General features: G+C 72.2%; 44 protein-coding genes and 2 tRNA genes. 31 read left to right on the top strand and 15 right to left on the bottom strand.

Going from position 1 to position 47,623, the window contains the following annotated elements:
• Positions 1 to 113: 113 nt before the first annotated feature.
• Both ACR9ZK_RS04395 and ACR9ZK_RS04390 read right to left on the bottom strand, forming a co-directional pair.
• On the bottom strand, positions 114 to 1,847 hold the full coding sequence (locus tag ACR9ZK_RS04395; RefSeq protein WP_481340662.1) for an MDR family MFS transporter: 1,734 nt from the start codon (positions 1,845 to 1,847) through the stop codon (positions 114 to 116).
• Between the two features lies 1 nt (position 1,848).
• The gene (locus ACR9ZK_RS04390) at positions 1,849 to 2,382 is read right to left on the bottom strand and encodes a MarR family winged helix-turn-helix transcriptional regulator (RefSeq protein WP_481340661.1); all 534 of its coding nucleotides are present in this window, start codon (positions 2,380 to 2,382) and stop codon (positions 1,849 to 1,851) included.
• Between the two features lie 254 nt (positions 2,383 to 2,636).
• Between ACR9ZK_RS04390 and ACR9ZK_RS04385 the strand changes: the two genes are divergently transcribed.
• A complete protein-coding gene (locus ACR9ZK_RS04385) occupies positions 2,637 to 3,452 on the top strand; it encodes an ANTAR domain-containing protein (RefSeq protein WP_481340660.1) in 816 nt (271 codons plus the stop codon).
• 171 nt (positions 3,453 to 3,623) lie between these two features.
• On the opposite strand, the gene ACR9ZK_RS04380 is transcribed toward ACR9ZK_RS04385, so the two are convergent.
• Together ACR9ZK_RS04380 and ACR9ZK_RS04375 are read right to left on the bottom strand one after the other, a co-directional pair.
• Complete coding sequence (locus ACR9ZK_RS04380) at positions 3,624 to 4,412, bottom strand: sigma-70 family RNA polymerase sigma factor (RefSeq protein WP_481340659.1); 789 nt, start codon at positions 4,410 to 4,412, stop codon at positions 3,624 to 3,626.
• Positions 4,413 to 4,743: 331 nt separating this feature from the next.
• Entirely contained in the window at positions 4,744 to 5,604 is an 861-nt protein-coding gene (locus tag ACR9ZK_RS04375; protein ID WP_481340658.1) for a maleylpyruvate isomerase family mycothiol-dependent enzyme, read from the bottom strand.
• A gap of 26 nt (positions 5,605 to 5,630) precedes the next feature.
• Here ACR9ZK_RS04375 and ACR9ZK_RS04370 point away from each other — a divergent pair, with 26 nt between their 5' ends.
• From ACR9ZK_RS04370 to ACR9ZK_RS04335, 8 genes are all read left to right on the top strand, one after another.
• Positions 5,631 to 7,691 carry a bifunctional copper resistance protein CopD/cytochrome c oxidase assembly protein gene (locus tag ACR9ZK_RS04370; protein ID WP_481340657.1) on the top strand — a complete coding sequence of 687 codons (2,061 nt, stop codon included), beginning with the start codon at positions 5,631 to 5,633 and terminating at the stop codon, positions 7,689 to 7,691.
• 114 nt (positions 7,692 to 7,805) lie between these two features.
• Positions 7,806 to 8,036, top strand: coding sequence for a DUF6767 domain-containing protein (locus ACR9ZK_RS04365; RefSeq protein ID WP_481340656.1), 231 nt, complete (start codon positions 7,806 to 7,808; stop codon positions 8,034 to 8,036).
• Positions 8,037 to 8,046: 10 nt separating this feature from the next.
• A complete protein-coding gene (locus tag ACR9ZK_RS04360; RefSeq protein WP_481340655.1) occupies positions 8,047 to 8,850 on the top strand; it encodes a carbon-nitrogen family hydrolase in 804 nt (267 codons plus the stop codon).
• A gap of 158 nt (positions 8,851 to 9,008) precedes the next feature.
• Positions 9,009 to 10,880 (top strand): NHL domain-containing thioredoxin family protein, encoded by a 1,872-nt coding sequence (locus ACR9ZK_RS04355; RefSeq protein WP_481340654.1) that lies wholly within the window; start codon positions 9,009 to 9,011, stop codon positions 10,878 to 10,880.
• Between the two features lie 100 nt (positions 10,881 to 10,980).
• Entirely contained in the window at positions 10,981 to 11,886 is a 906-nt protein-coding gene (locus ACR9ZK_RS04350) for a hypothetical protein (RefSeq protein ID WP_481340653.1), read from the top strand.
• Positions 11,887 to 11,999: 113 nt separating this feature from the next.
• A complete protein-coding gene (locus tag ACR9ZK_RS04345) occupies positions 12,000 to 12,290 on the top strand; it encodes a DUF6458 family protein (RefSeq protein WP_481340652.1) in 291 nt (96 codons plus the stop codon).
• Between the two features lie 171 nt (positions 12,291 to 12,461).
• The gene (locus ACR9ZK_RS04340; RefSeq protein ID WP_481340651.1) at positions 12,462 to 13,961 is read left to right on the top strand and encodes an acyltransferase family protein; all 1,500 of its coding nucleotides are present in this window, start codon (positions 12,462 to 12,464) and stop codon (positions 13,959 to 13,961) included.
• Between the two features lie 270 nt (positions 13,962 to 14,231).
• Positions 14,232 to 14,864, top strand: a complete 633-nt coding sequence (locus ACR9ZK_RS04335) for a CGNR zinc finger domain-containing protein (RefSeq protein WP_481340650.1) — start codon at positions 14,232 to 14,234, stop codon at positions 14,862 to 14,864.
• Positions 14,865 to 14,958: 94 nt separating this feature from the next.
• Here the strand turns inward: ACR9ZK_RS04335 and ACR9ZK_RS04330 are convergent, their stop codons facing one another.
• Positions 14,959 to 16,821 (bottom strand): acyl-CoA dehydrogenase, encoded by a 1,863-nt coding sequence (locus tag ACR9ZK_RS04330; protein WP_481340649.1) that lies wholly within the window; start codon positions 16,819 to 16,821, stop codon positions 14,959 to 14,961.
• A gap of 179 nt (positions 16,822 to 17,000) precedes the next feature.
• Entirely contained in the window at positions 17,001 to 17,741 is a 741-nt protein-coding gene (locus tag ACR9ZK_RS04325) for a TetR/AcrR family transcriptional regulator (protein ID WP_481340647.1), read from the bottom strand.
• A gap of 70 nt (positions 17,742 to 17,811) precedes the next feature.
• Between ACR9ZK_RS04325 and ACR9ZK_RS04320 the strand changes: the two genes are divergently transcribed.
• The gene (locus ACR9ZK_RS04320) at positions 17,812 to 20,022 is read left to right on the top strand and encodes an MMPL family transporter (RefSeq protein ID WP_481340646.1); all 2,211 of its coding nucleotides are present in this window, start codon (positions 17,812 to 17,814) and stop codon (positions 20,020 to 20,022) included.
• A gap of 51 nt (positions 20,023 to 20,073) precedes the next feature.
• Here the strand turns inward: ACR9ZK_RS04320 and ACR9ZK_RS04315 are convergent.
• The 3 genes from ACR9ZK_RS04315 to ACR9ZK_RS04305 all read right to left on the bottom strand — a co-directional run bounded on the left by ACR9ZK_RS04315 (position 20,074) and on the right by ACR9ZK_RS04305 (position 22,778).
• A tRNA-Gly gene (locus ACR9ZK_RS04315) sits at positions 20,074 to 20,147 on the bottom strand.
• Positions 20,148 to 20,216: 69 nt separating this feature from the next.
• On the bottom strand, positions 20,217 to 20,714 hold the full coding sequence (locus ACR9ZK_RS04310; protein WP_481340645.1) for an FBP domain-containing protein: 498 nt from the start codon (positions 20,712 to 20,714) through the stop codon (positions 20,217 to 20,219).
• 423 nt (positions 20,715 to 21,137) lie between these two features.
• Positions 21,138 to 22,778 (bottom strand): CYTH and CHAD domain-containing protein, encoded by a 1,641-nt coding sequence (locus ACR9ZK_RS04305; RefSeq protein ID WP_481340644.1) that lies wholly within the window; start codon positions 22,776 to 22,778, stop codon positions 21,138 to 21,140.
• 309 nt (positions 22,779 to 23,087) lie between these two features.
• Here ACR9ZK_RS04305 and ACR9ZK_RS04300 point away from each other — a divergent pair, with 309 nt between their 5' ends.
• Both ACR9ZK_RS04300 and ACR9ZK_RS04295 read left to right on the top strand, forming a co-directional pair.
• Positions 23,088 to 24,527, top strand: coding sequence for an NAD(P)/FAD-dependent oxidoreductase (locus tag ACR9ZK_RS04300; RefSeq protein WP_481340643.1), 1,440 nt, complete (start codon positions 23,088 to 23,090; stop codon positions 24,525 to 24,527).
• A 58-nt stretch (positions 24,528 to 24,585) separates the two neighbouring features.
• Positions 24,586 to 24,951, top strand: coding sequence for a cupin domain-containing protein (locus tag ACR9ZK_RS04295; protein ID WP_481340642.1), 366 nt, complete (start codon positions 24,586 to 24,588; stop codon positions 24,949 to 24,951).
• Between the two features lie 43 nt (positions 24,952 to 24,994).
• On the opposite strand, the gene ACR9ZK_RS04290 is transcribed toward ACR9ZK_RS04295, so the two are convergent.
• Positions 24,995 to 25,894 carry a LysR family transcriptional regulator gene (locus tag ACR9ZK_RS04290; protein WP_481340640.1) on the bottom strand — a complete coding sequence of 300 codons (900 nt, stop codon included), beginning with the start codon at positions 25,892 to 25,894 and terminating at the stop codon, positions 24,995 to 24,997.
• Between the two features lie 532 nt (positions 25,895 to 26,426).
• Between ACR9ZK_RS04290 and ACR9ZK_RS04285 the strand changes: the two genes are divergently transcribed.
• The 5 genes from ACR9ZK_RS04285 to ACR9ZK_RS04265 all read left to right on the top strand — a co-directional run bounded on the left by ACR9ZK_RS04285 (position 26,427) and on the right by ACR9ZK_RS04265 (position 30,084).
• Positions 26,427 to 27,101, top strand: a complete 675-nt coding sequence (locus ACR9ZK_RS04285) for a haloacid dehalogenase type II (RefSeq protein WP_481340639.1) — start codon at positions 26,427 to 26,429, stop codon at positions 27,099 to 27,101.
• Positions 27,102 to 27,148: 47 nt separating this feature from the next.
• A complete protein-coding gene (locus ACR9ZK_RS04280) occupies positions 27,149 to 27,286 on the top strand; it encodes a hypothetical protein (RefSeq protein WP_481340638.1) in 138 nt (45 codons plus the stop codon).
• A 94-nt stretch (positions 27,287 to 27,380) separates the two neighbouring features.
• Positions 27,381 to 28,700: a four-carbon acid sugar kinase family protein gene (locus ACR9ZK_RS04275; protein ID WP_481340637.1), complete on the top strand. Its 1,320-nt coding sequence runs from the start codon at positions 27,381 to 27,383 to the stop codon at positions 28,698 to 28,700.
• Positions 28,697 to 29,428, top strand: coding sequence for a 3-oxo-tetronate 4-phosphate decarboxylase (gene otnC, locus ACR9ZK_RS04270; RefSeq protein ID WP_481340635.1), 732 nt, complete (start codon positions 28,697 to 28,699; stop codon positions 29,426 to 29,428). The genes ACR9ZK_RS04275 and otnC overlap by 4 nt, the downstream gene beginning before the upstream one ends.
• Positions 29,429 to 29,454: 26 nt before the next feature.
• Complete coding sequence (locus ACR9ZK_RS04265; protein WP_481340634.1) at positions 29,455 to 30,084, top strand: aspartate/glutamate racemase family protein; 630 nt, start codon at positions 29,455 to 29,457, stop codon at positions 30,082 to 30,084.
• Between the two features lie 126 nt (positions 30,085 to 30,210).
• Here the strand turns inward: ACR9ZK_RS04265 and ACR9ZK_RS04260 are convergent.
• Positions 30,211 to 30,284: transfer RNA gene (locus ACR9ZK_RS04260), tRNA-Gly, on the bottom strand.
• Positions 30,285 to 30,393: 109 nt separating this feature from the next.
• On the opposite strand from ACR9ZK_RS04260, the gene ACR9ZK_RS04255 reads away from it, so the two are divergent.
• Both ACR9ZK_RS04255 and ACR9ZK_RS04250 read left to right on the top strand, forming a co-directional pair.
• Entirely contained in the window at positions 30,394 to 30,825 is a 432-nt protein-coding gene (locus ACR9ZK_RS04255) for a hypothetical protein (RefSeq protein ID WP_481340632.1), read from the top strand.
• A complete protein-coding gene (locus ACR9ZK_RS04250; RefSeq protein ID WP_481340629.1) occupies positions 30,825 to 31,682 on the top strand; it encodes an SMP-30/gluconolactonase/LRE family protein in 858 nt (285 codons plus the stop codon). The genes ACR9ZK_RS04255 and ACR9ZK_RS04250 overlap by 1 nt, the downstream gene beginning before the upstream one ends.
• Before the next feature lie 41 nt (positions 31,683 to 31,723).
• Here ACR9ZK_RS04250 and ACR9ZK_RS04245 read toward each other — a convergent pair whose 3' ends face one another.
• The gene (locus tag ACR9ZK_RS04245) at positions 31,724 to 33,280 is read right to left on the bottom strand and encodes an AAA family ATPase (RefSeq protein WP_481340626.1); all 1,557 of its coding nucleotides are present in this window, start codon (positions 33,278 to 33,280) and stop codon (positions 31,724 to 31,726) included.
• Between the two features lie 122 nt (positions 33,281 to 33,402).
• Here ACR9ZK_RS04245 and dcd point away from each other — a divergent pair, with 122 nt between their 5' ends.
• Positions 33,403 to 33,981: a dCTP deaminase gene (dcd, locus tag ACR9ZK_RS04240; protein WP_481340623.1), complete on the top strand. Its 579-nt coding sequence runs from the start codon at positions 33,403 to 33,405 to the stop codon at positions 33,979 to 33,981.
• Positions 33,978 to 34,739 carry an alpha/beta hydrolase gene (locus ACR9ZK_RS04235; protein ID WP_481340621.1) on the top strand — a complete coding sequence of 254 codons (762 nt, stop codon included), beginning with the start codon at positions 33,978 to 33,980 and terminating at the stop codon, positions 34,737 to 34,739. Before dcd ends, ACR9ZK_RS04235 begins: the two co-directional genes overlap by 4 nt.
• A gap of 71 nt (positions 34,740 to 34,810) precedes the next feature.
• Here the strand turns inward: ACR9ZK_RS04235 and ACR9ZK_RS04230 are convergent, their stop codons facing one another.
• Entirely contained in the window at positions 34,811 to 36,262 is a 1,452-nt protein-coding gene (locus ACR9ZK_RS04230; RefSeq protein ID WP_481340619.1) for an aromatic amino acid ammonia-lyase, read from the bottom strand.
• Positions 36,263 to 36,495: 233 nt separating this feature from the next.
• Between ACR9ZK_RS04230 and ACR9ZK_RS04225 the strand changes: the two genes are divergently transcribed.
• The 6 genes from ACR9ZK_RS04225 (at position 36,496) to rpmG (ending at position 41,070) form a co-directional block, all read left to right on the top strand.
• Positions 36,496 to 37,188, top strand: a complete 693-nt coding sequence (locus ACR9ZK_RS04225; protein WP_481340616.1) for an IclR family transcriptional regulator — start codon at positions 36,496 to 36,498, stop codon at positions 37,186 to 37,188.
• Positions 37,185 to 38,387: an ABC transporter ATP-binding protein gene (locus tag ACR9ZK_RS04220; protein WP_481340614.1), complete on the top strand. Its 1,203-nt coding sequence runs from the start codon at positions 37,185 to 37,187 to the stop codon at positions 38,385 to 38,387. Before ACR9ZK_RS04225 ends, ACR9ZK_RS04220 begins: the two co-directional genes overlap by 4 nt.
• Positions 38,387 to 39,031, top strand: a complete 645-nt coding sequence (locus ACR9ZK_RS04215) for an ABC transporter permease (protein WP_481340612.1) — start codon at positions 38,387 to 38,389, stop codon at positions 39,029 to 39,031. The genes ACR9ZK_RS04220 and ACR9ZK_RS04215 overlap by 1 nt, the downstream gene beginning before the upstream one ends.
• Positions 39,028 to 39,783, top strand: a complete 756-nt coding sequence (locus ACR9ZK_RS04210) for an ABC transporter permease (RefSeq protein WP_481340610.1) — start codon at positions 39,028 to 39,030, stop codon at positions 39,781 to 39,783. Before ACR9ZK_RS04215 ends, ACR9ZK_RS04210 begins: the two co-directional genes overlap by 4 nt.
• Positions 39,784 to 39,811: 28 nt before the next feature.
• Entirely contained in the window at positions 39,812 to 40,747 is a 936-nt protein-coding gene (locus tag ACR9ZK_RS04205) for an ABC transporter substrate-binding protein (protein ID WP_481340608.1), read from the top strand.
• 155 nt (positions 40,748 to 40,902) lie between these two features.
• Positions 40,903 to 41,070 carry a 50S ribosomal protein L33 gene (rpmG, locus tag ACR9ZK_RS04200; protein ID WP_481340606.1) on the top strand — a complete coding sequence of 56 codons (168 nt, stop codon included), beginning with the start codon at positions 40,903 to 40,905 and terminating at the stop codon, positions 41,068 to 41,070.
• A gap of 176 nt (positions 41,071 to 41,246) precedes the next feature.
• Here rpmG and ACR9ZK_RS04195 read toward each other — a convergent pair whose 3' ends face one another.
• Positions 41,247 to 41,954 (bottom strand): hypothetical protein, encoded by a 708-nt coding sequence (locus ACR9ZK_RS04195; RefSeq protein WP_481340604.1) that lies wholly within the window; start codon positions 41,952 to 41,954, stop codon positions 41,247 to 41,249.
• A 173-nt stretch (positions 41,955 to 42,127) separates the two neighbouring features.
• Between ACR9ZK_RS04195 and ACR9ZK_RS04190 the strand changes: the two genes are divergently transcribed.
• From ACR9ZK_RS04190 to ACR9ZK_RS04180, 3 genes are all read left to right on the top strand, one after another.
• Positions 42,128 to 43,348 carry a GAF domain-containing protein gene (locus ACR9ZK_RS04190; protein WP_481340602.1) on the top strand — a complete coding sequence of 407 codons (1,221 nt, stop codon included), beginning with the start codon at positions 42,128 to 42,130 and terminating at the stop codon, positions 43,346 to 43,348.
• Between the two features lie 133 nt (positions 43,349 to 43,481).
• A complete protein-coding gene (gene exaC, locus ACR9ZK_RS04185; protein WP_481340600.1) occupies positions 43,482 to 45,005 on the top strand; it encodes an acetaldehyde dehydrogenase ExaC in 1,524 nt (507 codons plus the stop codon).
• Positions 45,006 to 45,017: 12 nt separating this feature from the next.
• On the top strand, positions 45,018 to 45,479 hold the full coding sequence (locus ACR9ZK_RS04180; protein ID WP_481340598.1) for a DUF779 domain-containing protein: 462 nt from the start codon (positions 45,018 to 45,020) through the stop codon (positions 45,477 to 45,479).
• A gap of 4 nt (positions 45,480 to 45,483) precedes the next feature.
• On the opposite strand, the gene ACR9ZK_RS04175 is transcribed toward ACR9ZK_RS04180, so the two are convergent.
• The gene (locus ACR9ZK_RS04175; RefSeq protein WP_481340596.1) at positions 45,484 to 46,221 is read right to left on the bottom strand and encodes a transporter substrate-binding domain-containing protein; all 738 of its coding nucleotides are present in this window, start codon (positions 46,219 to 46,221) and stop codon (positions 45,484 to 45,486) included.
• Positions 46,222 to 46,333: 112 nt separating this feature from the next.
• Here ACR9ZK_RS04175 and ACR9ZK_RS04170 point away from each other — a divergent pair, with 112 nt between their 5' ends.
• On the top strand, positions 46,334 to 47,368 hold the full coding sequence (locus ACR9ZK_RS04170) for a M4 family metallopeptidase (protein ID WP_481340594.1): 1,035 nt from the start codon (positions 46,334 to 46,336) through the stop codon (positions 47,366 to 47,368).
• The last annotated feature ends 255 nt before the right edge of the window (positions 47,369 to 47,623 follow it).

Genomic DNA, 47,623 nt, shown 5'->3' with positions numbered 1-47,623 from the left:
CCCCCCCCCCAGATGTAGCTCCGTCTCGTGGGCTCGGAGATGTGTATAAGAGACAGCCTGAAGGGCGTTGGCAGCTGCTCGGTGTGTTGCCGGCGAGGGGCGGGCTCTGAGGGTCAGTGGCCGGCTGCGGCCACCGGGGCCACCTCCGCGTCACCCTTCTGGCCGCCCGGCTGCCCCGGCTTGGGCCCGAGGTCGACGTGCGGCAGGAAGAACGTCGCGATGACGGCGAGCACCATGACGGCCGCCGCCGCGAGGAACACGACCGACATCGAGTCGGCGAACCCGACGAGGAACGGCCGGGCCAGGCGCGGGTCCAGGTGCTGGATGAACGAGCTGTCCTGCAGCGCGGCACCGCCCGCCCCGAAACCGGCACCGGACTGCTGGGCGGCGTGCAGCTGCTCGACGAACTGCTTGTTGACCGCAGGGTCGCCGCCGGTGGGGTTGCGCAGCGCCGCCTGGAACGTCGGCGTCGGCGCGATCCGCCCGAACGCCTCGCCGATCTTCGTGCCGGCCTGGGCGAAGAGGATGGACAGGAAGACGGCGGTGCCGAGCGTGCCACCGATCTGCCGGGTGAAGGTCGCGGACGACGTGGCCACCCCCATGTCGCGGCGGTCCACGGCGTTCTGGATCGCCAGGGTCAGCGGCTGGAAGTTGAAGCCGAGGCCCAGGCCGAAGAAGAACATCCCGACCATGACCATCCACAGCGCGGTGTCGGCGGTGACGTAGTGGAACCCGAGGAGCGCCAGGACGAGCAGGATGGCTCCGATGATCGGGAAGTGGCGGTAGCGGCCGGTGCGGGAGATGAGCTGGCCGGAGATCACCGAGCCGCTCATGATGCCGAGCGTCATCGGCAGCAGCATCAGGCCGGCCTGCGTCGGACTCGCGCCCTGGACGATCTGGAGGTAGAGCGGCAGGGAGGCGAGCCCACCGAACATGCCCATGCCGATGAAGACCGACGCGATCGAGCCGGCGCCCACGGTGCGGTTGCGGAAGAGGCGCAGCGGCAGCAGTGCCTCCTCACCCATGGCCCGCTCGACGAGGAAGAACGCGACGAGCCCGACGAGGCCGATGCCGTAGCAGAGGACGGACGTGCCCGAGCCCCAGCCCCACTCGCGGCCCTGCTCGGCGACGATGAGGAGCGGGACGAGCGCGACGGCGAGCGTCACCGCGCCCCAGTAGTCGATGCGGTGGTCGAGGCGGTGGTGTCGCAGGTGCAGGGTGCGGGTCACGACGATGAGCGCGGCGACGGCGATCGGCACGTTGACGAGGAAGACCCACCGCCACCCGGTGACGCCGAGGAGGGTGTCCTGACCGGCGAAGAAGCCGCCGATGACGGGGCCGAGCACGCTCGAGGTGCCGAACACGGCCAGGAAGTACCCCTGGTACTTGGCGCGCTCGCGCGGCGGCACGATGTCACCGATGATCGCCAGGGACAGCGAGAACAGGCCACCGGCGCCGATGCCCTGGACGGCGCGGAAGGCGGCGAGCGACGGGATCGACCACGCCAGCGTGCAGAGCATCGAGCCGATCGTGAAGATCGAGATGGCGAAGAGGAAGAACTTCTTGCGCCCGTAGATGTCGGACAGCTTGCCGTAGAGCGGCGTCGCGATCGTCGAGGTGATGAGGTACGCGGTGGTGACCCAGGCCTGGCCGGCGAGGTCCTTGAGGTCGTCGGCGATGACGCGCATGGCGCTCGCGACGATCGTCTGGTCGAGCGCGGCGAGGAACATCCCCATCATCAGGCCGACGAGGATCGTCACGATCTCACGGTGCGCCAGCGGCGGGTCCTCGGTGGCCCGCACCGGGCTGTTCGCCGCTCCCGACGGACCCGTGGTGGTGTCGGACATGTCAGTCCTTCCTGTTGTGTCGGTCGGCCGGGCCGTCCGATGACGTGGTGGCGGCGAAGGGCATGGGCGGAACGGCCGCGCCCCGGGCACGCAGGTTGGTGTCGAGCGCGTCGGCGAGCTCGTGCAGGTCGGTGACGAAGGTGGCGACGCGGGCCCCGTCCCAGGCCTGCAGGAGTCCCTGGAACCAGGAGGACCTGCTCTCGAGGATGTGGTCCAGGACGGTGCGTCCCTCGTCGGTCATCGACACGACGAGCGCCCGACCGTCGTTCGGGTCGGCCGTCTTGGCCAGCAGCCCGGTCGTGACGAGCGCGCTCACCTGGCGGCTCACGGTCGACACGTCGTTGTGCAGCATCGTGGCGAGGTCGGAGATCCGCACGGGGTCGGAGGACCGGGCGACGACGAACAGCACGGGGTAGACGGACGCGTCGACGCCGTCGTGGATGCGCGGCGCGGTGTGCTTGGCCGCCACGAGCAGCTTCTGCACGCGGAGCAACGCCATGAAGACGGCGTTCGCGTCCTCCCTGTCGACGGTCACGACGGTCCCGAATTGCTTGTTTGCACCAAGCAAGTATTGGACCGCGCGTTCCCGCTGTCAAACGCGCCCCGGAGCGGCGGGCGAGGACGCGGGGTCACCGGGAGTGGCGGGGCGGGTGGCCGGTCGGGTGCCCGGCCGCGGTCCGCATGTGGTTGTCTGTGCATGCGCCTCGGGGGAGATGCCAAGATGTCTGCGCCGTCGCCGTGTTCGAAAGGGAGCACGGTGCGACGGATCCCGACCCCTCAGGAAGTGCCATGCCCGCCGACGACCTCGCCGACGTTCCCGTCGACCCACCGACTCCGGGCGCGTCCGCGAGCGACCTGCCCGTGCCCGATGCCTCCGTCACGGCCACGACGGCGCAGGACGCGACGATCCAGGACGCGTTCCACGGGCTCTCGGCACTCATCTACTCGGGGGCCGACGCCGGCTCGATCCACCACGCCCTCGTCCACGCGGCCGTGCGTCTGGTCGACGGCTGTGACCGGGCCTCGCTGCTCATGCGCTCGCACGACCGCTACCTGACGGCGGCCTCGACCGACGACATCGCCCGACGGATCGACCAGATCGAGCTCGAGCTCGGCGAGGGCCCGTGCGTCGACGCCATCCTCGACGAGGCCTACCAGCACGACCCCGACCTCACGAACGCGACGACGCCCTGGCCCCGCTTCACCGAGCGGATCGTCGCCGAGACGCCGGTGCGCTCGGCCATCGGGTACCGGCTGCTCCTCGAGGGGGACAAGGTCGGCGCGCTCAACCTCTTCTCCGACACCCCGGGCGGCCTGACCCGCGCGTCGGCGGACGTCGGTGCCGTCATCGCCTCGTTCGCGTCGGTGGCGCTCATGGCCATCCGGGCGCGGGAGGAGGCCGCGACCCTGCGTCAGGGCCTGCACAGCAACCGCGAGATCGGCAAGGCCGTCGGCCTGCTCATGGCGGCCCACCACATCAGCGGCGACGCCGCGTTCGAGCTGCTGCGCCGGACGTCCCAGGAGCTCAACATGAAGCTCGCGCACGTCGCGACGCAGGTCATCCAGGGCCAGGAGTCGCAGTTCCCGGTGCCGCCGAAGAGCTGACCCGCGACGGACCGGGGCGCCGAGCGCCACGCACCGGTCGACGCGTCCGCACGAACCGGACGCGTCGACCGTGGTGGGCGACGGGCGGGACCGTTGGGTCGGCGCCCGCGCACTGGGTGCCGAGGCAGGAGGGCGCGAACTCCACGCCCGGACGCCTCCGCCCCCCTGCTCTCAGGCGCTCGCGACGCCTTCGGCGTCGAGCTGGCGGCGCAGGGACTCCAGGATCCGGCGCAGCAGGCGGCTGACCTGCATGGCCGACAGGCCCATCGACTCGGCGATCTCGGCCTGGGTCATGTCGTCGACGAAGCGGCGCTCGATGATCTCCTGCTCGCGGGCGGGCAGCCGCAGGATGGCCGACCGGACGACGATCGAGTCGTCGAGGGCCGGGTCGTCGCCGAGGTCGCCGCGGGCGTCGAGGAGGTCGAGGACCGGCCGCCCGCCCTCGCTCGTCGTCACGTCGAGCGAGGCGGGCCGCAGGTTCGACGCCGCGACCTGGGCCTCCTTGACCGACTCGACGGGAATGGCGAGCTCCTCGGCGAGCTCGTCGGGGTCGGGGTCGTGGCCGAGGACCTGCTCGAGACGCGAGCGGGTGTCGGTGACGAGCTGGCGACGCTCCTGCAGCTCGCGCGGCGGCCGGACGAGCCAGCCGTAGTCGCGGAAGTAGCGACGCAGCTCGCCGGTGATGGTGGGCGTGGCGTAGGCACCGAACTCGGTGGTCTTGTCGAGGTCGAAGCGCTGCACCGCCTTGAGCAGGGCGAGGAACGCGACCTGCTCGAGGTCCTCGCGGTCCAGACCCTTGCCCGAGTAGCGGTGGGCGAGCGACCGGGCGAGGGGCATGTGCAGCCTCGTGACGGCCTCGAGCGCCTCGTTGCGCTCGGACTCGGAGTCCGAGGTGCGGAAGGTGGTGATCAGCTCTCGCGTACGTGCGTCCTTGCGCGGACCAACCGTGATGTCGGTCATGGCAATCCTCCATGGGAAGTCCCCGAAGCGGCGCTGGCTTGACCGGCTGCCTCGACGTTAAGCCCTTGTCCAACGTTTGGCAAGGGCGGGTCGGGTGGTCGGCTGCGGTCCGGCGGTGGACGGAGGGTCCCCTCGGGAGCTGGCATCGTGACGGATCATGCACTGCGAGAACGCAGCCCGACGTTCGAGCAACGGTCGGAGACCCCTCGGAGGACGTCCGGACGCTGCCCAGGTTCTGCGTCGCTTTCCCCGGGCGCCCACCCCGGCGCGAGGTCCCTGTCCAACGTTGGGCACGGGTCGAGCGTTTGCGACCCTGGCGGCCCCGGGTGGGTCAGTGGGTCAGGACGAGCGCCTGGAGGACGCGGCGCGCGATGGCCTCATCGCCGTGGACCGAGAAGCGCAGGTCGTCGACCTCACGGCGCCCGGCGGCGCGCCGGGTCAGGGCGTCGGTCGTCAGCTGGATCGACGTGACGTCGAGCTGCTCCTCCCCCTCGGCGCGGTGCTGGCCGCTGAAGAGCGCCTCGCCGAAGGGCCGCCCGTCCTCGCCCGTGCACACGCGGACCCCACCGCGGGCCTGCACCGGTCCGGTGACGTCGAGGACGACGGCGTGCCCCGGCTCGATGTCGGCCACCCGCGCCACCACGCGGGGCAGGGCGTCGAGGATCTCCTCGGTGAAGACGGCGGCGGCGGGGGAGTCGAGGTTGCCGGGGCGGTCGAGGGCGGCGCGGATGTCCTGCTCGTGGCACCACATGTCGACGATCCGCCGCCGCAGCTGCAGGCCGAACGTGGCCTCGGGGCCGAAGAACCCGCCGATGACGGTGTCGAGGTCGGCTCCGGAGGCGCGCAGCGCGGCCATCCGCCCGGGGTGGAACTCCGCCAGCTCGGCGACGACGTCACGCCCCGAGATGGCACGCCGGCTCTCGACGTCCTGCTCGACGACGCGGCCGAGGTCGTTGCGGATGTGCGGGTAGTCCGGCACGTCGACCCGCGAACGGCGCACGCCGGCGAAGGCTTTCTCGGCGCCCACGACGTGCGAGAACTGGTCCTTGACCGTCCAGCCGGGGCACTCGGTGTCGCGCTCGAAGTCCTCGTCGCGGCATGCGTACCCGAGATCGATGATCGACAGCACGGTCTGGTCGAACGCGTCGAGCAGGCCGTCGCGGTCGACAGGGGCGGCCGGGTGGATGGGCATGTCACCACACTACTTACCCTTGGAGCATGTCCGCCGTGCACCGAGAGCCGCCCGAGCCCGCCCCCGCGGACCGGCTCTCGCGCCCCGCGTGGGCCGTCGCCGGCGCGCTCGTCGTCGGCCTGCTGGCGTCCGTCCTCGCGGCCCGCTCGACCGGCGCCGCGGCGCCGCTGCCGGGGGGTCTCGTCGATGCCGGCGCCGGGGTCCGATGGGCCCTTCCGCTCGTCCGCGTCGTCCACGACGTCGCCGCCGCCTTGACACTGGGTGCCCTGCTCCTCGGCGCGACGATGGTTCCCGGCCGCACCTCCGCGGCCAGCGCGGCGCCCGACGAGCCGCGTCGCGCCGACGCCCTGCGCATCGCCGTGCCCGCGGCCTTCGTGTGGGCCGCCGCCGGCGTCGCCGGAGTGGTCCTCGGCCTCGCCGATGCCGCCGGTGTGCCGCTGTCCGACCCGGCCTTCGGCGGCCTGCTGCCCGAGGTGTGGTCGATCGAGTCGCTGCGCGTCGGCGTCATCAGCGCCTGCTGCGCCTTCCTCGTCGCCTCGGTCGCGGCCGTCGCCCGTTCGCGCGCCGTGACACTGGCCCTCGCCGCCGTGTCCACGTTCGGGGTCCTCGTCCTCGGCCTGGCCGGTCACGCGGGCGGGTCGGCCGACCACGAGACCGCGGTCAACTCCATCGCCGCGCACCTGCTGAGCGCGGCCGTCTGGGTCGGTGGCCTCCTCGCGCTGCTCGTCCTCTGGCACTCGCTCGGCGACGCCGTCGGCATCGTCGCCCGGCGGTACTCCACCGTCGCGCTGTGGTGCTTCGTGACCCTCGGGGTGTCCGGCGTCATGAACGCGACGGTGCGCCTCGGCTCCCTGTCCGACATCGCGACGCCGTACGGCGTCCTCCTCGTCGTCAAGACCGTCGCGTTCGTCGTCCTCGGCGCCGCCGGGGCCTGGCACCGGCGCGTGACGCTCGACCGCCTCGACGCCGCCGTGGCGGGCGCGTCGGGGGGGCTGCCGCGCGGGCGGCTCTTCGTGCGCCTGGCGGTGGGTGAGTCGCTCGTCATGGGCCTGGCGTTCGGCGTCGCCACGGCCCTGGCGCGCAGCCAGCCGCCGGTGCCCGAGACCGAGCCGAACCCCAGTATGGCCCTCGTCCTCACCGGGTTCCCGCCCCCGCCCGCGCCGACCGCGCTGTCGTGGGTCACGGCGTGGCGGGTCGAGTGGCTCTTCCTCGCCACCGCGCTGCTCGCCCTGGGGCTGTACGTGGCCGGCGTCGTGCGGCTGCGCCGTCGCGGTGACCGGTGGCCGGTGCTGCGCGTCGTGGCGTGGGTCGCCGGCTGGGCCCTGTTCGCCTACGCCACCAACGGCGTGCTCGGCATCTACGGCCGCGTCTCGTTCTCGTGGCACATGACGCTGCACATGATCGAGGCGATGGTCGTGCCGATCTTCCTCGTGCTCGGGGCCCCCGTGACCTTGGCGCTGCGCAGCCTGCGGCCGCGCCGCGACGGCACCCTCGGCCCGCGCGAGCTCGTCCTCGGCCTCGTGCACTCGCCGGTCCTCAAGGTCGTCGGCAACCCCGTCTTCGCGGCGGCCTTCTTCTTCTTCAGCCTCGTCGTCTTCTACTGGACCGGCCTGTTCGAGCTGGCGCTGACGACCCACACGGGGCACCTGCTCATGACCGCCCACTTCGTGCTCGCCGGGTACCTCTTCGCGTGGGTTCTCATCGGCATCGACCCGGGGCCGAAGCGGTGGAGCCCCGCCCTGCGGCTCATCGTCCTCTTCGCGACGATCGCGGCGCACGCCTTCTTCGGTGTCGCCATGATCACCGGCACGACCCTGCTCGGCGCGGACTTCTTCACGACGATCCGCCTCCCGTGGGTGCCCGACCCGCTCGCGGACCAGCGCTTCGGCGGCGGCGTCGCCTGGGCCATCGGCGAGCTGCCCAGCCTCGTGCTCGCCCTCGTCGTTGCGGCCCAGTGGTTCCGGTCCGACAAGGCGGAGTCCACGCGTCGCGACCGACGGGCCGACCGGGACGGCGACGCCGAGCTGGCCGCGTACAACGAGCGGCTCGCCGAGCTGGCCCGCCGCGACGAGCACACGCCGCGCTGAGCGGGCGTCGAGGACACCCGTCCGGTCGGCTCGGACCGGCGGCGGCCCCACGCGTCGCGTCCTGGGACACCGGTCTCTACTACGTCATGTAGTATGAGGTGGGAAGGAGTGGAGATGGCCCGAGTTCCCGTGCCGCAGTGCCCGATTCGCCTCGGCGAGCCGTGCACGCTCTGCGTCCCCGGCGCCACGGGCCCGCAGGACTGCGGGCTGGTGTGGCTGGTGCAGGACGACCCCGAGCTGCGCGAGGACCTCGCCCGCCGACGCTCCGGTCTCGCGGTGGCGCGCCGGGCCGAGCGGGTGCGCGCCCGGGGCAGCGGACGGGCCACGCCCCGGACCGACGTGTGAGAGTGGACCCATGAAGGTCGCCCTCATCCAGCTCGCCTACGGTGACGACGAGTCCGTCGCCGACCGCACCGCGCGCGTCACGCGTCTCGTCCGCGAGCAGGAGGGCCACGACCTCGTCGTGCTGCCCGAGCTCTGGCCGGCCGGCGGCTTCGACTACCGGCACTGGGACGAGCGGGCCGAGGCGGTCGACGGCCCCGTCGCGACCGCCCTCGCGGACGCCGCCCGCGACGCCGGCGTGACCCTGCACGGCGGGTCGATCGTCGAACGCGGCCAGCCCCTCGCCGAGGGGGACCACGGGGTCTGGAACACGAGCCTCGTCTTCTCGCCGCAGGGTGAGCTCGTGGCGACGTACCGCAAGGTGCACCGGTTCGGCTTCGGTGACGGCGAGCCGCGGCTCATGGATGCCGGCGCCGACCTCGTCGTCGTCCCCGTCCCCGTCGCGGGTGGCGAGGAGGTGCCGGTCGGCCTGTCCACGTGCTACGACCTGCGCTTTCCCGAGCTGTACCGTCGCCTCGTCGGTGACGGTGCGCTCGTGTTCGTCGTGCCCGCCGCCTGGCCGATGCGACGCGTCGAGCACTGGACGCTGCTCGGGCGGGCCCGCGCCGTCGAGGACCAGTGCGCCGTGCTCCAGTGCAACACCGCAGGGACCCATGCCGGTCACGAGATGGGGGGTCGCTCGCAGGCCGTCGACGCCACCGGCCGGGTCCTCGCCGAGGCCGGTGCGGGCGAGGAGGTCCTCAGCGTCGAGGTCGACATCGACGCCGTGCGGCAGTGGCGGGAGGACTTCCCGGTCCTCGCCGACCGCCGCCTCTGACCCGACGCGGCGCACGTGGGCGTGCACGTTGGCCGCAGGCAGCCGCGTTCGCGCCAGGAGCGGGCCGTGCAGCGCGCACTCCTGACGGAACACCGCACTCGTGGCCCGTTCCCGGACCGCCCGGGGAAGGCCGACCGGCCCGACGTATCGTCGCTGGGGTGAGCACCGTACCCACCTCCTCCGCCTCTCCTCGAGCCCGCGTCAAGGTCCGCGCCCCGGAGCTCGTCGGTCGCGGCTGGCTCAACACCGGCGGGCGGAGCCTGTCCCTGGGCGACCTCCGCGGGCGGGTCGTCGTCCTCGACTTCTGGACCTTCTGCTGCGTCAACTGCCTCCACGTCCTCGACGAGCTGCGTCCGGTCGAGGAGCAGTACCCGGACGCCCTGACGATCGTCGGGGTCCACTCGCCGAAGTTCGAGCACGAGGCCGACCCGGACGCGCTCGCCGCCGCCGTCGAGCGGTACGCCGTGCACCACCCCGTCCTCGACGATCCCGAGCTGACGACATGGGACGCCTACACGGCGCGGGCCTGGCCGACGCTCGTCGTCATCGACCCGGAGGGCTTCGTCGTCGCCTCGATGTCGGGGGAGGGCCACGGCCCGGGGCTGGCGGCCCTCGTCGGTGAGCTCGTCGAGGAGCATCGCGCCAAGGGCACGCTCCAGCCCGGTGACGACCCGTACGTGGTCCCGCCGCCGCCCGACACCGCGCTGCGCTTCCCCGGCAAGGCGGTCGCGCTGGCGGACGGCTCCTTCGTCGTGTCCGACACCGCCGGCCACGCCGTCGTGCACCTCGAGCCGGACCTCGAGACCGAGCGGGCCCGCTGGGGTGGCCCCGGTGTGCTGGCCGAGCCGCAGGGTGTCCTGCTCGCCACTCCCGAGGTCCGCGACCGCCTCGGGGTCGACCTTCTTGTCGCCGACTCGGTAGGCCACGCGCTCAAGGGGATCCGCGTCGCGGACGGCGCGGTCGTCACCCTCGCCGGCACCGGCCACCAGCTGCGCGAGCGCACCGGCGGCGGCCCCGCCCTCGGGCAGGCACTGTCGACCCCGTGGGACCTCGCGTGGTTCGAGGGACGCGTCGTCATCGCGATGGCCGGCACGCACCAGCTGTGGGCGTGGACCCCCGGCCACACCGTGGAGGAGGGCACCGTCGAGGTGCTCGGCGGCACGTCGAACGAGGGTCTCGTCGACGGACCCGCGCCCGAGGCCTGGTTCGCCCAGCCCTCCGGCCTCGCCACGTCCGCCGACGGGGCGCGGCTCTGGGTCGCCGACTCCGAGACGTCGGCCCTGCGCTCGGTGGCGCGTGCCGCGGACGGGTCCCTGGCCGTCGAGACGCACGTCGGAACGGGGCTGTTCGACTTCGGGCACCGCGACGGCGACGCCTCCGAGGCGCTGCTGCAGCACCCCCTGGGAGTCACCGAGCTGCCCGACGGCTCGGTCGCCGTCAGCGACACCTACAACGGCGCGGTCCGCCGCTTCGACCCGGCGACGCGTCAGGTGTCGACGCTCACCCAGGGCCTCGCCGAGCCGAGCGACGCCGTGGTCGAGGTCGACCCCGCCACCGGCGCGACGCGTCTGGTCGTCGTGGAGTCGGCGGCGCACCGGCTCGTCCGCGTGCCGCTTCCGGCGGAGGCGCAGCAGGTGCAGGGCCCGGCGCACCGCACGCAGCGCCCGCCGACCGCACTGCCCGCGGGCGAGGTGCACCTCGAGGTGAGCTTCGTGCCACCCACGGGGCAGAAGCTCGACCTCCGGTGGGGCGACCCGACGCGTCTGGACGTGTCCGCGACCCCGGACGCGCTCCTCGTCGAGGGTGCCGGCCGGACGCCGGGACTGACCCGCACCCTCGTGCTCCGGGACGGCGTCGGGTCCGGCACGCTCCACGTGTCGGTCCAGGCCGCCGCGTGTGACGGGGACCCCGACACCGGCGAGGTGCCCGAGCACGCTGCCTGCCACCTGTTCCAGCAGGACTGGGGCATTCCGGTGGTGTTCGATGCGAACGCACCCGCCAGACTGGACCTCGACCTTCGCGGGGTGTAGCCCACCTGTGGGGAGGGCCGGCGACCGACAGCTGGACTCCCTCGGTCCGGAGACACTTTCCACTGCGACGCGTGAGTCGCCCTACGAGACAAGGGGTTCCGTGCCCACATCGTCCTCAGGCTGGTTCTTCAGGTCGCTCATCGCGACTCTGCTCGGGCTGCTCGCCGTCGTGCTGCTGCCGGTCGCGCTCGTCGCCTTCTGGGCCTCCACGACGCTCACCGACACCGACGCCTTCGCCCGCGAGCTCGGGCCCGTCGTCACCCAGCCCAAGGTGCAGGAGACCCTCGCGGACACCCTGACGACGGGAGTGCTCGACGCCATCGAGCTGCAACCGGTGGCCGAGCGCGCTCTGGAGCCGGTCATCCGGAGCGAGGCGACGAGGATCGTCGCGAGCCGCACGGTCGAGCGAGCGTGGACGGCGTCGATCCGCCAGGCGCACCAGCGGTTCGTCGCGATCATGCAGGGCCGGGCCCACACTCCCGTCGATGCCGACGGCCGGGTCTCCCTCGTCCTGCAGGTGCCCCTGCCCGGCGTCACGTCGGCCCTCCAGCAGGCCGGTGCCGCCGACGTCGCGGCGGCGCTCAAGCCGACGATCCGCGTCCCCCTCGTCGAGGAGTCCCAGCTCGCGACGGCCCAGCGGCTCTACCGGCTGACATCGACCTGGGGGACGTGGGGTCCGCTCGCCGTCGCCGTCCTCGGGCTGCTCGCCATCGTCGTCGCGGTGCGGCACGCCCGTGCGGCAGCGTGGCTCGCGGTCGGCTGGGGTGTGGTGTCACTCCTCGGCATCCTGGCCGTCATGATGGCCCGCGGCCCGCTCATCGACCGCGTCGATCCGGCCGTCGCGCCCGCCGTGGCGCGCACGGTGGCCGACGCGGCCTACGGCCTGGCCGCCAGGGGCCTCTACGTCGAGCTCGGGGCGGCGCTCGGTGTCGCAGTGGTCCTGCTCCTCGTCGCGGCCATCGGTGGCCGCGTGGGTCAGGCCCGTCGCACCCGTCAGCAGTACTGAGGGCCGGGACCGGGCGCCAGCGGCGGCGGCGCGGCCGTGCGGAAACGCAGACCGTGGGGTATGGGGCCTGCGAGAGGCGTGCCAGCAGGGCGCGCTCCGACGAAGGAGTGCAGATGGGTATCGGACTCGGGATCTTCCTTCTCGTGGTCGGTGCGATCTTCTACTTCACCAACCTCGACTCCGACGTTCTCAACATGAGCAGCGGCACGGGAAACACGGTCGGCATCATCCTCATGGTCGCGGGCGCGCTCGCGATCATCCTCGGCCTCATCATGAACGCCCAGCGGACGCGCACCCAGCACACGGTCGTCACCGAGCGCCGGGGCGGCCCGGACGTCGTCGAGCACCGTGACACCGACGAGGTCGTCGAGCGCCGCGTCGAGCGTCGCGACGACGGCTACTGAGCCGGCGGCCGACTCCACAAGCCGACGCCAGACACCGCCAGGGACGACGACGCCGCCCCAGGGCTGACGCGCCCACGCGCCGGAAACCCCTCTGGCGCCCATACCCTCCGACCGGCGACCTGAGCACGTGAACCCATCCGCTCGGGTCGCCGGTCGTGCTGTCATGACGAGGTGACGACGACCTCCCCGCGGACCTCGCGCAGCCCGCGACCGCGCGCCCGGGACTCGCGCTCGCCCGGACCGACCGCCGCCGAGGTCGACGCAGCGACACCCTCGAACCGGGACCGTTGGGCCGACACGCTGCGTGCCGGCTCGCTCGTCGTCGTCATGCTCGGGCACTGGCTGATGGTCGACATCACGGCCGACGGCCACATCTCCAACGCGCTCGTCGCGGTGCCCGCGCTCCAGCCGCTCACCTGGGTGCTCCAGGTCATGCCGTTGTTCTTCCTCGTCGGCGGCCTGGCCCACGCCCACGCCCTCGAGTCGCTCGAGCGACGATGGCCGGCGCCGCGGGGCCGATACGCCGCGTTCGTGCGGTCCCGCACGACTCGCCTGCTGCGTCCGACGGCTGCCTTCCTCGTCGTCTGGGTCGCGGGCGGCGTCGCGGCCCACCTGTCGGGCGTGACCTCCGGCTCCTCCGACCGGACTCGGCTCGCGCGTGACGCGCTCGTCCTCGTGCCACAGCTGCTGTGGTTCGTCGGCATCTACCTCGGGGTCTGCGCCTTCGCGCCACTCCTGCGACGACTGCACCTGCGGTTCGGGGTCCGGGTCGTCGTCGCCCTCGTCGCGGCGGCCTGTGTCGTCGATGCCGTGCGGTTCGGCGGCGGCCCGGCGCTCGTGGGGAATCTCCAGTTCGCGCTCGTGTGGCTGGCCCTTCACCAGCTCGGGTTCCTCTGGCGTGATGGGCGGCTCACGCCGCGCGTCGGCGCCGTGATGGCCGTCGGCGGCTACGCGGCGATGGCCCTGCTCGTCGGGTTCGGGGCCTACCCGGTGTCGATGGTCGGGCTGCCGGGAGAGGCCGTTTCGAACATGGCCCCGCCGACGGTCGCCCTCCTCGCGCAGGGCATCGGCATCTGCGGCCTGGTCGTCGCGGTCCGCCCGCTCGCGGACCGAGCGCTGGCGCGGCCGGCTGTCTGGAAGGGCGTCGCCGTCGTCGGCCGGTTCGCCATGACCGCGTTCCTCTGGCACCTCACGGCGCTCATGGTCACGCTGCTCGCGCTCCGTGCCGTCGGCATCAGGCAGCCGGCGGTCGCATCGGTGTCGTGGTGGCTGACGCGTCCCGTGCTGATCGTCGTGCTCGCTGCCGTGACCGCCGCGCTCGTCGCCGCCTTCCTGCGGTTCGACCACGGTCCTCGGTCACCCGGTGGGAGCGACGCGGCTGCCGCGGAGGCACGTCGGTGGCCGGACATCCTCGCCGCGGTCGCGGCCTTCGTCGTGTTCCTCGGCATCCTCATGGTGTCGGTCGTCGGGGTCGACATCCTCGGCAACCGTCCCGTCTTCTTCCTGGTCGGGGACGTCGCGCCGGCCGTCGCGTTCGCCGTACTGCTCTGCGGCACAGGCCTCCTCGCGGCCACGAGGCCCGCGAGCGGCGCCGGCCACCGGCACGTGCCGCACCGTCGTTCGCGCCACGAGCACCCGAGTCCCGTCGAGGTACCCGCGGCGCCCGTGTGACATCCGCCGCGGCACGAGCGATGGTGGCGACGACAGAGACGGTCCGTCTCCTCGTGAACCTGCGCCCAATGCGTGGAGGCCGCCGCCCCAGGAGTGCGGGCGTCCGCCACGGGTGCGTCGAGCAGCGCCCACTCGTGCGGCCGGCGCGCACGTCTGGGGGAGCCGCGCGTTCCTCGGGCATCCGCCCGCGCTGACCGCAAGACGGCTGTTAACCGGTCGTACCCCTGAGACCGGTTGGCGTGCCGTGCCGCGACGCGTCAGACTGCGGTCGTGTTCAAGTACGTCGTCGACGACCGGGAGCTGCCGACGCAGGTCGCCGGCCATCCGGCGCTCGAGCTGTGCAACACGAGCGCCGGCTGGGACCTACCGACCGGGCGCCGCGGGGAGTACCTCACCTCCTACGACGACCTCGCCGTGTGGGCCCGCGAGGTCGGGCTCGTCGACGAGGTGACGACGGTCCGTCTCCGGCGGGCCGCAGCGGCGCACCCGAGCCGGGCCAGGGCGATCCTTCGTGAGGTGCACCGGCTGCGCACCGACGTCCACGACCTCGTCCTCGGAGGGGCCGGCCCGGCTGCGCTGGGTCGCTTGGGCGGTCTCGCGGTTGAGGCACGCCAGTGCCAGGCCCTGGAGCGCACGGCGGCCGGGGTGCGCTGGGCGTTCACGCGCGACGCCGGGCTGCACGAGCCGCTCTACGCCGCAGCCCTGAGTGCGGCCGACCTCCTCACGGCGGACGGGTCCGTCGCCGTGTCGGCGTGCCCCGGCGAGGGGTGTGGCTGGCTCTTCCTCAACCCGACGGGCCGACGGCGCTGGTGCATCATGGCCGTCTGCGGAAACCGGGCCAAGGCACGCGCCTACGCCGAGCGGCACGCGTCGACGCGGGCCGGCGCAGCGAACCGACGCTGAGGCACCCGGCCCGCGGACGACACGAGCCCCCGCCGGTGACCGGCGGGGGCTCGGACGGGTCGGCCGCGTCCGGACCCTTTCCGCGCAGGGTTCGTCAGAACGCGGACTCAGGGATCTCCATGAGGTCGTTGTCGGTGGCCTCGGCGATGGCGCGCTCGGCGGCGATCTTCGGCAGGACGTTCTTGGCGTAGAACGAGGCCGCGGCCACCTTGCCGGTGTAGAAGTCGGCGTCCTTGCCGGTGGCGCCGCCGTCGAGGGCCCGCTGCGCGACCTCGGCCTGGCGCAGGAGCAGCCAGCCGACGACGAGGTCGCCGGCCGCCAGCAGCAGGCGCGTCGTGTTCTGACCGACCTTGTAGAGGTTGGTCACCTCGCCGCCCGTGCGCGGGTCACTCTTCACGAGGTCGTCGATCATGTGGCCGAGGATGCCCTGGACGTCCTCGAGCGCCTTGCCCAGCAGCTCGCGCTCGGCGTCGAGCGAGCCGCCGAGGTCCTTGGCGAACTCCTGGATCTGGCCGGCGACGTGCTGCAGGGCCTGGCCCTTGTCGCGGACGATCTTGCGGAAGAAGAAGTCGAGGCCCTGGATCGCGGTCGTGCCCTCGTAGAGCGTGTCGATCTTCGCGTCGCGGACGTACTGCTCGATCGGGTAGTCCTGCAGGAAGCCCGAGCCGCCCAGTGTCTGCAGCGACTCGGTGCCGAGCAGCACCCACGCGCGCTCGGACCCCAGACCCTTGACGAGCGGCAGGAGCAGGTCGCTGACGCGGCTGGCCAGGTCGGCCTCGGAACCCTTCTCGACCGCCGCGGCGGGGTTGCCGTGCTGAGCCTGGTTGACGGTGTCCTGCTGGGTGGCGGTGTAGACGACGAGAGCGCGCAGGCCCTCGGCGTACGCCTTCTGGAGCATGAGCGAGCGACGCACGTCGGGGTGGTGGGTGATGGTGACGCGAGGGGCGGACTTGTCGGTCATCTGGGTCAGGTCGGCGCCCTGGACCCGCTCCTTGGCGTACTCGAGCGCGTTGAGGTAGCCGGTCGACAGCGTCGCGATCGCCTTGGTGCCCACGAACATCCGGGCGTTCTCGATGACCTTGAACATCTGGGCGATGCCGTCGTGGACGTCGCCGAGGAGGGTGCCCACCGCGGGCTCGCCGTCGCCGAACGTCACCTCGCACGTCGTCGACACCTTGAGGCCCATCTTGTGCTCGACGTTGGTGACGTACGCGCCGTTGCGTTCGCCGAGCTCGCCGGTCTCGAGGTCGACGTGGAACTTCGGGACGATGAACAGCGACAGGCCCTTGGTGCCCGGGCCGGCGCCTTCGGGGCGGGCGAGGACGAAGTGCACGACGTTGTCGACGAGGTCGCTCTCGGCACTGGTGATGAAGCGCTTGACCCCCTCGATGTGCCAGGTGCCGTCGGGCTGCTGGATCGCTCTGGTGCGTCCCGCGCCGACGTCGGAGCCGGCGTCGGGCTCGGTGAGGACCATCGTCGTGTGCCACGCCTTGTCCACGATGTGCTTGGCGAGCTTCTTCTGGTCGTCGGTGCCGAGGTGCCAGAGCAGGTTCGCGAACGAGTAGCTGGCCGTGTACATGTGGATGGCCGGGTTGGCACCACAGACCATCTCGGCCACGGACCAGCGCAGTGACGCCGGCACGACCATGCCCCCCAGCTCGGCGGGCACGTCGAGGTTGCCCCAGTCCCCGTCGACGTACGCGCGGAAGCTCTTGCGGAACGAGTCCGGCATCGCGACGGTCCTGGTGGCCTGGTCGTAGACGGGCGGGTTGCGGTCGGAGTCCAGCAGGCTGTCGGCCAGCTCGTGCTCGGCGAGGCGCGAGACCTCGCGGAGGATGTCCTTGGCGGCGTCGACGTCGAGGTCGGCGTAGAGGCCCTGACCGAGGATCTCGCCGCGGCCGAAGACCTCGAAGAGGTTGAACTCGAGGTCGCGCACGTTGCTCTTGTAGTGGCCCATGGGCTTCTCCACCGTTCTTGTCGCTGGGACCGCCGGACGGTCCCCCGGAGCCGTGTGTGGACGGCCACCCGGTGGCGAAGCGCCCATCGGCGGGCGCCACCAAGTTACTGGCCGGTCACTTCCATCATGCTACCGACCGGTAATGAACGCAAGGGGAGGCGCGCCCGACGGGGCGTCGGTCAGGGCGCGCCCGCCTCCTCGCGACCCGCGAGGCCGAGGAGGACGAGAAGCTCGGCCAGGCGTCCCTCGAAGAACTCCTCGGCGTCGTCGACGGCCCACCGCAGGTGACCGAACGCCTCCGTGGCGACGGCGCCGTAGAGACTCTGCCAGCAGTAGACGTAGAGCATCGCCGCGTTGGTGTCGATGGGCAGCCCGGCTCCGTGGGAGAACTCGTCCAGCTGGGCGCGGATCCGCTCGGGGATCGGGCGGCTCCACCGGATGCCGTGGCCCTCGCGCTCGATCTCGGCGAAGACCTCGAGCCACACGAGGGCGAAGCTCTGGCCGCCGTCGGCGGCACCGTGCTTGTCCTCGTGGTCGACGACGACGCCGGGGATGGGGGCGCCGAAGAGGAGCGAGAACTCGGGCACGTGGTCGAGGGCCCAGCGTCGGAACGCTCGGGCCGTGTGGGCGAGCCGGTCGGCGGCGCTCGCCCCCTGCTTCTCGTCGCGGACCGCGTAGAGGTGGGCGCCCAGCTGGCTGTAGAGGTCGACGCAGACGCGCGCGAGCAGCGCCTCGCGCGACTCGAAGTAGCGGTAGATCGCCGGGGCCGTCATGCCGACCCGCTCGGCGACGGCGCGCACGGTGACCGCCTCGACGCCGCCCTGGACGAGCAGCTCGCGGGCTGCCTCGCTCAGCTCGGCCTGGGTGGCTGCGAACAGCCGCTCACGGCGGGTGGACTCGGTCTTGACGACGTCCGGCACAGGAGAACTATAGTTGATCGCATCCGTTAACAACGTTCACTACTCAGAGCCATAGTCATCGGAGATAACCATGTTCCAGACCTTGGGCCGCGTCGTCACCGACGGTCGCCGCGTCGTCGTCGCCCTCACCATGGTCCTCGCCGTCGCCGCCGGTGCCTTCGGCCTCGGCGTCTTCGGCTCCCTGACCAACGGCGGCTTCGACGACCCCGCCAGCGAGAGCGGCCGCGCCGCCACGCTCCTGCAGTCGCGCATCGCCCGCACGTCACCCGATCTCGTCGTCCTCCTCGACAACCCACGGCGTACCGTCGCGGACCCCGCCTACCGCGCCGCCGTCGACACCGCCCTGGCCGCGCTGCCGACGCAGGACGTCGTCAGCACGCACACGTACTGGAGCACCGGCAGCGACGCGTTCGTCGCCGGGGGCGGCCACACGACCTACGCCGCCGTGACGCTGCGCGACCCCCAGGCCCTGACCGAGGACGCCGCGGCCGTGGACACGCTCCGGTCGAGGCTGACCGACGCCGGCTATGACGTCCGCCTCGGCGGTCCCGCCGGCGCGAACCTCGACATCTCCCACCGCGTCGCTGCCGACATCGGGCGTGCCGAGTCGCTCTCGATGCCGATCCTGCTCCTGTTGCTCGTCGTCATCTTCGGCAGCGTCGTCGCCGCGTCGCTGCCCCTTCTCGTCGGCGGGCTGTCCATCGTCGGGGCGTTCGCGGCGATCCGCGTCGTCACCGCGTTCACCGACGTCAGCATCTTCGCGGTCAACCTCGTCACGATCCTCGGCCTCGGGCTGGCCATCGACTACGGCCTGCTCATGGTCGGGCGGTTCCGCGAGGAGCTCGCAGCCGGCCACGACCGCATCGAGGCCACCCGTCGGACCGTCTCCACCGCAGGACGAACCGTGGCGGTGTCGGCAGCCACGGTCGCGGTCGCCCTCTCCGGCCTGCTCCTGATCCCGCAGACGTTCCTGCGCTCGATGGGCATCGGCGGCATCGCGGCCGTCCTCATCGCCGCCGCCGCTGCAGTCCTCGTGCTGCCGGCGGTGCTCGCGATGCTCGGCACGCGCGTCGACCGCTGGTCGCTGCGTCCCCACCGGGTCGAGCGAGGCACGGGCTTCTGGTCGCGGCTCGCCGAGCTGGTCATGCGGCGTCCTGTCGCCTTCCTCGCGTCGGGGCTGGCGGTGCTCGCCGTCCTCGCAGCACCCTTCCTCGGCGTCCGGTTCGGCGGCGTGGACGAACGGGTCCTACCGGCCGACGCCGAGGCCCGCCAGGTGAGCCAGGTGCTCGCGCAGGAGTTCGGCGTCGCCACGACCAGTCCCGTCGTCGTCGCCGCGACGCTCGACGCGCCGGTCGCGTCGGCACAGGGCAGGGCGACGCTCGACGGGTACCTCACCGACCTCCGCGCCCTCGAGGGCGTCACCCGCACGCAGGTCGTCGGCGCGGACGGTGACCTCGCGGCCGTTGCCGTCACCTACCGCGGCGAGTCGCTCGACCAGCAGGCCAAGGACGTCGTCGCCGGCGTGCGGGGACTGCACGCCGACGGCGTCCGGCAGGCGCTCGTCACCGGACCGACGGCCCAGCTCATCGACCGGCTGGACTCCATCGGCTCCACCCTGCCGCTCATGGGGCTCGTCGTCGCCGGCGCCACGTTCCTGCTGCTCTTCCTCGCGTTCGGCTCGCTCCTCATGCCGCTCAAGGCCATCCTGCTCAACGTCGTGACGCTCGCGGCCACGCTCGGGGTCGTCACGTGGGTGTTCCAGGAGGGGCACCTCTCCTCGTGGCTGGGCTTCGAGTCCAGCGGCTTCGTCGAGGCCACCCAGCCCATCCTCGTCATGACGCTGGTCTTCGGCCTGTCGATGGACTACGAGGTGTTCCTCCTCTCGCGCATCCGCGAGCAGTACGACCGCATCGGCGACAACCGTGCGGCGGTCGCGGCGGGCATGCAGCGCACGGGGCGGATCATCACCTCCGCGGCGCTGCTCATCCTCGTCGTCATCGCGTTCTTCTCGGCGTCGTCGATCATCTTCATCAAGCTCATCGGTGTCGCGATGATCGTCGCGATCGTCCTCGACGCGCTGCTCGTGCGGATGGTGGTGGTACCCGCGACGATGCGGCTGCTCGGTGACGCCAACTGGTGGCTGCCGGGCCCGCTCGCTCGCGTGTACTCCCGCTTCGGCATCCGCGAGGAGGGCGACACCGTCGGCGGTCCGGACGCGTCCGGCTCGTCGGAGGCGTCGGGCAGCGGGACGCCGCGGCCCGAGCCTGTGGGCGTGCGCTGAGCCGCTAGGGACGCACGAAGGGCCCGGTCACGAGACCGGGCCCTTCGCCACTGGAGCAGGCGGCACGAATTGCACGTGCGTCTTCCTTCTGGAAGAAGGCTGTTCTGCTACTGAACTACACCTGCGAGGCGTCGCCCACCGTAGCCGACACCGTCCCCGGGCGTCCAACCCGCCGCTCCGGGCGGCGGGTTGGGTCAGCCGTGCCGGACCCGGCGCGCGAACGCCGTGGACCGAGCCCGCAGCTCCTCGACGCGTCGCTGCACCAGGGCGTGGGGGTCGAGGCCGCCCTCGAGCGCGTTCGGCGGCCGGCGCACGTGCGCCGAGCAGCTGAAGTCGGCGTGCACGAGGGTGCCCAGGCTGTTGCCCTCGCGGCCGGCGGCACCGCTCCGTCGAGCCACGAAGAGCGACACGTCGCTCGTGGCGAAGACGTCCTCGCACCACGCGCACATGGCGGTGCGGCCCCCCTTCCGGCCGGCCGCCCGGAGCACGAAGCCGATCGGCTCGTCGTCGACCGGGACGACGGCATATGCGCGCTGGGGACTGCCGCGGTCGGTCCAGCCGAGGTAGTCGAGGGCGTCCCACTCCTCGGCGGTCATCGACTCCAGGCGGTGCGGCACGGGCGCCTGCCTGGCCTCTCGACGCGAGCAGTTGACCAGGGAGGTGCGGATGTCGTTCTCGGACAGGGGTTTCACGATGGTTCCTTCGTGGCGCGGGTCTGCGGCAGGTGGGTCGGGAGGGCTCAGCGGTGGAACCGGTCCGCTGAACAGGCCATGGTGGCCACCTACCCCTCCGCGGGCTCACCCGCTCACGACGACACGACGCCCGGCGTCCGACCGCGCGAGGCGTCGACCATGGTGCGCCGCCGGGACCGGAGACGGCCACCGCATTTCCTCCCGGGCGACCTGCCGGGCGCCGAGTCCTGTCCGCCGGTGGGGCAGTCCGGCAGGACCACGGACAGGAACGGGGGCTCAAGATGATGCGCACCGCCACGTCGCACCTCCGACCGGGCCACCTCGTCTTCTTCATGTGCCTCCCACTGGCGGGCGGGGCGCGTCCGCTGACGGTGGTCGGATCCGACGGTACGGCGCCGTCCGGATGCCACCGAGAACGCCTCCTCAGCGAAGACGTCGACGAATCCGCTTGAGGTGCAATCGGTCCCACGCCTTCCCGAACTGGTCCTCGGCTCGGTCGGCGCGTCGTTCCTCCAGGGCGTGGAGCCGGCCGAAGGTGAAGCCGTTCTCGCCCGCGAGGTGGGCGCGCACGCCGAGGTCGCGCAGCACCGCGCGCGCGACGACGGCGTCCTGGTGCTCTCCGAGAGCGGACTGGACCCGCTTGGCCCGCTTGGCAAGCCTGCGGCCCCGCTTGCCGACCACGGGTACCGCGCTCTCGGCGGCGTAGCGCAGCCGCTTGGCCTTCTTGCGCACCTCGTGGAGAGCCGCGTCGTGGTCGTCCCCTTCGTGCCCCGCGACCTCGCCCGCACCCCGGCCCTGAGCGGACTCGTCGGCAGGTTCGGCCTCCTCCGCCGGGCGCAGCCGGCTCGCCGCCTTGCGCACACGCTTGGCGTCCCGGGCCAGCAACCGGGGCACGGCGTCGCCCGCCGTGACGTCCTCGGACCCCGCCGCCAGGGGCGGGCTGTCGACGAGGGAGTCGAGCGCATCGAGGAGCCGGAGGTACCGGTCGCTGTCGAGCGCCTCGCGTGCCGCGGTGAGGCCGGCCTGCTCGGCGGCACCGAGCTCGCCCACCAGGCGTGACACCACCGGCCCGAGGACGAGGTCGGCCGGCTGCGCCGCGACGGCTTCCTCGAGGTGGGTGCGCAGGACGTGGGCGTCGCGGGCGGGTCCGAGGACCTGCCCGAGCCACCGGAGCTCCTCGCGCAGGGGGTCGACGGCGTCGGGCCTGAGGAGAGGGCGGTAGGTGGTCAGCGCGGCTCGGAGGCGGCGGGCGGCGATGCGCATCCGGTGGACGGACTCCTGCTCGGAGCGGCGCAGCCCGCGGTCGTGCCGGTAGAGGTCCTGCAGGTGCCTTGCGAGGTGGGCACTCAGCACGGCACCGACCGGGCCCGCTGCGACCTCCTCGCGGCTCAAGCCTTCCGCGCCCATGGCGGTGTCGGCCAAGGATGGGGGGACGCGGCCGGCGAGCGTCCGTGCCAGCTTGGACCGGCTCGTCGACCGCTCCACGCCGGCTCCGCGGAGAGCGTCCTCGATGGCGTCGAGCGTCTCGGCCGTGCCGTCGAGGAGCTCCACCTCGGCCTCACGCCACTCCTCGGGAGGGGTCGAGGTGCCACCGGTGCGGTCGAGCGGCTCGGCGGTCACGTGGTCGTCGGTGAGCGACGCGAGCCGCGTACCGTCCGGGGCCACGAGGGTGCGCTCGAGCCGGCGGCTGCGGATCCGGGCCACCGGCTGCAGGGCGCGGCCGCGGAGCAGACCCCGCAGCCGGTCGACGAGCTCCTGCGGCGGCGTGTCGGCCACGCCGTGCGACGGTGCCGGCATCGTGACCTCCACGCGCGTGTCGGCCGCGTCGGTGTCGGGCAGCTTCAGCGTCCACCCGTCGTCGTCCCCGCCTCGGCGGACCCGCAGCGTGACCGCGTGGCGGAGCAGGTCGAAGCCCTCGGTGTCGAAGTAGACGGCCTCGAGGTCGTGCTTGACGGGCGCCGACACGGCGGCGACGCCGTCGACGGCGAGCAGGTCGGGCAGGTCGGCACCGGGGTCGATGTCGTACTTCCGCTCCGCCTCGTCGTGCCGCGACGCGTCGTCCATGGCCGGCCTCCTCACGCATGCGTCCGGCGCGGGGCACGGGCCCCGGCCCCGGGTCTGTCTTCCTGACGCGTACCCGCGGACGCGGTGCGCCGACCGGGATGAGGGGGGTGGCTACTGGGGCGGTGCGTCGACCGATAGAGCCGACCTATCGGTCAGCCTGCAAATCCGTCTTGGACGGTCGCAGCCGACACCGTGTTCCATGGATGACATGCCGAGCAGCCACCCCGTCGCGCTCGTCACCGCGAGCGATGGGGGCCGGTGCCCTTGCCCGGCCCCGGCCGTGGCCCGAGCAGGAAAGGTGTAGTCGTGGTGCGAGTCGAGACCCCGAAGAGGCCAGGAGGTGCGCCGGCTCCTCCACCGGCGCCCGGCAACCCGTGGGCGCGGAGCCTGTGGCTCGACGGGGTGGTCCAGGGTCTGACGCCGAGAGAGCAGCTGGCGGGCGACCACACCTGTGACGTCGCGATCGTGGGGGCCGGCTTCGGCGGCCTGTGGACGGCGTACTACCTCAAGAAGGCCGACCCGTCGCTGCGGGTCACCGTGGTCGAGGCCGAGATCGCCGGGTTCGGCGCTGCCGGTCGCAACGGCGGCTTCGTCTCGTCCGGGATCGCCGGCAGCGGCGCGCGCTACGCACGACGCAGCGGTTGGGACAGCGTCCATCGTGCCGAGCGCGAGGTCCTGCACGGGATCGACGAGATCGGCCGCGTCGTGTCGGCCGAAGGCATCGACTGCGGCTACAACAAGGCGGGGGCGCTCACCGTGGCGACCACCGAACCGCAGCTGCAGCGGGTGCGCGCCCGGATCGAGGCGAAGCACCGTTCGGGTCTCGGTCCCGAGGACATCAGGTTCGTCACCGCCGACGAGTGCTCCGAGTTCCTCCACGGGCCCCAAGGTCTACTCGGTGCGTCCTACACGCCGCACTGTGCTCGAGTGGACCCGGCACGGCTGGCACGCGGACTGGCGGAGGCCTGTGAGCGGCTGGGCGTCAAGATCTACGAGCAGAGCCCAGCAGAACACCTGGGCCCCAAGGTGGTCCGGTGCCGCAACGGACGGATCTCGGCCGACGTCGTGGTCCGGGCGACGGAGTCCTACACGATCCGTGAGCGAGGCCAGCGACGCAGCTTCCTGCCCCTGTACTCCTTGCTCATCGCCACCGAGCCGCTCCCGCAGGAGACCTGGGACGAGCTCGCGTGGCGGGACGGCATCGGGTACTCCGACATCGGGCACCTGTTCTACTACGCCCAGCGGACGGTCGACGGTCGGATCGTGGTCGGCGGCCGAGGAGCGCCGTACCGACTGACCAAGCCCGTTTCCCCGGAGAACGAGCAGAACGCCCGCGTCTACGAGCGCTTGGTCCAGACCCTGCACGAGGCATTTCCCGCTGTGGCGCAGGCTCGGATCACCCACCACTGGGGCGGCTCCCTGGCGGTTCCCCGCGACTGGTGCATGCGAACGACGTTCGACCGCACCACGGGAATGGGATTCGTCGGTGCGTTCGGTGGTCACGGCGTGACCGCCTCCAACATCTCCGGCCGGACGATGCGCGACCTGATCCTGGGCCACAGCACAGACCTGACGTCGCTTCCCTGGGTCGGCCACCACACCCGGAACTGGGAGCCCGAACCTCTGCGGTTCATCGCCTCGATGGCCATCCACAGGACCCTCGCGTCCGCTGACGCGTACGAGGAGCGCACCGGGAAACCGGCGAAGCGCGTACGGCTCGTTGCGCCGTTCCTGCCACCGGGCCACTAGCCGGTCCCAGCCGTTCACCAACCGCGCCTTGCCCTGCTGACCCCACGAGAGGACACCCATGCCCAGCCTGTACCACCAGCCCCCCACCGCCGTGACCGCTCCGCTGGAGCCCAGGGGCCAGCGCGAAGGGGCCGACAGCGGTGACCCCCAGATCGCCTGGACCGCCTTCGACTCGTCGGACGACGTCAGGGTCGGCGTGTGGGAGGCCGCGCCCGGCGGCTGGCCCATCGTGAACCGCGAGAACACCGAGACGTGCTACATCGTCGCTGGGCGCGCCACGATCACCGACGACAGCACGGGCGAGAAGACGGAGATCTCCTCCGGGCACGTGGTCACGTTCCCGAGGGGATGGTCGGGTCGCTGGGACGTCACCGAGACGATCCGGAAGGTCTACTGCCTCGTGGTGTCGCCCACCGACGGGTGAGCGGCGCTGCGCGCCTGCGCGGGCTGACCGGTGACGGTGCTCGTCAGTCCGTGTCCGGGGTCGCTCCGGCCGCCTCGGCCAGCGCCACGAAGGCCCCGGCCGCGGGGCTGAGTCGGTTGCGCTGCCACACCAGCGCGACGTCGAGCCTGTCGTCGACCGCCAGGCGTCGGACCTGCAGGCCGACGGCATCGGCCAGTGGGCGCCATGAGTCGGCGACCACGGCCGCGCCGACCCCGCTCAGAACGAGGGGCAGGAGTCCCTCGCGGTGCTCGATCTCCACCACGATCCGACAGTCGGTGGCGGCGACGATCGCGTCGGCGACTCGCCGCATCCCCGTGCCCGGCTGACCTGCCACCAACGGCAGGCCGCGCAGGTCGCTCATGCTGAGATCGTCGTTGCCTGCCGGCAGGTTCGCGTCGTCGCGTGCGACCAGGACGAACGACTGGGTCTCCAGGGGCAACCGGTCGAGGTCGCTCAGGGCGTCCGCCGGGCCGCTCGTGGCGACCACACCGACCTCGGCGGCCCCGCGTCGCAAGGCCTCCCGCACGTCGTCGGACCGGGGTGCCGCACCGACGGCGACCCCTACGCCCGGGTACCGTTCCACGAACGAGGCCACGAGTCCCGTCAGCGGGCTGACCACCTGGGACGGCATCGAGGCGATCCTCAACCGGCCACCGCGCAGGCCGTCGACGGCAGCCACCGTCTCCCGGGCCACGTCGATCGCACGGACCACCTCACGCGCCGGACCCACGAGCGCCACCCCGGAGGGGCTGAGCACCAGACCTCGTCCCTGACGGATGAACAGCTCCGTGCTCAGCTCGGCCTCGAGCCGGCGGATCGTCTGCGTGACAGACGGCTGCGCCACGAACAGGTGCTCGGCTGCCCGATGGACGGTTCCGTGGTCGACCACGGCAAGGAACTGGCGGAGCTGCCGGACGTCCATGGTGCCCCTTTCCGCGCCTCAGCGCGTCTCCTGCCCGCTCGTGCCCACTCTGCCCCTGTGCCGCTCTCGTGCCATCGGTTGCGGGCGGGCCGACCGCAGCATATCGATAGCCAGAAGCTATCGAAAGCAGCGCCCGGGAGCTCCCGCGGTGCGCAGCGCGGACCGTCGACCCGTACTGGGCCTGCGGTGGCTCGACCCCCGGCACCCGTGCGCCGAGCGATAGAGAGCGCCTATCGGTCAGCCTGCAAATGAGTCTTGGACCGCACCAGTGGTCACCGTGTTCCATGGATGACATGCCCACCAGCCGCCGCATCGCGGGGGCCGGGGACGGACCGGTACGAGCGTGCACGCAGCCAGCGGTCCGGGCCGTGCGTGATCCCACGGATGCCCGGGAGGTCGAGACGCCCACGGGAGGTTCCCAGGGCTGACGCCGGGCGGGCAGAGGGACGATCGCGCCCGGCGATGACATGACACATCAGCCGACGGGCCGGACGGGCCCGTCACCGAACCACCGACCCTGAGAGGACCCTTGATGAGCGACCCGACCTTCCGGCCGAAGTACGTCTCGTTCGACTGCTACGGCACGCTGATCAGCTGGCCGATGAACCCCATCACCAAGGAGCTGGTCGGCGACCAGATCCCCGAGGAGCAGTGGGACCAGTTCGTCGCCGAGTTCCGCGGCTACCGCTTCGACGCAGTGAACGACGCGTACTACCCCTACGAGCAGGTGCTGCAGAACTCCTACGACCGGGTCTGCCGCAAGTGGGGGATCCAGTCCGACCCGACCGCGGGCAAGCGGTTCGCCGACGGCGTCCGCAGCTGGGGCCCGCACCCCGACGTCGTCGAGCCGCTGAAGAAGATGGCCGAGCACTACAAGCTCGTCATCCTGTCCAACGCCGACAACTCCTTCCTCGAGGAGAGCGTGCCGCGGCTGGAGGCGCCCTTCCACGCCGTCTTCACCGCCGAGCAGGCCGGCTACTACAAGCCCCGGTACGCCGCGTTCGAGTACATGCTCGACCAGCTCGACGCCAAGCCCGAGGACTTCGTCCACGTGTCCTCGCACACCCGCTACGACCCGCTGCCGATGCACGACATGGGCTTCCGCAACCTCGTGCTCCTCGACCGCGGCAACGACCCGATCCCGCCCGGCTACAACCTCACGGTGGTGAAGTCCCTGGACGAGCTCAACACGATGCTCGGGATCTGACGCCACCCCGCCGCCGAGGACGGTGCCGACGAATGAAGGTGTGGACGTTGACGGTCAATGGTGACCTGCGCGGGATCTTCGACAGTGAGGTGAAGGCGGTGGAGGCACGGCTGCGATATCTCAGCTCCGGTCCCGAGGACCCCGGGTTCGCAGTCCTGTCCATCGGTCAGTGGAGCGTGCAGTGACCGAGCCCGGCTCTCCCACGCCCCATCCCGGGTGCGCAGCCCGCACCCACCGCGGGTTCCTTCCCATGAGTCTGCGAGTAAGGACGGCTGTCTGATGACCGAGATCGGGTGCATCGCCGACGACTACACGGGAGGCACCGACGTCGCCGCTGGGCTGCGTCGGGCCGGGCTGCGCGTCGCGCTGGTGTTCGGAACCCCCACCCCGGGTCAGAACCTGCCTCCGTGCGATGCAGCCGTCGTCGCCATGAAGATTCGCACGGCTCCTGTCGAGGTGGCGTCCAAGGACGTCGCCACTGCGTTCGACTGGCTGGCGAGCCAAGGGGTTCAGCGCTTCTACTACAAGTACTGCTCCACCTTCGACTCCACCCCAGAGGGCAACATCGGCCCGATCACCGACCTCCTGCTCCAGCTCACCGGGATGCAGACGTCCGTGATCTGCCCCGCGTCGCCGGTTCACGGTCGCACGGTCTACCAGGGACATCTGTTCGTGGGCGACCGGCTGCTGTCAGAGTCACCGATGCGTCAGCACCCGCTGACCCCCATGGCCGATGCAGACCTGGTCCGGTTCCTGGCTCGACAGACGACGGGTCGGGTCGGCCTGGTGAGCTGGCCAGAGGTCGCCTCGGGACGCTCGTCGGTCCGAGAGGCGGCTGACCGCCTCGCGGGATCTGGTGTTCGCCATGTCGTCACGGACGCGCTCAGTGCCGACGACCTCAGGGCCGTCGTCTCCGCGATGCAGGGTCGCGCGCTCCTGACCGGGGGAGCCGGGCTGGCCGAGGCGTGGGCGGAGGCCGTCCACGCCCGGCTCCACTCGGGGGTGGAGCCTCCGGGCATCACGACTCCGGCCCCGGGCGCCACGCCTCCGGCTCCGGGCACGGGGCCGGAGGCCGACCGGACCCCCGACGAGGACCCCTCCGCAGGAGGCACGCTCGTCCTGGCCGGCAGCTGCTCCGCCGCGACCCTCGCCCAGGTCACGGAGGCCAGAGCCGCCTTTCCCACCTACCGGCTCGACCCGGTGCGAACGCCCCGTCCGGCGCAGATGCTCCAGGAGGCGCTGGCCTGGCTGCAGGCGCAACCCGCCGACCGACCGCGACTCGTCTACGCGTCGGCGACACCCGACGAACGTGCGGAAGCGGTTGCAGCCATGGGATCCCGTACGGCCGAGCACCTGGAACACGTGCTGGGTGCCTTGGCCGTGCACGCCGCCGCTGACGGCACCCGCCGGTTCGTCGTCGCCGGCGGGGAGACGTCCGGGGCCGTCGTCTCCGCCCTCGGCATCCGGCAGGTGCTGGTCGAGGACGAGCACGAACCAGGGGTTCCCTGGTGCACGACCGAAGGGCGCCGTCCCATCCGGCTCCTGCTCAAGTCCGGCAACTTCGGCTCGAGCCGACTGCTCGTGGAGGCCGCCACATGAGGCCTCGTGGAGAAGGGACGCTCGCCGCAGCCGAGGGCATCGCCGAGCTCGGGGCGTCGATCTTCGCCCGTGGCCTGACTCCCGGGCGTACCGGGAACCTCAGCTGCCGGGTCGGCGACGAGGTCGTCGTGACGCCCACCGGTGCCAGCCTGGGGTCCCTGGACCCGCACGGGCTCGCGATCATCGACATGGAGGGTCGTCCCATCAGGGGCGCTCTGCCCTCCAAGGAGGCCGGTATGCATGCCGCGCTCTACCGCGCCCGTCCGGCCGCCCGAGGGGTCGTGCACCTCCACAGCACCCACGCCGTCGCCGTCTCGTGCCTGGCCGACATCGACGAACGGTCTGCGGTCCCACCGCTGACCGCCTACTTCGCGATGCGCGTGGGGAGCCTGCCGCTGGTGCCGTACTTCGCGCCCGGAGACCCGTCGCTGAGCGTCGCGGTGGAGGAGATGGCTCGCGAGCACCACGCGATGCTGCTCGCCAACCACGGCTCCGTCGTGGCCGCCGACGACCTCCTCTCCGCGGCCGATGCGGCGGAGGAGATCGAGGAGACAGCTCGGCTCTGGCTGATGCTGCGTGACCAGCCCACCAGACCGTTGACCAGCGCCCAGCTCACCACCCTGGTAGCAGGCCGCACAGCAGGTTGTGAAGCGATCACGCCCGCCCGCAGCGCCACCTCGGCGACCGGGCCAGTACGTGATCGACTGCAGGAGGAGGAACGAGCGTGATGCGTCGTGTTGTCCTGGTTCACACGGTGGCCGGACTGGTGCCGGTCTTCCAGGATCTGGCCAAGGGACTGCCCGAGGACGTGAAGGTCTCCAACATCGTGGACGAGTCCTTGCTGGAGGATGCGATCGCGGCCGGGGGGCTCACCCAGTCGGTGAACCGCCGGGTCGTGGACCACGTCCTGTCGGCCGCGGACAGCGGTGCCGTGGCCGTCCTTGCCACGTGTTCCTCGATCGGTCCTGCGGTGGAGATCGCCTCGAGACTGGTCGATGTACCGGTCCTGCGCATCGACCAGCCGATGGCGTCGGCCGCTGTCGAGAGTGGTCGGCGAATAGGTGTGCTGGCTACGGTCGCATCGACGCTCAACCCTACGGTCGAGCTCCTGCGACGCTGCGCCCACGACCTCGAGAAGGACGTGGAGGTCACGCCCGTCCTGATAGAGGGGGCCTTCGCGGCGATGAGGTCCGGTGATGCAGGAAGGCACGACGAGCTCATCATCGAGGCCCTCATGGATCTGGCACTGCGCGTGGACGTGGTCGTGCTCGCACAGGCGTCCATGGCGCGGGTGGTCGCCACTGTCGATCCGGGCGCCCTGTCCGTCCCGGTGCTGTCCAGTCCCCGCTCGGGGATCGCCGGGCTCGCGGCGGTGCTTTCGTAGGTCCCCACGGAGGTCCCCGGGAAGGAGACCACCTCCCCACGGGTCGTCGCCCGGTGAGCTGTTCTCGCGGCGGGTGCACGACGAAGCCGCAGGCCCGGACATGTGTCCTGACCTGCGGCTTCGTGCTGGAGCGAGCGACGGGAATCGAACCCGCGTATCCAGCTTGGGAAGCTGGCGCTCTACCATTGAGCTACGCTCGCACGGGCCGCCGCACGGTGCCCCACGAGGGGTGCGAGGCGGCACGCGGCGTCAGTGTAGCCGACGCCCGACCCCGTCCACGCACCGTCTCCCCAAGGCCCGACATCCACCATGGACCTCGCCAAGCAGACCGCCCTCGTCGAACACGTGCGGAGCCGGGGCGGCGACTCCACGCAGGTCGCCGTGACGCTCGAGCAGTTCTTCGAGGGCAACGACTGCGAGTGGTCGATCGCGCCCAACCGCGACGAGGCCATGCCCCTCGACACGGTCCGCCGCGTGCTGTTCGACCTGCGCGAGCGCCCGGAGGTGCATGACGTGCGCGTCGAGCTCGACGTGCTCGAGTTCCAGGCCTACCCCGACGACGAGTGGCCCTACGCCAGTGGCGTGGCCGTCATCACGACCCTCATGCCGGAGGAGGTCGACGCCATGACCATCGACGCCGAGACGCAGCCCAGCGGCGGCCCGGCGAGCCGGCTGGACTGGCTCGTCGACGCGCCCGCGATGCCCGACGGCCACCACTACGTCGGCGTGTGGTGGGACTGATGGACGGGCTCGTCGAGTCGCGCCCGGAGCAGGTCACCGCACCGCTCTGCTACCACGCCGAGGGGCCGGTCTGGTCGCCCTCCTGGGGCGGACTGCGGTGGGTCGACCTGCTCGCCGGGGACGTCCTGACGCTGCACGCCGACGGCTCGGTGGCCTCGCTGCACGTCGGTGACGTCGCGGCGTTCGTGCGCCCCCGAGCGGGCGGTGGCTACGTCGTCGGCACCGAGCGCGGTCTGGCCCTGTCCGCGGACCCTGACACCGAGCCGACGCCCTGGCTGACCCTCTGGGACGACACGTCGGTCCGGATGAACGAGGGTGGGTGCGACCCGCAGGGCCGCCTCCTCGCCGGCTCGATGGCCCACGACCGTGCCCCCGGTGGCGCCCGGCTCTACCGCGTCGACCCGGACGGCCGCGTCACGACAATCCTGCCGGACGTCACGATCTCCAACGGCATCGACTTCTCGCCGGACGGCGCGCGCGCCTACTACGACGACACCCCGACCGGCCGCACCGACGTGTTCGACGTCGTCGACGGCGAGCTGACGAACCGCCGTCCGTTCCACACGGCCGACGTCGGCCATCCCGACGGCCTGACCGTCGACTCTGCGGGCAACGTCTGGGTCGCGCTCAACGGTGCCGGCCGCGTCCGCTGCCTGTCCCCGTCCGGGGACGTCCTCGCCGAGGTCGTGCTGCCCGTCAGGCAGACGACGGCGTGCACGCTGGGTGGCCCGGACCTGCGCGACCTCTACATCACCACCTCGCGGGAGAACCTCAAGGACCCCGAGCCCGAGGCGGGGTCGGTCTTCCGGGTCCGCGTCGCCGTGCCCGGCAGGCCGGTGCTGCCCTTCGCCGGCTGACTGTCCCGGCTGACTGTCCCGGCGGGGGTCTCGCCGCCGGGCTAGGGCCCGGGGGAGGGCCCGGGGACCGGACCCGGGTACCCGCCACGGGGCAGGAACTCGGCGCCCCGTCGGCTCCTCCCGGACCTGAGGCCGGACGTCCCGGCGCCTGCAGCGCCCTCTGCCGTGCCACCGGTCGGGTCCCGTGCCAGGCCCTCCGCGGACGCCGCGTCGACGCCGAGGAGGCTGCGCGTCAGGCGTTCGCCCTCGGACAGCAGCTCGTCCAGGGCGAGGCGGAGGTGCTCGTCCGACGGCGGCTCGGCGGCCAGGGCCGCCGCGAGGACCGCCCGGCGGACCAGCTCCTTGGCGAAGGAGGCCGTCGTGCCCTCGGACCGGACGGCAGCGGCCGAGATCGCCTCCGGACCGAAGAGGTGCCCGCCGTAGAGCCGGAGCAGCTCGCGGCGGCCGTCGCGGTCGGGCAGCGGGATCTCGGCCGCGAGGTCGACCCGGCCCGGACGCTGCGCGAGCGCCACCTCGAGGTCCTCGACGCGGTTGGTCGTCAGGACGAACGCGACGTCGGCGTCGGCATCGAGCCCGTCGAGCGCGTCCAGCACCTCGAAGAGCAGCGGGGAGGCTCCCATCGGTGCGAACGAGCGGTCCTCGGCCACGAGGTCGCAGTCCTCGAGGACGACGACGGCCGGCTGGTGCGCCCGCGCGACCTTCGCGGCGTCGTGGATGAAGCGCAGGGAGCCGCCGCTCAGCAGCACCGCCGTCGTACCGGGAGTCGCCGACAGCAGGTAGCGCACCGTGTGCGTCTTGCCGGTACCCGGGGGCCCGTAGAGCAACACCCCGCGCTTGAGGTGCTGGCCGTGGGCCCGCAGGCGCTCACGGTGCTCACCCATCCCGATGACGTGGTGCGCCACACGGTCGAGCAGCCCGTCGGGCAGGATGACCGCCGCGGCGTCGACGGTCGGGCGCGCCACGAACGTCACCCCGGCCATCCCCGGGCCGTAGGGGTCGCCGCCGAACGTCAGCACCTGGCCGCGGAGGATGCTGCGGGCGTCCATGAGCTCCTGGACCCGCGCCATGAGCCGGTCGGAGGTGTCGCGGTCGCGCGACATGACCTCGATGCTGCCCGCCTCACGGCCGAACTGCCGGTTCATGCCCTGCTGGCGCACGGCCACCGGCTCGCCCTCGAACCGGAACATCCTGATGCCCGAGGTGACGACCTGCCGGTGGTCCTCCTTGCCGGGGCCGGTGGGCATGCGGCCGTAGTCGACCTGCCCCACTGGAAGGCCCATCCCGTGGATGCTCTGGACGAGGTCGCCGAGGGACATGTGGTGCCGGGCGTCACCGGCGATCCCGACGACGCTGCGCCCCGGGTCGGTCCCCGACACCTCGTCCAGGGCGATGTCGGCGTCGACGAGCCGGTGCGGCATGACCGGCTCCGACACGACGGCCAGGCCCTGCGGTGACACCCCGAGGTGGGCCTCGAGCACGTCGACGAGCCGTGGCCCGCCGGCGTCGTCGGGCAGCTGCTCGAGCAGCCGCCGGACGAGCTGCCGGAACTCGGCCACGAGCTCGCGCGTCCCCGCCTCGTCCCTCGGCTGCTCCGTCATGACCCAACGGTAGGCGAGCCCGGGTACCGCACGCGCCTGGAGCGACCGACCGTTCGGACCGGATCCGGCGGGCCTCGCGAGCGGTCCGCGGGCCGACGCCGCCTGCACGGTAGCCTCGACCCGTGCTGCTCTCCGACAAGGACATCCGGGGCGAGGTCGACGCCGGTCGTGTCGTGCTCGACCCGTGGGACGAGAACATGGTCCAGCCCTCGAGCGTCGACGTCCGGCTCGACAAGTTCTTCCGGCTCTTCGACAACCACAAGTACCCCTACATCGACCCGGCGGCCGAGCAGCCGGAGCTGACGCGTCTGGTCGAGGTCGGTCCGGACGAGGACGGCTTCGTCCTGCACCCGGGGGAGTTCGTCCTCGGTTCGACGCTGGAGGCCGTGTCGCTGCCCGACGACCTCGCCGCCCGCGTCGAGGGCAAGAGCTCCCTCGGCCGCCTCGGCCTCCTGACGCATGCCACCGCGGGCTTCGTGGATCCCGGGTTCTCCGGCCACGTGACGCTCGAGCTGTCGAACGTCGCGACGCTGCCGATCATGCTCTACCCGGGCATGAAGATCGGCCAGCTGTGCTTCTTCCGGCTCAGCAGCCCGAGCGAGAACCCTTACGGCTCAGCGAAGTACGGCTCGCACTACCAAGGTCAGCGCGGTCCGACCGCCAGCCGCTCCTTCCAGAACTTCCACCGGACGCCCGTGTGAGCAGGACGCTCGAGGGGCCGTCGCGCGTCGTCGGCCCGCCCACGGACGACGGTCTCCCGCCGGCGACCCTCGTCTGGCACGCCCGGCCCGCCCACGCCCGCGTCGTCGTCCTCGTCCTGCACGGCGGCGCCATCGGGGGGTTCGAGCCGAACCGGCCGTGGTCGCACAACGTCGCCCGGCTCGTGCCGTTCGCGCGAGCGCTGGCCCGCAAGGTGCCCGGGCCGGTCGCCGTGGCACGGCTGCGGTTCCGGGTTCGGGGGTGGAACGGCGACGACGCCATGCCGGTGCTCGATGCCCGCTGGGCCCTGGGTCGGCTGCGCGAGACGTACCCCGACGCGTCGATCGCGCTCGTCGGTCACTCGATGGGCGGTCGCACCGCCTTGCACGTCGGCACCGAGCCCGGGGTGCGCCTCGTCGTGGGTCTCGCGCCGTGGATCGAGCCCGGTGACCCGCGCCCCGGCCCCGCTCAGCGCACCGTCGTCGTCCACGGGGACCGGGACGTCGTGTGCGGCCTGAGCCGTTCCCGGCGCCTCGTCGAGTCCATGCAGGCCGAGGGTCTCGACGCCTCCCTCGTGCGCGTCGAGCGGGGCGACCACGCGATGCTCGTGCGCTGGCCCCTGTGGACGCGCCTCGTCACCGGCATCGTCACCGCGACGTTCGCCGCGGAGCTGGGCCACGACGAGGAGCCGGCGAGTGGGCCCGAGGGCGCCGTCGTCGCCCAGGTCGTCCACTCCGGCGGCGTCACCCTCGACCTCTGAGGCAGGCGTGACGCCTCCGATCCGGCTGTCCCGGAAGGGCGCCCGAGCCCCCCGCCGCTGAGCCTCCCAGGTCAGGCGGGCCCCAGCGGGTCCGCGGCGACCCACTCGTCGACGATGTCGACCGCAGCCGCCACCGCGGGCGCAAGGTCGTGGTCGTCCGGCTCTCCTGCGAGGTGCCCGCACCGGGCCATCAGCTCGGACAGCTCGCCGGCGACCCGTCTCCCGCCCAGGACGAGCGCGCGGACAACGGTGACGAGCTCGAGGGCGATGATCTGCCGGTAGGCCTCGGCGGCCTCGGTGAGGCGGGCCGACGACACCGAGGCGTGGCTCGCACCGTCCTCGACCCCGGCGGAGACCGAGACCCACTGGATCGAGCGCGCCGCCGACGCGGCCTCCCGGATGAGCGCCATGGCCGAGGCGGCGCCGTACTCCAGGATGAGCAGGCCGGAGGAACCCACCTCCGGACCGGCGAGGAACCGGGGCAGACCGCTCGCAGGGTCGGTCAGCAGATGGGAGATGCGAGACGCGCTCGTGTGCGCCGAGCCGACGAGGGCCAGCAGGGTCGAGTCGACGGCGAGGGCCAGGTAGGCCTGGTGGAAGCCGCCGTGGTGCGCGACGCCGGGCGGGTCGTCGTCCGTCAGGACCGCGGGGTTCTCGCTGCCGCTGTTGACGAGTGCCTCGACGACGCGGCGCAGGTCGTCGATCTCGTCGAGGAGCGGGCCGTGCACCTGCGGGAAGGTGCGCAGCCCGAAGAAGTCCTGCAGCTGGGCCGGCTCGACGGTGCTGCCGTGCACGAGCCGGGTGACGGTGGCGGCCGCGGTGACGGCGCCCGGGAACGGGGTGACCTTCGGCACAGCCGGCCCGAAGGCCTCGAGGTTGCCGCGCAGCGCGACGAACGACAGGGCGCACACAGCCATGGCGACGTCGGCGAGCCGGGCGAGCCGGCCGCAGCCGAGGGCAGCCTCGGCCAGGGTGAAGGCGCTGCTCGACATCAGGGGCAGCGCGTCGGACTCGTCCAGGGGCGCGGGGGCGAGCAGGGTCCCGTCGGCGGTGGGGCGCTCGCCGAGCAGGGTGAGACCGACCTCCGCCAGCGCGGTGAGGTCGCCGGTGCCGATGGCGCCGCGCCGGTGCACGACGGGAAGCCGTCCGTCCTCGGCCCTCGTGGTCTCCACGAGCGCCCGAAGGAGCGACCCGCTGGCGCCGGAGGTCCCGGCGAGCAGCTGGTTGACGCGGATCGCGAGGGCGCTGCGCACGGTCGCGGGCGGGAACGGCCCGCCCCAGCCTGCACCGTGGCTGCGCAGCAGGGCGTGCCCCGGTCTCGGCGACGTGCTCGCCCGGTCGCGGTTGGCGCCGACCCCCGACGTCCTGCCGTACACGGGCCGCACCAGGGCCACCTCGTGGGCGGCACGGGCGGCCCGGTCGACCCGGGAGGCCGCCTCGGGGTCGACCGCGAGGTCCGCCCGCCGGCCCAGCGCCTCGATGGCGGCGATCGTCAGCTGCTGCCCGGTCAGGGTGATGGTCATGTGCGGTCCTCGGATGACGGCCGGAGATTTTCTCGGGCAACAGGGTGTCCCGCTGTGTCCGCAGTGTGCCAGACTGCCACTGGGCAGCAAAGGGCTGCCGCAGAATGAAAACGGCACTCGTTGCCTCTCGCTCGATCACCGACGAGGTGTCACCCATGACACGTCCACCACCCCCACCGACGCCGCGATCCGCGTCCCGGTCCGTGGGTCGTTCGTCGCCCGCCTCTGAGCCGGTGTCGACGCCCGCCCCCGGCGCCGCCGCCACCCGTTCCGTCGAGCGCGCGCTCGGTCTCCTCGCACACGTCTGCGAGACGGCGCCCACGAGCCTGTCGGAGTGCGCCAAGGCCGTGGGGCTGTCCCCGACGACGGCCCTGCGCCTGCTGCGCACGCTCGAGGTCCTCGACTTCGTCAGCCGCGACGAGGACGGCGACTTCCACCCCGGATCCCTCGCGTTCCGGTTCGGGGCGGTCGCCCTCGGCCGCAACCAGATGGTCAAGGCCGCCCAGCCGGCCCTGCAGCGGCTCATCGCCCGATGCGGCGAGTCCGCGTACCTCGGCATCGCCGGGCGACCTGACGAGGCGGTGTACATCGCGATGGCCGAGGGGACGTTCTCGATCCGCCACGCCGGCTGGGTCGGACGCACCGTGCCGGTCGACGGCACGGCCATCGGTGCGGCCCTGCAGGGCCGCACGCCGGAATGCGGGTATGTGGTGGTGCGTTCCAAGGTCGAGGAGGACGTCACGGCCATCGCCGCCCCCATCGCGTGGCTGGGCGGCGTCGCGGGGGCGCTCAACGTCGTCGGGCCCTCCTACCGTCTGGACCCGCAACGGAGCCGTGACGTCGGCGTCGCCGTCGCCGCGGAGGCTCGAACGATCGCGCGAACCCTGTTCCCGACCCCCCACACGAATGAGGTGACGAGCCGATGATCCGGTTCGAGTCAGTTACGAAGCAGTACCCCGACGGCACCGTCGCGGTCGACGAGCTCAGCCTGACGGCCCCCACCGGCAAGATCACCGTGCTCGTCGGGCCGTCCGGGTGTGGCAAGACCACGTCGCTGCGGATGATCAACCGGATGATCGAGCCGACCGGTGGCCGCATCCTCGTCGACGACCGCGACACTGCCACCATCGACAGCGCCGAGCTGCGCCGGGGCATCGGCTACGTGATCCAGCACGCCGGACTCTTCCCGCACCGCACCATCGTGGCCAACATCGCGACCGTGCCCCTCCTGCTCGGGTGGGACCGCGACAGGGCGACGAGCCGGGCCCTCGAGCTGATGGAGCGGGTCGGGCTGCCCCAGTCGTTCGCCAAGCGGTTCCCCTCGCAGCTCTCGGGAGGCCAGCAGCAGCGCGTCGGCGTCGCGCGCGCCCTCGCGGCCGACCCGCCGGTCATGCTCATGGACGAGCCGTTCAGCGCGGTCGACCCCGTCGTGCGGGACCAGCTCCAGGAGGAGTTCCTGCGGCTGCAGGACGAGCTCGGCAAGACGATCGTCTTCGTCACCCACGACATCGACGAGGCGATCAAGCTCGGCGACCAGGTGGCCGTGCTCCGGGTCGGGGGCACGCTCGCCCAGCTCGCGGCCCCCGAGGAGCTGCTGTCCCGGCCGGTCGACGACTTCGTGGCCGACTTCGTCGGGCGCGACCGCGGCTACCGCACCCTCGGCTTCCGCACCGCGACCTTTCCGACCAGGGCGGAGCCGACGGTCCGGCTCGGCGCGCCCGCGGCCGACGCCCGGGCCGTCACGGCCGACCCCTGGGTCCTCGTCCTCGACGACGAGGACCACCCGCTGGGGTGGGTCGAGCCGGAGCGGCTCGACGGTCCGGTCACGCGGGAGGCCCTTCATCGCGGCGGCACGGTGGCCTCGACCGAGGGGTCGCTCCGGCAGGCCCTCGACGCGGCCCTGTCGGCGCCCTCCGGCCGAGGCGTCGTCGTCGGGCCCGACGGCGCCTTCGTGGGCACCGTGCGTGCCCGGGACCTCATCGAGCCCATCGAGGTGAGCGCCGCCGGTCAGCGGGCCCGGGACGCCGAGACCGAGGGTGTCGAGCCGGGCGTCGAGCCGGGAGTCGAGCCGGGAGTCGAGCCGGGCGTCGACTCGGCCGCAGCCGCGGAGACGAAGGTCGTCTGATGGACTGGTTCACCTCGCACCTCGACGACGTGTGGGGACTGCTCGTCACCCACGCCTACCTCGCCGGGCTCCCCCTCCTGCTGGGCCTGCTCATCGCACTGCCCCTGGGCTGGACGGCCCGTCGCTTCTCGTGGGCCTACCCGCCCCTCATCATCGGCACCGGGTTGCTGTACACGCTGCCGTCGCTGGCCGTCTTCATCCTGCTTCCCGGCATCCTGCACACGCAGATCCTCGACCCCACCAACGTCCTCGTCGCCATGACGGTCTACACCGTGGCCCTGCTCGTCCGAACCGTCGCCGACGGCCTCGCTGCGATCCCCGACGACGTCCGGCTCGCCGCCAACGCCATGGGGTACCGACCTGTGCGGCGGCTGCTCGGGGTCGAGCTGCCGCTGGCCGTCCCGGTCATCTCCGCCGGTCTGCGGGTGGCCGCCGTCAGCAACGTCAGCATCGTCAGCGTCGCCGCCATCATCGGCGTGCAGCAGCTCGGCTCGCTCTTCACCGACGGGTTCAACCGTGACTTCTTCGCCCCCATCGTGACGGGCATCATCGCCTGTGGAGTGCTGTCGCTGGTCTTCGACGTCATCATCGTCGTCGTCACCCGGCTGCTCACGCCCTGGGCCCGAGCGAGGACCGCCTCATGATCGCCGACATCATCGGCTGGCTCACCGACCCGACCAACCGCGAGGACATCGTGCAGCGGCTCCTCGAGCACATCGAGTACGTGCTCCTCGCGACGGGCATCGCGGCCGTCGTCGCCGTCCCCGCCGGGATGTGGGTGGGCCACACCGGGCGAGGGAAGTTCGCTGTGGTCAACATCTCGGGTTTCGCGCGCGCCATCCCGACCCTGGGCCTGCTCTTCTTCATCGTCCTGTGGCTGGGTCCCAACCTCACCGGCGACCTCGCGTTCCTGCTGCCGAGCCTCATCGTCCTCGTCGTGCTCGCCATCCCGCCCATCCTCGCGGGCACGTACGCGGGCATCGACGAGGTCGACCCCGCGGCCCGGGACGCCGCGCGGGGGATGGGGATGCGTGGCTGGCAGGTGCTGTTCAAGGTCGAGGTGCCGTGCGCGCTCCCGCTGATCTTCTCCGGCGTGCGCTCGGCACTGCTGCAGGTCGTGGCCACCGCGACCATCGCCGCGACGGTGGGCCTCGGCGGGCTCGGCCGTTTCCTCATCGACGGGCTCGCGGTCCGCGACTACGCCCAGATGGCCTCCGGGGCCGTGCTCGTCGCCGCCCTGGCCCTCGCCATCGACCTCGTCGCGTCCATCGCCCAGCGGCTCGCCGTCTCGCGCGGGATCACCGGCCGGTTCCGCACCCGACGCGGCCGTCCCGAGGTCCGGTCGACCACAGAGTCAGTCACGACGACTACCGTCACGGTCGGCACGGTCAACTGATCCCCTGGCCAGCGTCCACAGGAAAGAGATGAGTATGAAGCACAGCAAGACGGTTCTCACGTCGGTCTCCGCGCTGGCTCTGGCCGGTCTCGCGGCGTGCGGCTCGGGCGGTGGCGGCAGCCCCCTCGACCAGCCCACCAACGCCGGCTCGGCGGCCCCGAGCGGCACGATCGTCGTGGGCTCGGCCAACTTCCCCGAGTCCGAGCTCCTCATGGACATCTACGCCAAGGCCCTCGAGGCCAAGGGGGTGAAGACCTCGACCAAACCCAACATCGGTAGCCGCGAGACGTACATCCCTGCGCTGCAAGACGGCTCGATCGACCTCGTCCCCGAGTACACCGGGGTCCTCGACCAGTACTTCGACAAGTCCGCCAAGGCGACCGACTCCCAGGCCGTCTACGACGAGCTCAAGGCCGCCCTCCCGTCGGGCCTGCAGGTGCTCGACAAGTCGGCGGCCGAGGACAAGGACGCCGTGGTGGTCACGAAGGACACCGCGACGAAGTACAACCTCAAGACCATCGCCGACCTGGCGCCCGTCGCCAAGGACCTCGTCCTCGGGGGGCCGCCCGAGTGGAAGACCCGCGAGTCGGGGGTGCCCGGCCTCAAGAAGGTGTACGGCCTGACCTTCAAGGAGTTCAAGCCGCTCGACGCGGGTGGCCCGCTCACGGTCCAGGCCCTGAAGAACGGCCAGATCCAGGCGGCCAACCTGTTCACCACCGACCCGAACGTCCCGGCCAACGGCTTCGTCGCGCTCGAGGACCCCAAGTCGTTCTTCGCGGCGCAGAACGTCGTCCCGCTCATCACCAAGTCCAAGGTCAACGACACCATCTCCTCGACGCTCAACGCCGTGTCGGCCAAGCTCGACACGGCGACGCTGGCCGGCCTCGTCAAGGAGGTCGTCATCGACAAGAAGGACGCCGAGGACGTGGCGACGGAGTTCCTGCAGAAGGCCGGCCTCGGCTGACCCGGCGGTCGCCCCGGCGGGCCCGAGGTCGCGCCGGGGCGGCGCCGAGCGGCGCACGGCAGCGACGTCGGGTGCGGAGGGAATGCCGACGAGGCGAGAACGGTTCTCATGAGTGGCTTCGCGACCTCCGCGGAGCGACCGTCCGAGGAGCACCATTGGCCAAGCGCACCGACCTTCGCCCCGTCGTCACCCTCCGCTCGACGGCGGGCACCGGCTACAGCTACGTGACGCGCAAGAACCGACGCACCACCCCCGACCGCCTCGTGCTGCGCAAGTTCGACCCGGTCGCCGGGGAGCACGTGGACTTCCGCGAGACCCGCTGACCGTCGACGGCGAGCCGGAGTCGCACGACACGGCCGCGTCCCCACCTCGGGGACGCGGCCGTGTCGTGTCTGGCGGGACCACCGGAACCGGACCCGGGAGCGTTCGGGTCGGCCGGGTCTGCCCCGGACCGCCAGGGCGGGCGTGCGGACCGGCGCTGACGTGTGGTGGGGTCCTCTCAGGCCGGGGTGACGGAGCGACGCACCGCCGGGTCGGCGGCCGGTGCGGGGGTCGGGGCGGGCTGGGTCCACGGCACGGTGACGGTGGGGGTCGTCACGGGGACGAACGCCTTCGCCGCGTCGATGCCGGTGCGCAGCATCTGCACGAGCCGGTCCTCCGGGTCGTCGATGCAGGCCCGAGCCACGCCGTCGACGCCGAGGGCGACGATCCTCGCCGCGTTCGACGGGCGCAGCGCAGCCGAGTTGAAGCCCATGCGGGCCAGGTTGATCCGTGCCCAGCGCTCGGCGGCGGGCGCCGCCGTGAGCGCGGCCCGCGAGGCGGCGGAGAGGCGTCCGGGCTCACGACCGTCCTGCTCGGCGAGGATGCCCTCGGCGTTGAGGATGGCGATGGCCATCGCGTTCTGGCGCTCCTCGGCGGCCACCGGCAGGGCCGCGCGGGCGGTGCTGAGGACGATCGCCGTCGTCGCGCGGGGGTCGCTCGGGTTGAGGCCGACGACCTCGGGGACCATGGTCACCAGGCGCTGCCGGTTGGGCTCGTCGAGCATGTCGTTGACGCAGCGAGCCAGGGTCGCGAGCACGGGATGGGTGCAGGCGGGGTGGTCGCTCCACCGCTCGCCGGCCAGGAACGAGGCCATCTCCATGAAGCAGGCGCCCTTGCGGGGGTTGCGGTGACGACCGCGGGACAGTACTGGCACTCCGTCGGGCACGAATGGGGCTCGTCGTGACATTGGTCGCTCCTCGGCTGCTGCTGGCGATCCATTGGGCGGACTCCTTCATGGTGCGCCTGTTCCGCGCCGTTGACCACCCTTTCGCCGACCCCTACCCACCGGCCTGCGGCCAAACCCTGTCACCGACCCGGATCGCTGGGCACAATCGGCCCATGGGCGACGAGAGCGAGGGTTCGGGAGTCCGCGCGCACGTCGCCGACTCCTGGGTCCGGTCCGCGGCGGCCGGGGTCCACGTCGACGCGGTCGACGCCCCGATCACGCTGCCGGCCGACGCCCTGCGCGACCATCGCGAGGCCCACCCCCTCGCGCGGGTCTTTCCCCTTCTCGACGACGTGCTCGGCCAGGCGGCGCGCGACTGCGACGCGGTCATCGCCGTGGCCGACGCCTCGGGCCAGCTGCTCTGGGTGTGCGGGTCGCCGAGCACGCTGCGCCGCGCCGAGAGCATCGGCTTCGTCGAGGGCAGCAACTGGGACGAGCGGATGGCCGGCACCAACGCGCCGGGCGTCGCGCTTCGGCTCGACCGACCCGTCAACGTCATCGGTGCCGAGCACTTCCGCCGCTCGGTCCAGCGCTGGAGCTGCGCGGCGACGACGATCCACGACCCCAGCGACCAGAGCGTCCTCGGGGTCCTCGACATCACCGGCGGCGACGACATCGTCGCGCCGCAGACGCTGGCCATGGTCCGGGCCGCAGCGCGGATGGCCGAGTCCGAGCTGGCTCGCGAGCTGCTCGTCGGGGCGCGATACACCTCGGTGCCGGCCACCCCGGGCCGGCTGTCGGTGCTGCTCGAGGCCCTCGGACGCAACGACGCCCTGCTCACCGTCGACGACGGTCGCGGTCACCGTCGGACGCTGCGGCTCAGCCCACGACACAGCGAGATCCTCCTGCTGCTCGCATCGGCGGCCCGTGGCCTGTCCGGCGACGAGCTCGCGGTGCTGCTCTACGAGGAGGACAGCAGCGCCTCGACGCTGCGGGTCGAGATGGGCCGGCTGCGGGCGCTGCTCGGCGACGACCTGCTCGCGTCGCGGCCCTACCGGGTCGTCGCGGAGCTGTCGGGCGACTGGCTCGGTATCGAGGCGCACCTGGCCGCGGGGGACCTCGCCAGTGCCATGCGGGCCTACCGGGGCGCGCTGCTGCCACGGTCGGTCGCGCCCGGGGTGGTCCGGCTGCGTGAGAGCATCGAGGGCGACCTGCGCCGGGCCGTCCTCGCGAGCGGCCGCACCGACCTCATGTCGGCGTGGACGCGGTCCGCGTCCGGTGCCGACGACTACGAGATGTGGCAGGCCCAGGCCAGGCTCCTCGGTCCCTCCTCGCCGCTGCTGCCGCTCGTCCGGAACCAGCTCGACCGCCTCGACCGCGAGCTCGGCACCTGAGACGAGGACCCGTCGGGCCCGCCGTCGGCCGCGAGCACCCTTCTCGACACGCAACGTGGATGCAACGTCCGGTTGCCTAACGTCCTGACGACCCCGTTTTCGGGGCCGCCACCAAGGACGTTGGGAGAACGACATGACCATCTATGCACCCCCGGGAGCGGCCGACTCGCTCGTCTCGCTCCAGGACCGGTACGGCCACTTCATCGGCGGCAACTGGGTCGAGCCGAAGAAGGGCCTCTGGTTCGAGAACATCTCGCCGGTCAACGGCAAGCCGTTCTGCGAGATCGCCCGGGGCACCGAGGAGGACATCGAGGCGGCCCTCGACGCCGCCCACGCAGCCGCGCCGGCGTGGGGCCGCACGAGCCTCGGCGAACGGTCGCTCGTTCTCAACCGCATCGCCGACCGCCTCGAGGAGAACCTCGAGATGCTCGCCGTCGCCGAGACGTGGGAGAACGGCAAGGCCGTCCGGGAGACGCTCGCCGCGGACCTGCCCCTCGCCGTCGACCACTTCCGCTACTTTGCGGGCGTCCTTCGCGGACAGGAGGGTTCGAGCAGCGAAATCGATGCCGACACGGTCGCCTACCACTTCCACGAGCCGCTCGGCGTCGTCGGCCAGATCATCCCGTGGAACTTCCCGATCCTCATGGCCGTCTGGAAGCTCGCGCCGGCACTCGCCGCCGGGAACGCCGTCGTGCTCAAGCCGGCCGAGCAGACGCCGTGGTCGATCCTCAAGGTCGTCGAGCTCATCGGCGACCTGCTGCCCGCGGGCGTCGTCAACGTCGTCAACGGCTTCGGTGTCGAGGCGGGCAAGCCCCTGGCCTCGTCGCCGCGGATCGCCAAGATCGCCTTCACCGGCGAGACGACGACCGGGCGGCTCATCATGCAGTACGCGTCGCAGAACATCATCCCGGTCACGCTCGAGCTCGGCGGCAAGAGCCCCAACGTCTTCTTCGAGGACGTCGCCCAGCAGCGGGACGCCTTCTACGACAAGGCCCTCGAGGGGTTCACGATGTTCGCGCTCAACCAGGGCGAGGTCTGCACCTGCCCCTCGCGCGCGCTGGTCCAACGCTCGATCTACTCCGACTTCGTCCCGGACGCCGTGGCGCGCGTCGAGAAGATCAAGCAGGGCAACCCGCTCGACACCGACACGACGATGGGCGCCCAGGCGAGCAACGACCAGCTCGAGAAGATCCTGTCCTACCTCGACATCGGCCGGCAGGAGGGCGCCAAGGTCCTCACCGGTGGGGAGCGCAACGTGCTCGACGGAGACCTCGCCGACGGCTACTACGTCGCCCCGACGGTCTTCGAGGGCAGCAACTCGATGCGGATCTTCCAGGAGGAGATCTTCGGCCCGGTCGTCTCCCTCACGAGCTTCGAGGACGAGGCCGACGCGCTCGCGATCAGCAACGACACGCTCTACGGCCTGGGCGCCGGCGTGTGGACGCGCGACGGCGCCCGGGCCTACCGGATGGGCCGAGGCATCAAGGCCGGTCGGGTCTGGACGAACTGCTACCACCAGTACCCGGCGCACGCGGCGTTCGGTGGCTACAAGCAGTCGGGGATCGGCCGCGAGAACCACAAGATGATGCTCGACCACTACCAGCAGACGAAGAACCTGCTCGTGTCCTACTCCCCGGACCCCCTCGGCTTCTTCTGACGGGGCCGCGACGTGCCTTCCCACGGGCCGGAGGTCACGTCCGTCGGGACGGGTCGACCCGGTGAGCCATCGGCTTCCCGCAGCCGGGTCGACCTGACCGGTGAGGCGGCGGACCTGCTCCGCCGCCTCACCGGGGTCCACGGACCGCTGATGTTCCACCAGTCCGGCGGCTGCTGCGACGGCAGCTCGCCGATGTGCTACCCGGCCGGCGAGTTCCTCACGAGCGAGGCCGACGTGCACCTCGCCGACCTCGCTGTCGAGGGCCTGGACGAGCCGGTGGCCTTCTGGATGTCGGCGTCGCAGTACGCCTACTGGCGGCACACCCACCTGACCGTCGACGTCGTGCGCGGACGCGGCAGCGGCTTCAGCGTCGAGGCTCCCGAGGGCGTGCGGTTCCTCATCCGGTCACGCCTGTTCACCGACGCCGAGATGGCGGCGCTCGGGGTCGAACCGCCGAGGCTGCTCGGCGGCTGACGGCTCAGGCGGGCGGGGCGACGGCCGCGGTCTGGCCCGACCGGCGCAGCGACGCGGCGACGAACCCGTCCGCCTTGAGCTCCTCGACGAGGTCGCGCAGGTACCGCTCCGCGGCCTCCCCGCGGCCCACCGGCGTCCCGACGGCCTGCCGGATCTGCATGAACGCCTCGTCGACGACTCGGGTGCCCGGGTGGGCGGCGACCCACGCCGTCGCCGGTTCGCGGATGCCGGCACCGGCCTCGAGTCCCTCGGCGGCGAAGACGTCGACCCCCTCCGCGCCGCGCACGACCTCGGCGTGCTCGAGGGTGCGCGACAGGTGCAGGTCGTAGGCCGACCCGGCCTTGACCCCGACGCGGGATCCGGGACGGTCGACGTCGGCCGGTGAGCGCACGGTCGAGGCCTCGGGCACGACGTAGACGCCCTCGATGACGACGTACGGCGGGGTGAAGGCCACCTGGGTGGCGCGGGCCGGGTCGACGGCGAGGAAGCCGAGGTCGGCGCGGCCGTCGGCCATGGCCTCGAAGGACAACCGGGCCGCGTCGAAGCACAGCAGCCGGAGCGGGACCCCGAGCCGCGCGGCGACCTCGCGGGCGAGGTCGACGGTGACTCCGCGAGGCTGCGTGGGGGTGCCCTGCGCCAGCACGGGGTTCCCGAGGTTGATCGACGCCCGCAGCACGCCGGTGGGGACGAGGTCGCGGACGACGTCGGCAGGGGCGGCGTGGGGCGTGGTCGAGGTCGTCACGGGCGCCACCCTACGTCGCCGGGGAGCCCGCGCCCGCAGGCCGAGGGGCCACACGACAACTCGTGACCTCGTACCACGCCCGTCGGTCGGGCTGCGGGTGCAGAGTGTCGGGATGGCACATCGAAACCTCGCCGCGGCGGTTGCCGTCGCGGCCACGCTGGCCGTCGCCGCCACCGCCGCGCCGGCCGCCGGCTCGTCGACCCCCTGGGACCACACGGCCACCGGCACCGTCTTCCTGCCCAACCCGGTCCAGGAGCTCGGCGACGAGTCGCTGACCGACGCCAAGGACGCCGACTACGCGGCCCTCGCGCCGGCCTACCACCGCGTCACCCTGACGCACCTCGACGGCTCGGGCACGCTGACCGGCCAGTACGTGCGGGTCAAGAGCTCGACGGGCTCGGCCGCGCGGTCGGTGGGCGGGGCCTTCCCGGCCTACCACCGTGACGTCGACCAGTTCGAGCAGGTCATGGGCTACTACTGGGTGACCACGGCCCAGGAGTACCTCCAGCACCTGGGCTTCGGCTCGACCCTACGGCCGGTCAACCAGCGCCAGATCGAGCTGCGGGTCGACCAGTACGGCGGCGACAACTCCTTCTTCCGACCGGACAAGGCGAACATCACCGTCGGCAAGGGCGGCGTGGACGACGCCGAGGACGCCGAGGTCGTCGTGCACGAGTACGGCCACTCGGTGCAGGACGGCCAGGTGCCCGGCTTCGGAACGACCCTCGAGTCCGGCGCGATCGGCGAGGCCTTCGGCGACTACCTCGCCGTCGTCGTGACGAGCTGGCGCGCCGGGACGCCGACCCTGACCCCCGAGGCGTGCGTCGCCGACTGGGACTCGGTCTCCTACACGCGCACGGTCCCGCACTGCCTGCGCCGCCTCGACGGCACGAAGACGTATCCCACCGACGTCGTCGGCGAGGTGCACGCGGACGGCGAGATCTGGTCGCGGGCCCTCTGGGACATCCGTGCCGCGCTCGGCGACACCAAGGCGTCGACGCTCATCGTCGAGGCGCAGTTCGCCTTCGCGCCCGACACCACCTTCCGCGCCGCCGCGCTCGATACCGTCGCTGCCGCGCAGCGCCTCTACGGGGCATCGGCCGCCAGGGCGGTCACGGCGGCCTTCCACGCCCGCGGAATCCTCTGACGCGCCTGACGCGCCTGACGCGCCTGACGCGCCGGCTGCGCCGGCTGCGTCCGGACGCTCCCGGACGCTGAGGACACCCGACCACGTCGCGCCCGCACGCGAACGGCCCCCTTCCCGGAGCGGGAGGGGGCCGTTCGCGTGGCCGGGGGACTGTCTCTTATACACATCTCCGAGCCCACGAGACGGAGCTACATCTAGTATGTCGGTTTCTTCTTTGAAAAGGGGGGGGGGGGGGGGGGGGGGGGGGGGGGGGGG

Source organism: Monashia sp. HAY1-5C (assembly GCF_056755255.1).
The sequence above is the reverse complement of the archived record's forward strand: the minus strand, read 5'-3'. Positions and strand labels throughout refer to the sequence as shown.

Coding starts and splice junctions, on each gene's coding strand:
- ACR9ZK_RS04395 (WP_481340662.1), bottom strand. CDS start 1,847: ATGTCCGACACCACCACGGGTCCGTCGGGAGCGGCGAACAGCCCGGTG.
- ACR9ZK_RS04385 (WP_481340660.1), top strand. CDS start 2,637: ATGCCCGCCGACGACCTCGCCGACGTTCCCGTCGACCCACCGACTCCG.
- ACR9ZK_RS04380 (WP_481340659.1), bottom strand. CDS start 4,412: ATGACCGACATCACGGTTGGTCCGCGCAAGGACGCACGTACGCGAGAG.
- ACR9ZK_RS04375 (WP_481340658.1), bottom strand. CDS start 5,604: ATGCCCATCCACCCGGCCGCCCCTGTCGACCGCGACGGCCTGCTCGAC.
- ACR9ZK_RS04370 (WP_481340657.1), top strand. CDS start 5,631: ATGTCCGCCGTGCACCGAGAGCCGCCCGAGCCCGCCCCCGCGGACCGG.
- ACR9ZK_RS04365 (WP_481340656.1), top strand. CDS start 7,806: ATGGCCCGAGTTCCCGTGCCGCAGTGCCCGATTCGCCTCGGCGAGCCG.
- ACR9ZK_RS04360 (WP_481340655.1), top strand. CDS start 8,047: ATGAAGGTCGCCCTCATCCAGCTCGCCTACGGTGACGACGAGTCCGTC.
- ACR9ZK_RS04345 (WP_481340652.1), top strand. CDS start 12,000: ATGGGTATCGGACTCGGGATCTTCCTTCTCGTGGTCGGTGCGATCTTC.
- ACR9ZK_RS04330 (WP_481340649.1), bottom strand. CDS start 16,821: ATGGGCCACTACAAGAGCAACGTGCGCGACCTCGAGTTCAACCTCTTC.
- ACR9ZK_RS04320 (WP_481340646.1), top strand. CDS start 17,812: ATGTTCCAGACCTTGGGCCGCGTCGTCACCGACGGTCGCCGCGTCGTC.
- ACR9ZK_RS04305 (WP_481340644.1), bottom strand. CDS start 22,778: ATGGACGACGCGTCGCGGCACGACGAGGCGGAGCGGAAGTACGACATC.
- ACR9ZK_RS04295 (WP_481340642.1), top strand. CDS start 24,586: ATGCCCAGCCTGTACCACCAGCCCCCCACCGCCGTGACCGCTCCGCTG.
- ACR9ZK_RS04290 (WP_481340640.1), bottom strand. CDS start 25,894: ATGGACGTCCGGCAGCTCCGCCAGTTCCTTGCCGTGGTCGACCACGGA.
- ACR9ZK_RS04285 (WP_481340639.1), top strand. CDS start 26,427: ATGAGCGACCCGACCTTCCGGCCGAAGTACGTCTCGTTCGACTGCTAC.
- ACR9ZK_RS04275 (WP_481340637.1), top strand. CDS start 27,381: ATGACCGAGATCGGGTGCATCGCCGACGACTACACGGGAGGCACCGAC.
- otnC (WP_481340635.1), top strand. CDS start 28,697: ATGAGGCCTCGTGGAGAAGGGACGCTCGCCGCAGCCGAGGGCATCGCC.
- ACR9ZK_RS04255 (WP_481340632.1), top strand. CDS start 30,394: ATGGACCTCGCCAAGCAGACCGCCCTCGTCGAACACGTGCGGAGCCGG.
- ACR9ZK_RS04250 (WP_481340629.1), top strand. CDS start 30,825: ATGGACGGGCTCGTCGAGTCGCGCCCGGAGCAGGTCACCGCACCGCTC.
- ACR9ZK_RS04245 (WP_481340626.1), bottom strand. CDS start 33,280: ATGACGGAGCAGCCGAGGGACGAGGCGGGGACGCGCGAGCTCGTGGCC.
- ACR9ZK_RS04230 (WP_481340619.1), bottom strand. CDS start 36,262: ATGACCATCACCCTGACCGGGCAGCAGCTGACGATCGCCGCCATCGAG.
- ACR9ZK_RS04220 (WP_481340614.1), top strand. CDS start 37,185: ATGATCCGGTTCGAGTCAGTTACGAAGCAGTACCCCGACGGCACCGTC.
- ACR9ZK_RS04215 (WP_481340612.1), top strand. CDS start 38,387: ATGGACTGGTTCACCTCGCACCTCGACGACGTGTGGGGACTGCTCGTC.
- ACR9ZK_RS04210 (WP_481340610.1), top strand. CDS start 39,028: ATGATCGCCGACATCATCGGCTGGCTCACCGACCCGACCAACCGCGAG.
- ACR9ZK_RS04205 (WP_481340608.1), top strand. CDS start 39,812: ATGAGTATGAAGCACAGCAAGACGGTTCTCACGTCGGTCTCCGCGCTG.
- ACR9ZK_RS04190 (WP_481340602.1), top strand. CDS start 42,128: ATGGGCGACGAGAGCGAGGGTTCGGGAGTCCGCGCGCACGTCGCCGAC.
- exaC (WP_481340600.1), top strand. CDS start 43,482: ATGACCATCTATGCACCCCCGGGAGCGGCCGACTCGCTCGTCTCGCTC.
- ACR9ZK_RS04170 (WP_481340594.1), top strand. CDS start 46,334: ATGGCACATCGAAACCTCGCCGCGGCGGTTGCCGTCGCGGCCACGCTG.